This is a genomic window from Escherichia sp. E1130, assembly GCF_005781065.1.
GTDB lineage: Bacteria > Pseudomonadota > Gammaproteobacteria > Enterobacterales > Enterobacteriaceae > Escherichia.
On the sequence record NZ_VATL01000009.1, the window covers coordinates 1 to 56,575 of the forward strand.

Annotated in this window: 60 protein-coding genes, 3 tRNA genes and 3 pseudogenes (1 of these 66 cut by a window edge); 28 read left to right on the forward strand and 38 right to left on the reverse strand. The window is 48.6% G+C overall.

Annotated elements, in window-relative coordinates:
- Window positions 1–78 precede the first annotated feature (78 nt).
- Window positions 79–1,143, reverse strand: a complete 1,065-nt coding sequence (locus FEK66_RS09140; RefSeq protein ID WP_135494157.1) for a glycosyltransferase family 9 protein — start codon at window positions 1,141–1,143, stop codon at window positions 79–81.
- Between the two features lie 291 nt (window positions 1,144–1,434).
- Window positions 1,435–2,286: a glyoxalase III HchA gene (gene hchA / locus FEK66_RS09145; RefSeq protein WP_131161099.1), complete on the reverse strand. Its 852-nt coding sequence runs from the start codon at window positions 2,284–2,286 to the stop codon at window positions 1,435–1,437.
- Window positions 2,287–2,977: 691 nt separating this feature from the next.
- On the opposite strand from hchA, the gene FEK66_RS09150 reads away from it, so the two are divergent.
- Window positions 2,978–3,382, forward strand: coding sequence for a universal stress protein (locus tag FEK66_RS09150; RefSeq protein ID WP_130208625.1), 405 nt, complete (start codon window positions 2,978–2,980; stop codon window positions 3,380–3,382).
- Window positions 3,383–3,471: 89 nt separating this feature from the next.
- On the opposite strand, the gene ompC is transcribed toward FEK66_RS09150, so the two are convergent.
- Window positions 3,472–4,653, reverse strand: coding sequence for a porin OmpC (gene ompC, locus FEK66_RS09155; RefSeq protein ID WP_138211453.1), 1,182 nt, complete (start codon window positions 4,651–4,653; stop codon window positions 3,472–3,474).
- 648 nt (window positions 4,654–5,301) lie between these two features.
- On the opposite strand from ompC, the gene drpB reads away from it, so the two are divergent.
- From drpB to vsr, 4 genes are read left to right on the forward strand one after another with little or no spacing between them, the layout of a single operon-like run.
- Window positions 5,302–5,583, forward strand: coding sequence for a cell division protein DrpB (gene drpB / locus FEK66_RS09160; protein WP_276606719.1), 282 nt, complete (start codon window positions 5,302–5,304; stop codon window positions 5,581–5,583).
- A gap of 39 nt (window positions 5,584–5,622) precedes the next feature.
- The gene (locus tag FEK66_RS09165) at window positions 5,623–6,342 is read left to right on the forward strand and encodes a phosphohydrolase (protein ID WP_130259950.1); all 720 of its coding nucleotides are present in this window, start codon (window positions 5,623–5,625) and stop codon (window positions 6,340–6,342) included.
- Between the two features lie 42 nt (window positions 6,343–6,384).
- Window positions 6,385–7,803 (forward strand): DNA-cytosine methyltransferase, encoded by a 1,419-nt coding sequence (gene dcm / locus FEK66_RS09170; RefSeq protein WP_135407114.1) that lies wholly within the window; start codon window positions 6,385–6,387, stop codon window positions 7,801–7,803.
- Complete coding sequence (gene vsr / locus FEK66_RS09175; RefSeq protein WP_130259948.1) at window positions 7,784–8,254, forward strand: VSPR family DNA mismatch endonuclease; 471 nt, start codon at window positions 7,784–7,786, stop codon at window positions 8,252–8,254. Before dcm ends, vsr begins: the two co-directional genes overlap by 20 nt.
- Here the strand turns inward: vsr and yedA are convergent.
- Entirely contained in the window at window positions 8,243–9,163 is a 921-nt protein-coding gene (yedA, locus tag FEK66_RS09180; RefSeq protein WP_130259947.1) for a drug/metabolite exporter YedA, read from the reverse strand. The two genes, vsr and yedA, sit on opposite strands and share 12 nt — an antisense overlap.
- Window positions 9,164–9,334: 171 nt before the next feature.
- Here yedA and FEK66_RS09185 point away from each other — a divergent pair, with 171 nt between their 5' ends.
- The 3 genes from FEK66_RS09185 (at window position 9,335) to dgcQ (ending at window position 12,390) form a co-directional block, all read left to right on the forward strand.
- Window positions 9,335–10,252: a DUF808 domain-containing protein gene (locus FEK66_RS09185; protein ID WP_130216453.1), complete on the forward strand. Its 918-nt coding sequence runs from the start codon at window positions 9,335–9,337 to the stop codon at window positions 10,250–10,252.
- 78 nt (window positions 10,253–10,330) lie between these two features.
- Window positions 10,331–10,513 carry a DUF2158 domain-containing protein gene (locus FEK66_RS09190; RefSeq protein WP_130208609.1) on the forward strand — a complete coding sequence of 61 codons (183 nt, stop codon included), beginning with the start codon at window positions 10,331–10,333 and terminating at the stop codon, window positions 10,511–10,513.
- 182 nt (window positions 10,514–10,695) lie between these two features.
- Window positions 10,696–12,390, forward strand: a complete 1,695-nt coding sequence (gene dgcQ, locus FEK66_RS09195) for a cellulose biosynthesis regulator diguanylate cyclase DgcQ (protein ID WP_135494103.1) — start codon at window positions 10,696–10,698, stop codon at window positions 12,388–12,390.
- Here the strand turns inward: dgcQ and FEK66_RS09200 are convergent.
- On the reverse strand, window positions 12,387–13,202 hold the full coding sequence (locus tag FEK66_RS09200) for a mannosyl-3-phosphoglycerate phosphatase-related protein (RefSeq protein ID WP_135407110.1): 816 nt from the start codon (window positions 13,200–13,202) through the stop codon (window positions 12,387–12,389). The two genes, dgcQ and FEK66_RS09200, sit on opposite strands and share 4 nt — an antisense overlap.
- 296 nt (window positions 13,203–13,498) lie before the next feature.
- Complete coding sequence (gene yodD / locus FEK66_RS09205) at window positions 13,499–13,726, reverse strand: peroxide/acid resistance protein YodD (RefSeq protein WP_000844800.1); 228 nt, start codon at window positions 13,724–13,726, stop codon at window positions 13,499–13,501.
- 175 nt (window positions 13,727–13,901) lie between these two features.
- Here yodD and dsrB point away from each other — a divergent pair, with 175 nt between their 5' ends.
- Window positions 13,902–14,090 (forward strand): protein DsrB, encoded by a 189-nt coding sequence (gene dsrB, locus FEK66_RS09210; RefSeq protein WP_000867217.1) that lies wholly within the window; start codon window positions 13,902–13,904, stop codon window positions 14,088–14,090.
- A gap of 43 nt (window positions 14,091–14,133) precedes the next feature.
- Here dsrB and rcsA read toward each other — a convergent pair whose 3' ends face one another.
- From rcsA to fliF, 14 genes are all read right to left on the reverse strand, one after another.
- Window positions 14,134–14,757, reverse strand: coding sequence for a transcriptional regulator RcsA (rcsA, locus tag FEK66_RS09215; RefSeq protein ID WP_138211454.1), 624 nt, complete (start codon window positions 14,755–14,757; stop codon window positions 14,134–14,136).
- Between the two features lie 289 nt (window positions 14,758–15,046).
- The gene (gene fliR / locus FEK66_RS09220; RefSeq protein WP_135407108.1) at window positions 15,047–15,832 is read right to left on the reverse strand and encodes a flagellar biosynthetic protein FliR; all 786 of its coding nucleotides are present in this window, start codon (window positions 15,830–15,832) and stop codon (window positions 15,047–15,049) included.
- An 8-nt stretch (window positions 15,833–15,840) separates the two neighbouring features.
- On the reverse strand, window positions 15,841–16,110 hold the full coding sequence (gene fliQ / locus FEK66_RS09225) for a flagellar biosynthesis protein FliQ (protein WP_000187358.1): 270 nt from the start codon (window positions 16,108–16,110) through the stop codon (window positions 15,841–15,843).
- Window positions 16,111–16,119: 9 nt separating this feature from the next.
- Window positions 16,120–16,857: a flagellar type III secretion system pore protein FliP gene (gene fliP / locus FEK66_RS09230; RefSeq protein ID WP_130208599.1), complete on the reverse strand. Its 738-nt coding sequence runs from the start codon at window positions 16,855–16,857 to the stop codon at window positions 16,120–16,122.
- Window positions 16,857–17,222 carry a flagellar biosynthetic protein FliO gene (gene fliO, locus FEK66_RS09235; RefSeq protein WP_135407268.1) on the reverse strand — a complete coding sequence of 122 codons (366 nt, stop codon included), beginning with the start codon at window positions 17,220–17,222 and terminating at the stop codon, window positions 16,857–16,859. Before fliO ends, fliP begins: the two co-directional genes overlap by 1 nt.
- Before the next feature lie 2 nt (window positions 17,223–17,224).
- Window positions 17,225–17,638 carry a flagellar motor switch protein FliN gene (gene fliN / locus FEK66_RS09240; protein ID WP_130208597.1) on the reverse strand — a complete coding sequence of 138 codons (414 nt, stop codon included), beginning with the start codon at window positions 17,636–17,638 and terminating at the stop codon, window positions 17,225–17,227.
- Window positions 17,635–18,639: a flagellar motor switch protein FliM gene (fliM, locus tag FEK66_RS09245; RefSeq protein ID WP_130216469.1), complete on the reverse strand. Its 1,005-nt coding sequence runs from the start codon at window positions 18,637–18,639 to the stop codon at window positions 17,635–17,637. The genes fliN and fliM overlap by 4 nt, the downstream gene beginning before the upstream one ends.
- 4 nt (window positions 18,640–18,643) lie before the next feature.
- Window positions 18,644–19,108 (reverse strand): flagellar basal body-associated protein FliL, encoded by a 465-nt coding sequence (gene fliL / locus FEK66_RS09250; protein WP_135491544.1) that lies wholly within the window; start codon window positions 19,106–19,108, stop codon window positions 18,644–18,646.
- Between the two features lie 104 nt (window positions 19,109–19,212).
- Window positions 19,213–20,340, reverse strand: a complete 1,128-nt coding sequence (locus FEK66_RS09255; RefSeq protein ID WP_135494101.1) for a flagellar hook-length control protein FliK — start codon at window positions 20,338–20,340, stop codon at window positions 19,213–19,215.
- Window positions 20,337–20,780 carry a flagellar export protein FliJ gene (gene fliJ / locus FEK66_RS09260; RefSeq protein ID WP_130208591.1) on the reverse strand — a complete coding sequence of 148 codons (444 nt, stop codon included), beginning with the start codon at window positions 20,778–20,780 and terminating at the stop codon, window positions 20,337–20,339. The genes FEK66_RS09255 and fliJ overlap by 4 nt, the downstream gene beginning before the upstream one ends.
- 21 nt (window positions 20,781–20,801) lie before the next feature.
- Complete coding sequence (gene fliI / locus FEK66_RS09265) at window positions 20,802–22,172, reverse strand: flagellar protein export ATPase FliI (RefSeq protein WP_130208589.1); 1,371 nt, start codon at window positions 22,170–22,172, stop codon at window positions 20,802–20,804.
- Window positions 22,172–22,858, reverse strand: a complete 687-nt coding sequence (fliH, locus tag FEK66_RS09270; RefSeq protein ID WP_130216477.1) for a flagellar assembly protein FliH — start codon at window positions 22,856–22,858, stop codon at window positions 22,172–22,174. Before fliH ends, fliI begins: the two co-directional genes overlap by 1 nt.
- Window positions 22,851–23,846, reverse strand: coding sequence for a flagellar motor switch protein FliG (gene fliG / locus FEK66_RS09275; RefSeq protein WP_135494099.1), 996 nt, complete (start codon window positions 23,844–23,846; stop codon window positions 22,851–22,853). The genes fliH and fliG overlap by 8 nt, the downstream gene beginning before the upstream one ends.
- Window positions 23,839–25,497, reverse strand: coding sequence for a flagellar basal-body MS-ring/collar protein FliF (gene fliF, locus FEK66_RS09280; protein ID WP_138211455.1), 1,659 nt, complete (start codon window positions 25,495–25,497; stop codon window positions 23,839–23,841). The genes fliG and fliF overlap by 8 nt, the downstream gene beginning before the upstream one ends.
- A 214-nt stretch (window positions 25,498–25,711) precedes the next feature.
- On the opposite strand from fliF, the gene fliE reads away from it, so the two are divergent.
- A complete protein-coding gene (fliE, locus tag FEK66_RS09285) occupies window positions 25,712–26,026 on the forward strand; it encodes a flagellar hook-basal body complex protein FliE (protein ID WP_135494097.1) in 315 nt (104 codons plus the stop codon).
- A gap of 17 nt (window positions 26,027–26,043) precedes the next feature.
- On the opposite strand, the pseudogene FEK66_RS25980 reads toward fliE, so the two are convergent.
- The 3 genes and pseudogenes from FEK66_RS25980 to FEK66_RS09300 form a co-directional block, all read right to left on the reverse strand.
- Window positions 26,044–26,250 (reverse strand): annotated as a pseudogene (locus FEK66_RS25980) (integrase); the annotation flags it as partial.
- Between the two features lie 128 nt (window positions 26,251–26,378).
- Window positions 26,379–26,915, reverse strand: coding sequence for a DUF5384 family protein (locus FEK66_RS09295; protein WP_097482087.1), 537 nt, complete (start codon window positions 26,913–26,915; stop codon window positions 26,379–26,381).
- A 15-nt stretch (window positions 26,916–26,930) separates the two neighbouring features.
- Complete coding sequence (locus tag FEK66_RS09300) at window positions 26,931–27,449, reverse strand: glycine zipper 2TM domain-containing protein (RefSeq protein ID WP_135494095.1); 519 nt, start codon at window positions 27,447–27,449, stop codon at window positions 26,931–26,933.
- A gap of 733 nt (window positions 27,450–28,182) precedes the next feature.
- On the opposite strand from FEK66_RS09300, the gene FEK66_RS09305 reads away from it, so the two are divergent.
- On the forward strand, window positions 28,183–28,704 hold the full coding sequence (locus FEK66_RS09305) for a hypothetical protein (RefSeq protein ID WP_135494093.1): 522 nt from the start codon (window positions 28,183–28,185) through the stop codon (window positions 28,702–28,704).
- A gap of 625 nt (window positions 28,705–29,329) precedes the next feature.
- On the opposite strand, the gene FEK66_RS09310 is transcribed toward FEK66_RS09305, so the two are convergent.
- From FEK66_RS09310 to yedE, 4 genes are all read right to left on the reverse strand, one after another.
- Entirely contained in the window at window positions 29,330–29,797 is a 468-nt protein-coding gene (locus tag FEK66_RS09310; RefSeq protein WP_130259935.1) for a DUF2846 domain-containing protein, read from the reverse strand.
- Window positions 29,798–30,348: 551 nt separating this feature from the next.
- Window positions 30,349–30,753, reverse strand: a complete 405-nt coding sequence (locus FEK66_RS09320; protein WP_130259933.1) for a DUF1398 domain-containing protein — start codon at window positions 30,751–30,753, stop codon at window positions 30,349–30,351.
- 189 nt (window positions 30,754–30,942) lie between these two features.
- Window positions 30,943–31,176, reverse strand: coding sequence for a sulfurtransferase-like selenium metabolism protein YedF (gene yedF / locus FEK66_RS09325; RefSeq protein WP_000790504.1), 234 nt, complete (start codon window positions 31,174–31,176; stop codon window positions 30,943–30,945).
- Window positions 31,173–32,378, reverse strand: coding sequence for a selenium metabolism membrane protein YedE/FdhT (gene yedE, locus FEK66_RS09330; protein WP_130208577.1), 1,206 nt, complete (start codon window positions 32,376–32,378; stop codon window positions 31,173–31,175). Before yedE ends, yedF begins: the two co-directional genes overlap by 4 nt.
- Window positions 32,379–32,563: 185 nt before the next feature.
- Here yedE and yedD point away from each other — a divergent pair, with 185 nt between their 5' ends.
- On the forward strand, window positions 32,564–32,977 hold the full coding sequence (gene yedD, locus FEK66_RS09335) for a lipoprotein YedD (RefSeq protein WP_064529329.1): 414 nt from the start codon (window positions 32,564–32,566) through the stop codon (window positions 32,975–32,977).
- A 120-nt stretch (window positions 32,978–33,097) separates the two neighbouring features.
- On the opposite strand, the gene amyA is transcribed toward yedD, so the two are convergent.
- The 4 genes from amyA to fliD all read right to left on the reverse strand — a co-directional run bounded on the left by amyA (window position 33,098) and on the right by fliD (window position 36,895).
- Entirely contained in the window at window positions 33,098–34,585 is a 1,488-nt protein-coding gene (gene amyA, locus FEK66_RS09340) for an alpha-amylase (RefSeq protein ID WP_135494091.1), read from the reverse strand.
- Between the two features lie 70 nt (window positions 34,586–34,655).
- On the reverse strand, window positions 34,656–35,054 hold the full coding sequence (gene fliT / locus FEK66_RS09345) for a flagella biosynthesis regulatory protein FliT (RefSeq protein WP_131161107.1): 399 nt from the start codon (window positions 35,052–35,054) through the stop codon (window positions 34,656–34,658).
- Complete coding sequence (fliS, locus tag FEK66_RS09350) at window positions 35,054–35,464, reverse strand: flagellar export chaperone FliS (RefSeq protein WP_130208571.1); 411 nt, start codon at window positions 35,462–35,464, stop codon at window positions 35,054–35,056. The genes fliT and fliS overlap by 1 nt, the downstream gene beginning before the upstream one ends.
- Before the next feature lie 15 nt (window positions 35,465–35,479).
- Window positions 35,480–36,895 (reverse strand): flagellar filament capping protein FliD, encoded by a 1,416-nt coding sequence (fliD, locus tag FEK66_RS09355; protein ID WP_135494089.1) that lies wholly within the window; start codon window positions 36,893–36,895, stop codon window positions 35,480–35,482.
- A gap of 246 nt (window positions 36,896–37,141) precedes the next feature.
- Between fliD and FEK66_RS09360 the strand changes: the two genes are divergently transcribed.
- The 4 genes from FEK66_RS09360 (at window position 37,142) to tcyJ (ending at window position 40,974) form a co-directional block, all read left to right on the forward strand.
- Entirely contained in the window at window positions 37,142–38,452 is a 1,311-nt protein-coding gene (locus FEK66_RS09360; protein ID WP_135494087.1) for a FliC/FljB family flagellin, read from the forward strand.
- Between the two features lie 317 nt (window positions 38,453–38,769).
- A complete protein-coding gene (gene fliA, locus FEK66_RS09365) occupies window positions 38,770–39,489 on the forward strand; it encodes an RNA polymerase sigma factor FliA (protein ID WP_064529323.1) in 720 nt (239 codons plus the stop codon).
- Window positions 39,490–39,534: 45 nt separating this feature from the next.
- Window positions 39,535–40,086, forward strand: coding sequence for a flagella biosynthesis regulatory protein FliZ (gene fliZ / locus FEK66_RS09370; RefSeq protein WP_130208735.1), 552 nt, complete (start codon window positions 39,535–39,537; stop codon window positions 40,084–40,086).
- A gap of 87 nt (window positions 40,087–40,173) precedes the next feature.
- Window positions 40,174–40,974 carry a cystine ABC transporter substrate-binding protein gene (gene tcyJ / locus FEK66_RS09375; protein WP_130208565.1) on the forward strand — a complete coding sequence of 267 codons (801 nt, stop codon included), beginning with the start codon at window positions 40,174–40,176 and terminating at the stop codon, window positions 40,972–40,974.
- Window positions 40,975–40,995: 21 nt separating this feature from the next.
- On the opposite strand, the pseudogene FEK66_RS09380 reads toward tcyJ, so the two are convergent.
- The 3 genes and pseudogenes from FEK66_RS09380 to FEK66_RS25985 all read right to left on the reverse strand — a co-directional run.
- Window positions 40,996–41,241 (reverse strand): annotated as a pseudogene (locus FEK66_RS09380) (integrase core domain-containing protein); the annotation flags it as partial.
- A 23-nt stretch (window positions 41,242–41,264) separates the two neighbouring features.
- Window positions 41,265–45,227 carry an autotransporter outer membrane beta-barrel domain-containing protein gene (locus FEK66_RS09385; protein WP_240783239.1) on the reverse strand — a complete coding sequence of 1,321 codons (3,963 nt, stop codon included), beginning with the start codon at window positions 45,225–45,227 and terminating at the stop codon, window positions 41,265–41,267.
- 448 nt (window positions 45,228–45,675) lie between these two features.
- Window positions 45,676–45,807 (reverse strand): annotated as a pseudogene (locus FEK66_RS25985) (integrase); the annotation flags it as partial.
- Between the two features lie 239 nt (window positions 45,808–46,046).
- Here FEK66_RS25985 and dcyD point away from each other — a divergent pair.
- From dcyD to sdiA, 4 genes are all read left to right on the forward strand, one after another.
- A complete protein-coding gene (gene dcyD, locus FEK66_RS09395) occupies window positions 46,047–47,033 on the forward strand; it encodes a D-cysteine desulfhydrase (RefSeq protein WP_135494085.1) in 987 nt (328 codons plus the stop codon).
- Window positions 47,034–47,047: 14 nt separating this feature from the next.
- Window positions 47,048–47,716, forward strand: a complete 669-nt coding sequence (gene tcyL / locus FEK66_RS09400) for a cystine ABC transporter permease (protein ID WP_130208559.1) — start codon at window positions 47,048–47,050, stop codon at window positions 47,714–47,716.
- The gene (tcyN, locus tag FEK66_RS09405; RefSeq protein ID WP_131161112.1) at window positions 47,713–48,465 is read left to right on the forward strand and encodes an L-cystine ABC transporter ATP-binding protein TcyN; all 753 of its coding nucleotides are present in this window, start codon (window positions 47,713–47,715) and stop codon (window positions 48,463–48,465) included. Before tcyL ends, tcyN begins: the two co-directional genes overlap by 4 nt.
- A gap of 229 nt (window positions 48,466–48,694) precedes the next feature.
- Entirely contained in the window at window positions 48,695–49,417 is a 723-nt protein-coding gene (gene sdiA, locus FEK66_RS09410) for a transcriptional regulator SdiA (RefSeq protein WP_130208555.1), read from the forward strand.
- 66 nt (window positions 49,418–49,483) lie between these two features.
- Here sdiA and yecF read toward each other — a convergent pair whose 3' ends face one another.
- The gene (yecF, locus tag FEK66_RS09415; RefSeq protein WP_000106474.1) at window positions 49,484–49,708 is read right to left on the reverse strand and encodes a DUF2594 family protein YecF; all 225 of its coding nucleotides are present in this window, start codon (window positions 49,706–49,708) and stop codon (window positions 49,484–49,486) included.
- Complete coding sequence (locus FEK66_RS25990; RefSeq protein WP_240731141.1) at window positions 49,695–49,829, reverse strand: hypothetical protein; 135 nt, start codon at window positions 49,827–49,829, stop codon at window positions 49,695–49,697. The genes yecF and FEK66_RS25990 overlap by 14 nt, the downstream gene beginning before the upstream one ends.
- Before the next feature lie 338 nt (window positions 49,830–50,167).
- Here FEK66_RS25990 and uvrY point away from each other — a divergent pair, with 338 nt between their 5' ends.
- From uvrY to yecA, 7 genes are all read left to right on the forward strand, one after another.
- Window positions 50,168–50,824: a UvrY/SirA/GacA family response regulator transcription factor gene (gene uvrY, locus FEK66_RS09420; protein ID WP_064529316.1), complete on the forward strand. Its 657-nt coding sequence runs from the start codon at window positions 50,168–50,170 to the stop codon at window positions 50,822–50,824.
- Window positions 50,821–52,653, forward strand: coding sequence for an excinuclease ABC subunit UvrC (gene uvrC / locus FEK66_RS09425; RefSeq protein ID WP_130208553.1), 1,833 nt, complete (start codon window positions 50,821–50,823; stop codon window positions 52,651–52,653). Before uvrY ends, uvrC begins: the two co-directional genes overlap by 4 nt.
- Before the next feature lie 56 nt (window positions 52,654–52,709).
- Window positions 52,710–53,258, forward strand: a complete 549-nt coding sequence (gene pgsA, locus FEK66_RS09430) for a CDP-diacylglycerol--glycerol-3-phosphate 3-phosphatidyltransferase (RefSeq protein WP_001160187.1) — start codon at window positions 52,710–52,712, stop codon at window positions 53,256–53,258.
- Window positions 53,259–53,409: 151 nt separating this feature from the next.
- Window positions 53,410–53,485: transfer RNA gene (locus tag FEK66_RS09435), tRNA-Gly, on the forward strand.
- Between the two features lie 54 nt (window positions 53,486–53,539).
- Window positions 53,540–53,613 (forward strand) — tRNA-Cys (locus FEK66_RS09440).
- A gap of 11 nt (window positions 53,614–53,624) precedes the next feature.
- Window positions 53,625–53,711: transfer RNA gene (locus tag FEK66_RS09445), tRNA-Leu, on the forward strand.
- A 193-nt stretch (window positions 53,712–53,904) separates the two neighbouring features.
- Window positions 53,905–54,570 (forward strand): UPF0149 family protein YecA, encoded by a 666-nt coding sequence (yecA, locus tag FEK66_RS09450; protein ID WP_130208551.1) that lies wholly within the window; start codon window positions 53,905–53,907, stop codon window positions 54,568–54,570.
- A 93-nt stretch (window positions 54,571–54,663) separates the two neighbouring features.
- Here yecA and tyrP read toward each other — a convergent pair whose 3' ends face one another.
- Window positions 54,664–55,875: a tyrosine transporter TyrP gene (tyrP, locus tag FEK66_RS09455; protein ID WP_130208549.1), complete on the reverse strand. Its 1,212-nt coding sequence runs from the start codon at window positions 55,873–55,875 to the stop codon at window positions 54,664–54,666.
- 189 nt (window positions 55,876–56,064) lie between these two features.
- On the opposite strand from tyrP, the gene FEK66_RS09460 reads away from it, so the two are divergent.
- Window positions 56,065–56,304 carry a YecH family metal-binding protein gene (locus FEK66_RS09460; protein ID WP_135494083.1) on the forward strand — a complete coding sequence of 80 codons (240 nt, stop codon included), beginning with the start codon at window positions 56,065–56,067 and terminating at the stop codon, window positions 56,302–56,304.
- A 37-nt stretch (window positions 56,305–56,341) separates the two neighbouring features.
- Here FEK66_RS09460 and ftnA read toward each other — a convergent pair whose 3' ends face one another.
- Window positions 56,342–56,575: the 3' end of a non-heme ferritin gene (ftnA, locus tag FEK66_RS09465; RefSeq protein WP_000917207.1), read on the reverse strand. The gene runs 264 nt beyond the window's last position; only the last 234 of its 498 coding nucleotides appear in the window; its start codon lies off the right edge, out of view; the stop codon is at window positions 56,342–56,344.

The following is a 56,575-nucleotide window of genomic DNA, read 5'->3' on the forward strand; positions in this document are numbered from 1 at the left end:
AAAAAAGCCTGCTTTCGAGCGGGCTTTTTGCTTTTCTGCAAACGTGCTTTAGTGTTTGAATTTTTGTTAGAGCTTTCATTACGCTGTGACTGAAATTTTCGCGATAATCCTTTTCAGCGTATTGCTGAATTCATCCAAATTTAGATGATCAATAGCCTTTCCTACCACAATCGTCTCTGAAATGCCGGCCATGGCAGGCCAGCGAGTCTTATAATCAGCATACACGGCGATGACAGGAACATTATAAGCACTTGCCATGTGTAAAATAGATGTGTCTGGCGTTATTGCAAGGAAGGCATCTCTTATGATTGCTGCAGACCGCATTATTGAAGGTGATAACGACAAATGATAAACGTTATCAAAATGCCGGGTTAGTTCCAGGGCTGTTTCCGAACCTTTCGGACCATGAACAATGACAATTGGCATGTCTGATTGCATTTTAATCATCTCAATGATTTTTTGTGCCATTGTTAATGAAAATGTTCTCTCTTGCACGCTACCTTCTAAATTAAGAGCAATATATGAACCTAATGAATGCATCTCACAACGTACTTCTTTTAGCACTATTTCGCTGAGGGGCAATTCAAATATGGGCGGGGGCGCCGGAAATCCTACTTCTCGCATCATGAAGGCCCATGTCAGCGGTACTGGGGCGCGTAGTGACTGATCCATTTTCGACGCTGACTTACATATCGGTGAATAACATTTCATTGTTAAACCCACAACCTGTAAATTTGTATTGGCTCGTAAATGGCTAATAAATAGCATCGTCTTCAGGTTTTTCTTGCGCATTGCTTCAATACAAAGATCAGGAGCTCCATATTGTTCATTGATGTTTTTTGCTAATTTTTTTATTTCTTTAATACTGGCATGATCCTGCATTGTCATACTGATCAATGTTAATTTTGTTTGTTCCAGATGAAGTGCATCAAAAACAGATTTATTAATTGTTGATGTGACAATTAATAAGTGTTTTATTTTATGCATTTCAAGCGATCGGATTATTGGGTAAATAGCCATTGCATCCCCAATTTGATCGGGAATGTGAATAACTACGAATTCACTTTTTGCAATATCAGTATTTTTGCAGCGATAATCATAATACGCAAATGCAATACGTCTGAAAAATGATACAAATGACATTTCCAACCTCGCTTCCATTCTGGTTAAAACGTGGTGAAGTTTAACAGAAATGATTGATTTCTAAAATCGATAAATAATAACGTGGAATATGCTATATATTTATTGTTTATGTGTTAATCATTTTCGAGAATTATCATTTTGTTTAAAAACAGCTTGTGTCGCATTCTTCAGTCTGGGGTGCATAAAGTGAAGGGAAGCGTTAAAACGTCAGTAATTGGAGGTGGTCGTTTTCATGTTTGTTAAGTGGGGGAGAGTTACCCCCACTTTTATTCCACAGTAAGTGTCAGCCGATTAACCTACGTATGCGGCCAGCATCTCCTGTGCTGCCAGTTTGCCTAACGCATTTGCTGCGAAAGGACTGTCACCGGTTAAAAGCTTACGATCTTTGTGTACCCGGCCGGTAATATCATCATTGACGATGTTCATGCCCATTTTCTTCAGTTCTTCACCAAAGTACCAGGTCAGATGACCCGGCATGTAGCCAATCTCTGGTGTTTGTTTGTCTGCAGCGTCAGGGAATGCGCAAATTGAATAACCATTTAATGGGTTATCGCCGTGGCGAAGCGCCAGAAAGGCTGCCGGACCGTGGCAAAGAGAGATAACAAAACGGTCATTTTCGATTGCCCACCGCAGAGCGGCAGCCACGTCTTTGCTTTCTGGTAAACCAATGAGTGCACCGTGACCGCCAGGAACAAAGATTGCTGCGTACTCGCTGTCTGCGTTGAGGCTGGCGACAACATCTGCCAATTTTTTCGGATTGCGGAACAGAGATTTGTGCTGCTCAAAGAATGGCATCACTTTTTCATCTTTACGCGGCATAGCCCAATATTCAAATTTTGTCATCAGGCCAGAAAGCGTCGCAACCTCGAACTCGAAACCAGCAGCATGCAGATGATATAACGGCAGCAACGTTTCAATCGGATGGTTTCCTGTTGAGAAGAGCTTACCATTATCAGTTGGCAAATAGCGTTCATCGGCGGCGATTACCAGAATTTTTTGCTTTCCGCTATACGATTTTGGATAGTCTACCCCATCAAGATCAGAAATCGGGCTGGTATATTGGCCTAACGAATATTCTGACGGGAAGAAAGCATTATCTTCAGCCATATCGATTTGCGGATTCTTACTTTGTTGAACAGTCATAGTGTATTCCTTGTTGTTACTTATGTAGGTTAGTCACTATATTCGCGACTGAGCTGGTTGCTATTTTTAACCAGGTGGTAAATTGGAGTCAATATATCGAAAGCGGTATGCAAGGGGGGAATGTGCGATGATTATGCTGCACTTGTGTCGAATATTAATCATGCCGATTTCTCCTTATTGCGTAAAGTGGTCGTAATTGGTGTTAATTTATTTTAGTCTATTTTTCAGAAATCAGGATATTGATTCACGGTAGCACAAATTTTAATTGTGGTGATTTTTTGTGCTCACGTGAAGTTTAGAGCGGCGCCAGATGTGCCTACAATAGGAGGATTCGCCTGAGGCCTGCTTAAAACAGGTAAATGCTGAAGCGAAGAATCTCGCCGGGCCATGCTATGAGAGTGTAAGTTAAGAAAATGAGATTATTAGCAAAAAAATAATCGTAAAACTGTCTGGCACGAGAGATTATCGCGAAAGAATGATGATCCAGATTAAGGTTTAACTGATGACAGATATGATTAATTACTTGTCATCAGATGTACTCTTTGCACAATTTGTCAGAGGGAATGGCCTGGAGACTAAAGTGGGGCAGCAACGATAACTTTTCCAAAAAAACGACTTAAATATAGTATTAGAAATATGCACTAATAATTCAAGTGCAGTTGATTATATTGAATTTTTTCAGGGAATACCTATGTACCGAAATATTGTTATTCCGGTGAATGTTTTTTCTCGGGATGATAGAGAGCAAGCGTTTTTGCACGCGCAATTTTTCGCCAATGTTTCTTCTGGACATGTTCACTTACTTGGCTTTATACCGGAATATTTAAGAGTTCTCGAGCGTGGGTATATTTCTGATATGCATCGTTTTAAAGAAGGTCTACGTGGGCAGGCTGTGTGCCGTTTAGCTCATATAGCAGAACAACTGGTTTTGCCTGAAGGATTTATTCATACATATGTTCATTTCGGCACTCTTCCGGAAGGGATAAAGGAACTTGCTGAACAACAACTGGCTGATGTTATTGTGCTGGGAGCTACGCAGGAATTAGGGTTTATCGACATGCTACGGCAGTTTAGCGTGCCGCTGTTGGTGATTTGATGTGGGATATAAAAAAGCCTGAATTCGATGAGGGACGAACTCAGGCCGATATTATGTTTTACAGTTACGTGCCGCGGCGCGTTGGCTGATTAGAACTGGTAGACTAAGCCCACAGCAACGATATCGTCGGTCGCGATGCCGTTTTCTTTGTAGAAGTCGTCGCCGTTGTCCAGCAGGTTGATTTTATAATCAACATAGGTGGACATGTTTTTGTTGAAATAGTAGGTCATACCGATATCAACATATTTAACCAGGTCTTTGTTGGTGGAATGATGATTACCCTGGCTGTCAAAGTTATCACTATTTACACCGCCTAAATCCTTACCTTTTGATTGCAGGTAAGCGATGGACGGACGCAGACCGAAGTCGAACTGATACTGAGCAACAACTTCGAAGTTTTGGGTTTTGTTAGCGATAGCATCAGCATCACCGTAACCAGTCATGTTACGGGTTTCAGCATACATGGCTGCTAAGTAAACGTTATTAGCGTCGTATTTTGCACCAACGGTCCATGCTTCTGCTGTTTGACCGCCAGCAGTTGCATCGAAGCGATCCCCGTAACGAGTATCATGCAAACCTTTGTGAACCTGGTTATCGGTACGGTCAGAGTTAGAATATGCAGCACCCAGACTTAAACCGAAGTCGAAGTCATAGGAAGTTGACATACCGAAACCATCACCATTTTCTTTGGTAATGCTACGTCCCTTACCAGAACCTTCCTGACCGAATGGTCCACTGCTTTCATTATTACTCTGATATTGCAGAGCAAAGTTCAGGCCATCAACCTGACCAAAGAAACCATTGTTACGGTAGGTTGCAACACCATTAGCACGACCGTTCATGAAGTTGTCGGCACCAGCGTAGGTATCGCCACCAAATTCTGGCAGCATATCGGTCCATGCTTCAACGTCATATACGACACCGTAGTTACGACCATAGTCGAAAGTACCGTTCTGACCGAAACCTAAGCCTGCAAATGCCAGACGAGTTGCGGTATTGCCCTTGTCGCTCTCAGCGCCATTTGCGCCAATGTTAAACTCCCACTGACCATAGCCAGTGAACTGGTCAACGATCTGGGTTTCACCTTTGAAACCGATACGGGCATATGACATGTCGCCATCACTGCCAGAGTCATCAGAGAAGTAGTGCAGACCTGCTACTTTTCCGTATAAATCCAGTTTATTACCATCTTTATTATAGACTTCAGCCGCATTTGCTGCGCCAGCAACTAATAACGCCGGGACCAGCATTGCCAGAACTTTTCTTTTCATTATGTATTCCCTTGTGATTATAATCTTCATGAATATATCAATAAGTGCCGTTATCCAAAAAAAAGCACATTTGGATACTATTCTATGAAGTTCATTTTATTTTAAAGATTACATGTAACAAATGTATTTAAAAGATTTCAAAATATTTCTATTCTATTTAATATAATTCATAATTATGAATTTCAGACATAAGTATTCATCATATTTATATTTGTATATCAATTGGTTATTGTTCTTTTGGAAGGATGGATTACATCAATGATTGTTGAACTAAAGACTGAGTGTGATCTACTGCACATTAATGAACGCATAAAAAAAGCCGGCATCATGCCGGCCCAAAAAATATAAACAAGACGATAAAAGGCTAATAACGTAGTCATCATGACACAGAAAACAAAAAAGGTATAATTGTATTCAATGCCAATATATTCAAAATATGAATTAATCAATTATGCCCAAACAAAAAACAAATGCCTTCCGACTTGTTTTTTCTGCACATAATGTCAGTGGTTAAGATTCATATATTTGTTCAAAAAATGAGTGAGACTTGACTGGCTCGACCGATGTGGAAAAATGTGACTTTTATCACATAACAGTATAAGTCTGAATTTTCCGGGTTATCTCAAAATGGAGTATGGTTCGACAGCAATGGAAGAAAGACTCTCTCGTAGCCCTGGCGGCAAACTGGCTTTATGGGCTTTCTATACCTGGTGTGGTTATTTTGTCTGGGTAATGGCGCGTTACATCTGGGTAATGAGCCACATCCCCGATGCCCCCGTGTCTGGATTTGAAAGTGATTTAGGTTCAACTGCGGGAAAGTGGTTAGGCGCGTTAGTGGGGTTTTTGTTTATGGCCATGGTCGGGGCGTTGTTAGGCGGCATTGCCTGGTACACGCGACCTCGCCCCGTACGTAGCAGACGCTATGAGTAAAAACTGCTAAGGTTGCGACTCTTTGGCCGCGGAGCGCATATGGACTTACAACACTGGCAGGCACAATTCGAGAACTGGTTGAAGAGCCATCATCAGTATCAGGACGCGGCCCATGACCTGTGTCATTTTCGCCGCGTCTGGGCGACGGCACAAAAACTGGCGGTCGATGAAGACGTGGACATGCTGGTGATTTTAACCGCCTGTTATTTTCACGATATCGTGAGTCTGGCGAAAAATCATCCGCAACGGCAGCAATCTTCAATGCTGGCAGCAGAAGAGACGCGTCGCCTACTATGTGAAGAGTTTGCGCAATTTCCAGCGGAGAAAATAGAGCCCGTTTGTCATGCCATTGCCGCACACAGTTTCAGTGCGCAAATTACGCCCTTAACGGCGGAAGCTAAAATCGTGCAGGATGCGGACCGGCTGGAAGCCTTAGGCGCGATTGGCCTGGCGCGTGTGTTTGCGGTTTCAGGCGCGTTAGGTGTGGCGCTGTTTGATGGCGAAGATCCGTTCGCGCAGCATCGCCCGCTCGATGATAAACGTTACGCGCTGGACCACTTCCAGACCAAGCTGCTAAAACTACCTCAAACGATGCAAACCACAAAAGGTAAACAACTGGCGCAACACAACGCCCGTTTTCTGGTGGAGTTTATGGCCAAACTTAGTGCTGAACTGGCGGGGGAGAATGAAGGTATCGATCACAACGTGATTGATGCGTTTTCGCCAGCTGACTGCGCGCGTGGCCCTAAACCGATGTAATTATGTTAACCTGTCGGCCATCTCATATGGCCGGTTAAATCTATGCAGGAAAATATTTCAGTAACCGATTCATACAGCACCGGGAATGCCGCACAGGCAATGCTGGAGAAACTGCTGCAAATTTATGATGTTAAAACGCTGGTGGCGCAACTTAATGGTGTGGGTGAGAACCACTGGAGCGCGGCGATTTTAAAACGTGCGCTGGCGAATGATTCGGTATGGCACCGTTTAAGTGAAAATGAGTTCGCCCACCTGCAAACGTTGCTACCCAAACCGCCAGCACATCATCCGCATTATGCGTTTCGCTTTATCGATCTCTTTGCCGGGATTGGTGGTATCCGTCGCGGTTTTGAGTCAATTGGCGGTCAGTGCGTATTTACCAGTGAATGGAATAAACATGCGGTGCGCACCTATAAAGCCAACCATTATTGCGACCCGGCGACTCATCATTTTAATGAAGATATCCGCGACATTACCCTGAGCCATAAAGAGGGCGTAAGTGATGACGCGGCGGCGGAACATATCCGTCAGCACATTCCTGAACACGATGTTTTACTGGCCGGTTTTCCTTGCCAGCCGTTTTCACTGGCTGGCGTATCGAAAAAGAACTCGCTTGGGCGGGCGCACGGTTTTGCCTGCGATACCCAGGGGACGTTGTTCTTTGATGTGGTGCGCATCATCGACGCTCGTCGTCCGGCGATTTTTGTGCTCGAAAACGTTAAGAACCTGAAAAGCCACGACCAGGGTAAAACGTTTCGCATCATCATGCAGACGCTGGACGAACTGGGCTATGACGTTGCCGACGCAGAAGATAACGGCCCGGACGATCCGAAAATCATCGATGGCAAACATTTTCTACCGCAGCACCGTGAGCGCATCGTGCTGGTGGGCTTCCGTCGCGATCTTAATCTGAAAGAAGATTTCACCCTGCGTGATATTAGCGATTGTTTCCCGGTGCAGCGAGTGACGCTGGCGCAGTTGCTGGACCCGATGGTCGAAGCGAAATATATCCTGACGCCGGTGCTATGGAAGTATCTCTATCGCTATGCGAAAAAGCATCAGGCGCGCGGTAACGGCTTCGGTTATGGGATGGTTTATCCGAACAATCCGCAAAGTGTCACGCGCACGCTTTCTGCCCGTTATTATAAAGACGGCGCGGAAATCTTAATCGATCGCGGCTGGGATATGGCGACAGGTGAGAAAGACTTTGACGATCCGCAGAATCAGCAACATCGCCCACGCAGATTAACGCCTCGTGAATGCGCGCGCCTGATGGGTTTTGAAGCGCCGGGAGAAGCAAAATTCCGTATACCGGTTTCTGATACGCAAGCCTATCGTCAGTTCGGTAATTCGGTGGTAGTACCGGTTTTTGCCGCGGTGGCAAAACTGCTCGAGCCAAAAATCAGACAAGCGGTGGCGTTGCGTCAGCGAGAAACACAACATGGCCGACGTTCACGATAAGGCCACGCGCAGCAAAAATATGCGCGCGATTGCCACGCGCGATACGGCAATCGAGAAACGTCTCGCCAGCCTGTTAACTGAGCAGGGGCTGGCGTTTCGTGTTCAGGAAGCCAGTCTTCCCGGACGTCCGGATTTTGTCCTTGATGAATTTCGCTGTGTGATATTTGCCCACGGTTGCTTCTGGCACCATCACCATTGCTATCTGTTTAACGTCCCCGCCACGCGAACAGATTTTTGGCTTGAGAAGATAGGTAAAAATGTCGAGCGCGATCGGCGCGATATCAGTCGTTTGCAGGAACTCGGCTGGCGTGTGTTGATTGTCTGGGAATGTGCGTTACGCGGGCGGGAGAAATTAACGGACGCGGCACTTACCGAGCGTCTGGAAGAGTGGATCTGCGGCGAGGGCGCCAGCGCGCAGATCGACACTCTGGGGATTCATTTACTCGCTTGATGCATCCTGAATGACGGGAGCGACAACGGGTTTTGCCGGGAAGAGATATTTCCCCAACGTGACCAGTACCACGGCGAAAACAATCACTCCTAGCGCCAGCCATTCAATCTTCGACAGCGTTTCGCCGCCCAGACCCGTACCCAGCAATACCGCGACCACGGGATTAACATAGGCGTAGCTGGTGGCCAGAGCCGGACTGACATTGCGGATTAAATACATATAAGCGTTGATGGCGATAATCGAGCCAAACAGCGTCAAATAGCCGACTGCAAGGAAACCAGAAAGCGAAGGGACTGCTGTCAGTTTTTCACCCGCAATCATCGACGCAATCATTAACACTACGCCTGCTGCCAGCATCTCAATGGCGCCTGCCATCATCCCTACCGGCAAGGTAATGCGCGAGCCATAAACCGACCCAAACGCCCAGCTAATTGAGCCGATTAAAATCAGCATTGCACCCCACGGGTTACCGCTTAAATTACCGCCACTATTGAGCATGATGATCCCGGCAAGCCCAATGGCGATACCCACCCATTCCAGTTTGCGCGTTTTAATGCCAAACAGGCGGCTGAAGCAAAGAGTAAACAGTGGCACAGTTGCCACCACCACGGCTGCAATGCCGGAAGGGACGTTTTGATGTTCGGCAACCGTCACCATACCGTTACCGACAGCCAGCAGTAACAGGCCAATAAGCGCGGCGTTGAGCAGGGGACGTAGCGGCGGCAATTTGTGCCCACGCAGCAGTAAAAATGCCATCAATAAAAGACCTGCTGCCAAAAATCGCACCCCCGCCATCATTAACGGTGGCCAGCTTTCAACGCCAATCCGAATGACAAAATAGGTCGAGCCCCAAATGATATACAACGCAAACAGCGCGCCAAAAAGCGGTAACAACTGGCGGAAACGCATAATCCCTCACGGTGGAAATAAAAAGGTGGTTCATAGTAAACGTGAAAATCATTCTGCTGGCGAGAGATATAATTGTGCTTGATTGTTAAAAAAATGTTGACCTGTGAAGCACAGTATCAGGCAAGCCGATTTTGCTTCATACTTAGCGCGTCAACGAAAAAATGAGAGGGAATGCTTTTGGCCGGGAGTAGTTTATTGACGTTGCTCGATGATATCGCCACTTTGCTGGACGATATCTCCGTGATGGGCAAGCTGGCGGCGAAGAAAACCGCCGGCGTATTAGGGGATGACTTGTCGCTCAACGCGCAACAAGTTTCAGGCGTGCGTGCCAACCGGGAACTTCCTGTGGTCTGGGGCGTGGCGAAGGGATCGCTAATCAATAAAGTGATTCTGGTGCCGCTGGCGCTGATCATCAGTGCATTTATCCCGTGGGCAATTACGCCACTGTTGATGATTGGTGGTGCGTTTCTCTGCTTTGAAGGGGTAGAGAAAGTGCTACATATGCTGGAGGCGCGTAAACACAAAGAGGATCCGGCGCAGAGTCAGCAGCGTCTGGAAAAACTGGCGGAGCAAGACCCGCTCAAGTTTGAAAAGGACAAAATAAAAGGGGCCATTCGCACCGATTTTATTTTGTCTGCGGAAATTGTCGCCATAACGCTGGGTATTGTGGCGGAAGCGCCGCTGATTAATCAGGTGCTGGTGCTCTCAGGGATTGCTCTGGTGGTAACGATTGGCGTGTATGGCCTGGTGGGGATTATCGTTAAGATTGATGACCTGGGCTACTGGCTGGCAGAAAAGTCCAGTACGTTGATGCAGGCGTTGGGTAAGGGGCTGTTGATTATCGCGCCCTGGCTGATGAAAGCATTATCGGTTGTCGGCACGCTGGCGATGTTCCTGGTTGGCGGCGGCATTGTGGTGCATGGCATCGCGCCGCTGCATCATGCCATTGAACATTTTGCCGGACAGCAGAACGCGCTTGTGGCGATGATATTACCGACTGTTTTAAATCTGATTCTTGGATTTATCATCGGTGGCATCGTGGTGCTGGGAGTGAAAGTGGTAGCGAAAATGCGCGGCCAGGCACATTAAAATTCACATTGGCTGTTATGCAAAATTCGCCATCCTCGACTAAGGTGAACAAGTTTCACTCGAAAAAAGGAGGCGAGTATGAGCTTTATGGTTAGTGAGGAAGTCACGGTAAAAGAGGGCGGCCCGCGGATGATTGTCACTGGGTATTCCAGCGGTATGGTTGAGTGCCGGTGGTATGACGGTTATGGGGTCAAGCGGGAAGCTTTTCATGAAACCGAGCTTGTTCCGGGGGAGGGGAGTTGTTCGTCGGAAGAAGTTTGAAAATGTGCAATTAACACCAGGCCGGATGTGGCGTTCACGCCGCATCCGGCAGTTGTGCCAGCGTCAATATCGAAGGCCTGATGCCTCGTATCATGCCAACATTATAAAATTATCGTTGTTTGGCGGTACGCTATCGCCAGGTTATGCCAGAATCATTAAAAAGCAGGTTGGGAGTCGTCAGGGTGCAGCACGAGACAAAAATGGAAAACCAGAGCTGGCTAAAAAAACTCGCGCGCCGCCTGGGGCCAGGTCATGTCGTTAATCTGTGTTTTATCGTGGTGTTGATCTTCTCCACTTTGCTCACCTGGCGTGAAGTCGTGGTGCTGGAAGACGCCTATATCTCCAGTCAGCGTAATCATCTGGAAAACGTTGCCAACGCGCTCGACAAGCAATTGCAATATAACGTCGATAAACTGATTTTTTTGCGTAATGGAATGCGTGAAGCCCTTGTTGCGCCGCTGGATTTCACCTCTATGCGTAACGCTGTTGTCGAGTTTGAACAACATCGCGACGAGCACGCCTGGCAAATCGAACTCAACAGACGACGCACTCTGTCAGTAAACGGTGTCTCGGATGCGTTAGTGAGCGAGGGAAATCAGCTTTCTCGCGAAAATGAATTACTCGACAATGAAATTACTGCCGCACTGGAAGTCGGCTACTTACTACGACTGGCGCACAACTCTACTTCGATGGTTGAACAGGCAATGTATGTCTCGCGCGCCGGATTCTACGTTTCGACGCAGCCGACGTTGTTTACCCGAAATATCCCTACGCGTTACTACGAATTTGTCACGCAACCCTGGTTTATCGGCCAATCAGAACGAGAAAATCGTCAACGTGGCGTACGATGGTTTACCTCTCAGCATGGCCATAACAATGTTACTGAACCGCAGGTCACCGTAAGCGTACCGGTCGACAGTAATAATTACTGGTATGGCGTGTTGGGAATGAGTATCCCTGTGCGCTCGATGCAGCAATTTCTAAAAAACGCTATTGATAAAAAACTGGATGGTGAATACCAGCTCTACGACAGCAAACTAAAATTATTGACTTCATCTAACCCGGAACACTCGGCGGAGGACCTTTTTGATCCTCGAGAGCTGGCATCTCTGGCGCAGGCTATGGAACACGATACGCGCGGTGGTATTAGGATGAACAGTCGCTATGTTAGCTGGGAGCGACTGGACCATTTTGACGGCGCATTAGTGCGCATTCATACGCTTAGTGAAGGTGTGCGTGGTGATTTCGGCAGCATCAGCATTGCGTTAACCCTTCTGTGGGCGCTCTTTACGACGATGTTACTTATCTCATGGTATGTGATTCGCCAGATGGTCAGCAATATGTATGTCCTGCAAAGCTCGTTGCAGTGGCAGGCGTGGCATGACACCTTAACGCGCTTGTATAACCGTGGCGCATTGTTCGAAAAAGCGCGTCCGCTTGCCGAATTGTGTCAGATACACAAACATCCGTTTTCTGTCATCCAGGTCGACCTTGACCATTTTAAAGCGATTAATGACCGCTTTGGTCATCAGGCAGGCGATCGTGTGCTGTCGCATGCTGCCGGATTAATCAGTCGTTCATTGCGTTCACAGGACGTTGCAGGCCGCGTGGGCGGCGAGGAGTTTTGTGTGATTCTGCCTGGCGCTAACCTGGCGCAGGCAACGGAAGTGGCCGAACGTATTCGCCTGAAGCTGAATGAAAAAGAGATGTTGATCGCCAAGAGCACGACCCTACGCATCAGTGCTTCGCTGGGGGTGAGTAGCAGCGAGGAAACCGGCGATTATGATTTTGAGCAATTACAGTCTCTGGCCGATCGGCGGTTGTATCTCGCAAAACAAGCGGGGCGCAATCAGGTCTGCGCGAGTGATAGCCCTTAACTGGCCGTGAAAAAGTGATCCAGCCCTTCGCGCCAGCCTTCCGGTCCTTCTCGCTGTGTCCGCCAGACACGGGCCGGATCCTCATTTTGCAAATGCACTCCTTCCCGGTTTAGCCCTTTTACGATCACCGCATAATCCATCACTTCCAGTAATGGTGCGTCATTTGGGCCGTCGCCTAAGCCAAGCGTGGTCGGACGTTTTCCACGCGATTGCTGATATGCCGCAATGATCCAGTTGGCTGCCTGATCTTTCCCGGCTGAGACATCCAGCACATGCCAGAAACGCGCACCTTGCACAAACTGCAAGCCCAGTTCATTCAGGCGAGCGGTAAATTGTGCCATCCGCTCGTCACTGTCGCGCCAGATAAGCGTGACCGAAGCCTCATGCAACTGCGTCAGTGCGGCCTGGCTGCGGCTTAAGCCAGTCCATTCAGCGATGGTTGTATCATCGACGTCATCAAAGGTGGTGAATTTGAAGTGTTCTTTCTCACGCAGCGTATTTAATACCTGGCTGATCTCACTATGAGCAATACCCGAGATGATGCGCGGAAAATCGTCCAAATCCTGCCATTGTTGATCCAGTTGGATCACCGCGCCGTTCTCTGCAATGAGTGACAACCCTTGCAGACCTAACATCTTTTGCAGGTACAGCATTTCAGCCGAGGTTTTACTACTACACAGGATCACGGGGATCTCCGCTTCCCGCAGGCGGATTAACCAGGAGGCGGCAGGTTGCCAGTCATAGCTATGACTGTCCAACAGGGTGCCATCAAGATCGGTGAAAATCAGCAGCGGTTGATGAATTGAAAGCATGATCGCGCAGTACTCCCTTTGCCGGATATTTCTTAAAACAGCACGAATTATAAAAAATCGTTTTTTGGGAGCGATCACGTGAACGCCATAGCCTCCAAGGGGTGACGCGGATCACACTCCCATTCATTAGTGACGTTAATCATTCATATCAAGAATATTTTCTTGTCAGCCTAAAAAATTGCGGATAAGGTGATGAACGCATCAGATTTCCTGGTGTAACGAATTTTTTAAGTGCTTCTTGCTTAAGCAAGTTTGATCCCGACCCCAACAAGGGTCGGGATTTTTTTATCACGCATTTAGCGATTCACTTCAGAGACGCTAAAGTCATGAATATCAAGTTCAAAGGCATCGGCTAATTCACGCCATGTATGATATTCACGGCCATCGACGCTAACGTGTTCCGAATCGTTCTGGCTGCGATGAACTTCGCTTTCGCTAATTTCATTGATCGCCGCCAGCAGGGCATCGACATCGACGCTGACCTCACGTTTTGCGGTATCGCTGTACTCTTTTGCGGTTTTCATCATCTTTCCTCGCAACCGTTGCTTATATGTTGCTGCCGATGTTGCTGCCGACACGTCATGTCAGCCAGGCATTTCTTAAGTATAGACCGTTGAGAAAATCAGCACTCGCGCGCGCCCGGCGCTGTCAGAAAAACGAAATTGTTCTAAACTGGCACAAAGCCACAGGAGGAAAACGATGAAGGTGAATGATCGGGTAACAGTCAAAACGGATGGCGGTCCGCGTCGTCCTGGCGTGGTACTGGCAGTTGAGGAGTTTAGTGAAGGCACAATGTACCTGGTTTCGCTGGAAGACTACCCGCTCGGCATCTGGTTCTTTAATGAAGCAGGGCATCAGGATGGTATCTTTGTGGAGAAAGCCGAGTAATTTCTGCCAGCCTGACTGGTGGTATCCCACCAGTCAGTATGCCTTAGCGCATGTTAACAAAAATACCATTTGTCACATTATCGGTCAGTCGGACGACATGGTAGATAACCTGTTTATTATGCGTTTTGATCTTACGTTTAATATTGCCTTTATGCGATGAAACGGTCTTGGCTTTAATATTCATTTGGTCAGATATTTGAATCGTTCCCTGGCCAGCCATCCACATTCGCAACATACTTGATTCGGTCCGGCTTAATGATAACGTTGGCATATTTAAAATGCTGGCCATCGTTGTCTCTTTTTTCAGAATATCGCCAAGGATATCATCAAGAGATTCCGGCTTAATCGATTTTGAGCTGATCAATAAATTTTTTCTGACCAATAGATATTCATCAAAATGAACATTGGCAATTGCCATAAAAACGATAAATAACGTATTGGGATGTTGATTAATGATGTGCTTGATACGTTGACTGTTAGAAGCATCGTGGATAAAACAGTCCTCATTAATAAACACCACTGAAGGGGGCTGTGAATCACAAGCGATGGCAAGGTCATCAACGGTTTCAATGTCGTTGATTTCTCTTTTTTTCACCCCTCTACTCAACAGATACCCGGTCAAACCCAGCCGGGTGTAACTACATAAATCCATAATAATCGTTGACATGGCATACCCTCACTCAATGCGTAACGATAATTCCCCTTACCTGAATATTTCATCATGACTAAACGGAACGACATGGGTCACCTAATGCGCCACTCTCGCGAATTTTCAGGCGGACTTACTATCCCGTAAAGCGTTGTATAATTTGCCTGGAATTGTCTTAAAGTAAAGTAAATGTTGCGATATGTGAGTGAGGTTAAAACAAATATTTCGCCACAGGAGTATCCTGGAAGATGTTCGCTGGTATTATTTTTCGGATAATCCTTAGCATAACAAGATAAACATTAGGGAATCATATTACAGGTAATTCGCTGATAATATCTGCCAGCAAATTAAAAATTTCACTAAATAAATGTTCGCAAAAAGGAGCAATTAACGGCATTAATGCCGCCATTAATGAGATGCCGACAGTCAACGTTAATGGAAAACCAATAACAAAGATTGATAATTGCGGGGCCATACGATTCAGTAAACCTAATGCGAGATTCAGCGTCAGCAACAGGGTAATGAGCGGTAACGCCAGCATCAACCCGTTAAGAAAAATCAAACTCCCTGCCCTGGTGAGTGCCAGGAATGCATTGCTGTTCAGCGGTTCGCCACCAATGGGTAGAGTGTGAAATGTATCGACCAGCAACGAAATCAGCCATAAATGACCGTTAAATGTCAGGAACAACAGTAGCGCCAGCATATCCATAATGCGCGCTAAGACGGGCATATTGAGATGACTGCCAGGATCGACAAACGTCGCAAATGACAGCCCCATTTGCAGACCGATAATTTCGCCAGCGGTGCGCACAGCGGCGAAGGCAAATTGCATGGTAAAGCCGAGAGCAATGCCAATCAGGATTTGCTGCACCGCCAGCCATAGGGCATAGAACGAAAAAACGGCAACATCGTTGGCGGGTATTGCCGGAGCAATGGCGAACGTGATCATCATTGCGAGGCCCAGTTTTACCCGTTTTGGCACGCTGCGTTCGCTCAAAATGGGCGCGGTGGAGATCAGCGCCAGCACGCGCAGTAATGGCCAGAAATACAGGCTTAACCAGGAAAGCCATTGATCGCTTGTTACCTGCAACATTACATCGATTACCCGATGATATACGGTAGGTTAGTGAATAAGGTACGAACGTAATCCAGCAACAAGTTGAGCATCCACGGTCCGGCAATAATAATGGCGATAAATACGGCGATGATTTTCGGAATGAACGACAGCGTCATTTCGTTAATCTGCGTGGCGGCCTGCAAAATGCTGATGATAAGACCGGTGACCAGCGCCACCAGCAACAGCGGGGCAGCCAGTGCCAGCGCGACTTTCATCGCTTCTGTCCCCATCATCATGACCGATTCGGGTGTCATTTGGCCTCTCTAGCTGTAAAAGCTTTGTGCCAGCGAGCCGACCAGCAATTGCCAGCCATCCACCAGTACAAACAACATCAGTTTAAACGGCAGGGCAATGGTCGCGGGGGGAACCATCATCATCCCCAATGCCATCAACACACTTGCAATAACCAGGTCGATAATCAAAAACGGAATGAAAATCGTGAAGCCTATCTGGAAGGCGGTTTTCAACTCGCTGGTCACGTAGGCCGGGAGCAAAATGCGCATCGGTACTGCTTCAGGTCCCTGCAACGGGCCGGTATTCGCCAGCCTGGCAAACAACCCTAAATCCGCCTCGCGGGTCTGGCGCAGCATAAACTCACGCAGTGGCTGCGCCCCTTTTTCCAGTGCCTCCTGCATTGAAATTTTCTCTTCGCTGAATGGCTGGTACGCATCGACATAAATTTTGTCGATTACCGGAGACATAATAAAAAAGGTCAAAAACAGCGCCAGCCCCAGCAAAACCTGGTTGGGCGGCGCGGAGGGCGTTCCCAGTGCGTTACGCAATAAACCAAAAACAATGATGATGCGGGTGAAGCTGGTCATCATCAGTAAAATTGCCGGAATAAAAGTCAGCGAGGTGATGAACACCAGCGTCTGCACCGGGAGTGACCAGCTTTGTCCACCGCCAGGCAGCGGCTGGCTTGTGATGCCAGGCAGTTGCGCAAAGGCGAGGGGAGTAAGCAGCCAGAGAAGGGCCGGTGCGACAGACAAGAGACGACGCATCAGGCTCTCCCGCCACGCTTAAGCAAATTTTTCATGACCGACTGAAAATCGGCTTGAGGTAACTCTTCCGTTGGCGCAGAAGGGGGAAGTTTATGCAGCAGATTGATTTGCCCGGTAGTAACACCGAGCACCAGTCGCGCATCTTCCACATCGACCACCACAACCCGTTCACGCGCCCCCAACGAGGCACTAGCGCTGACTTTCAGCCCGTTCGTGCCATTACGTTTGGGAGCAAATCCCAGCCTTTTTACCAGCCAGGCCGCAGCGAGGATCAGGACAATAATGGCAATTAGCGCGCCGCTCACCTGAAGGAGCGGAGCAGCAGAAACCGGCGCGGAAGGTTGTACAGTAGCGTGGTTATTCATCACTAACGGCTCAGGCGGCGCATCCGCTCGGACGGGGTAATGATATCGGTGATCCGCACGCCATATTTATCAGCGACTACGACAACTTCGCCCTGAGCAATTAAATAACCGTTGATCAGAATATCCAGTGGTTCGCCCGCCAGACCGTCCAGCGCCACGACTGACCCTTGCGTCAGACGCAACAACTCTTTGATGGTCATTCGTGTGCGGCCCAGTTCGACGGTCAGCTTAACCGGAATATCCATAATCAGGTCGATATCCTGCAATGTTCCACTGACGTCGCCGCCGCCAAGCTGCTGGAACACGGCTTCAGCCGCGCTTTTGCCGCTTGTTGATTTTTGTTCGCCTAACGCTTCAGCCCACAGATCGTCCATTGCGCCGTTGTTGTCATCGGCCGGATTATTCAAGTCACTCATTTGGGCTGTTCCTCGTTCAGAGAATTCAAAATCGGGTTAATCAAATGTTCTATCCGTAACGCATACTGACCGTTGATGGTGCCGTACTGGCTGGTCAGTACCGGAACGCCGTCAACATGGGCGATAATGCGATCGGGTTTTTCTATCGGCAGGACATCGCCGGGCTTCAGCTTTAAAATCTGCGACAGGCGCAGCGAAATATCGGCAAAGTTGGCAACCAGCTCCAGCTGTGAATGCTGCACCTGGCGCACCAGGTTATCGCGCCAGTTCTGATCTTCATTACGCGAGTTTTCCAGCGGCGGGTTAACCAACAATTCCCTCAGTGGCTCGATCATGCTGAATGGCAGGCAGATATTAAATTCGCCGGTCAGGTTGCCAATCTCCACATGGAACGGCGTGTTAACCACAATGTCGTTCGGTGAGGTGGTGATATTGGTAAATTTCACCTGCATTTCGGAACGCACGTACTCGACTTCCAGCGGATTAATCGCCTTCCACGCGTCGCTATAGCCTTCAAGTGCCAGCTTCAACATGCGGTTGATGACGCGCTGTTCGGTATGAGTAAACTCACGACCTTCTACTTTGGTAGGGAAGCGACCATCGCCGCCAAACAGGTTATCCACGGCGATAAACACCAGACTCGGCGAAAACACCACCAGCCCTGTTCCGCGCAGCGGTTTCAGATGGATAAGGTTCAGGTTGGTTGGCACCGGCAGGTTGCGGGCAAATTCATGGTACGGCTGAATGCGGATGGCCCCGACGGTAATGTCCGGGCTACGGCGCAGCAGGTTGAACAGCCCCATACGAAAATGGCGGGCAAAACGTTCATTGATGATTTCCAGCGCCTGTAACCGTTCGCGCACAACCCGTCGTTGGGTATTAGGATCGTACGGACGAATGTCACTTTCGCCGCTAACACTGGTTGTCGGTTCGTCTTTGACCTCGCTGTCACCATTCAACAGCGCATCAATTTCAGCTTGAGAAAGAATACTATCGCCCATGTCGTTATCGCAGAATAAAAGCGGTATACAGCACGTCGGTGACATCCTGTTTCGGTTGCCCGGCAACAAGCGGGGGGGAAAGTGTGGCTTTAATTGCGGCAATCAGTTGTTGCTTGCCTTCTTCCGTTGCCAGCACGGCGGCATCCTGGCGCGAAAACAGTAACAGCAAGCGACTGCGGACTTCCGGCAAATACTCGCTCAACCGCGAACGGGTGGCTTCATCTTTCAATCGCAGCGTTATACCGATATAAAGCACGCGATCTGCATCGCCAAGATTGACCGTAAAAGTGTCTAGCGCATAGAAGACAGGTGAGAGCACGACGTGTTGCTGCGCTTTGTCGCCAGCGGTCACTTGTTGCGAATGCCAGTAGCTGTAACCCGCGCTGGCACAAGCTGCGAGAGTGATGAATACCAGGATCGGGAGCCAAAGCGATCGCCTGCTTTTCTTGCTTATCGCGTAATCAGTCATGTGTTGCGGTCTTCCTGTGTCGCTACTGCTTATCGGCTAATTATCCTGCGTCTTAAGTGTGGCAAAGCGGGGAAAAGACGCGGATTAAGGTGCTACCTCTGACGTTAGGCGAAAATATCGACGCCACTATTGCCCGATGAAACTCTCTGAAGAGTTGTTGGAACTGGCAATGCATCGTCATCCTCGGTTGTCAGGCGTTCATGGCCTGATGTGCGTGGACTTTGTTGTTGCTCGGAAGCTGCCTGCTGCTGACCGCTAAAACTCTCACCGCTGATATTGCTCTGCCCCAACTGAATTCCGCTTTCTGCCAGTTGTGTGCGCAGTACCGGCAAAGCCGCTTCCAGAGCGGCGCGCACGTGCTGATGCGGTGAAACCATCTGAATTTGCGCTTGGTTGTCATCCACCTTAAGGGAGATTTGCACTTCGCCTAAATCTTGCGGATGCAAACGCAGTTCGGCACTTTGTTGCCCCTGGCGGGTAAACAGCGAAATATGCTGGCTTAAGGATTGTTGCCATTCGTGGGAACCCAGCGGTGCGCTCAAAACAGGCGCTGCGACGGTGGGCAGTGGCTGCGTCTGGTGCGGAGTAATTAGCGGACTGGTGACAGTAGTAACAGGTGAAGGCGTGCTGATGATCTCCGCTTTACTCTGGGCTTCAGCGACCAGCGGTGTTAATGGCTGATCTGGCGCACCAGGGGCGTCGTCAGGTTGTGCTGTTGCGAGTTGCGCGGTAGTCAGTTTTGTTGAGAGTGCTTGCTTCTGCGTCGGTAACGCTGTGACAGGCGCATCAGTCACTTTGGGGGTATTGTCAAAACCGGGCAGCATAGCAAAAAGGGCGCTCAGGCTGGCGACAGCATCTTCATTAAGGTCATCCGTTTTATCGTCGGCGACCGTCTCCTTTTCTGGCATGGCTGCCAGCGTATTAACCAGAGCCGTCGTCAGCGGCGTTGTATCGGGTCGTGCTGCGGTTATTTCAGCCAGCGTTTCGTCAGTAGCGATGTGTAAATCAGACGGCAGTACCCCGGCCAGAATTTCGCTGGCGCGTTCTTTACCTTGCGCGTGTGGGGTATCCACTGCAACCTGAAGCAATGGCGAAGCTTTGCCTGGTGCTGCATCTCCTGCTAATGCCCCGCTCAACAACGCAAGAAAATCCTGTGCCGTGTCAGTGGCGCTAGCACCGGGCAATGTGGATGTGTCAACGTCAGCGGTAATCAAGGGCGCTAAACGAATCATTCAGTTTTCCTCATGGCGGCGCGCTGGGCGAACTCGTCCATCTTTTTCTGATCGAGGCGGTTTTCTGCTAACAGGGCCGCCGTGGATTGCCGTTCCTGGAGGGTCTGCCAGGCCTGCAAACGTTGTTTCTTTTCTCGCCAGCTGTTCAGAGCAATGTCAACTTTCTGCGTCCACTGATTAAGCTGCTGGCGGTGCTGGGTAATGGCCTTTTCCAGCGTCTGAATGAACTGCTGGTAGTTGATCCAGCGATTACTGGTCATTCCTGCACTCATGTCGTTGTTCAGGTTGCTGCGATATTCGTTTTGATAATCGATCAGCATTTTGAGTTGTTCTTCCGCCTGCTGACATCCGCGACGCATTTCACCCAGCAGGCGGGCCGCATTATCCACCTCTTTTTCTGCCAGATCTTTCAGGGTCGCCAGGGCGCCATGTTCTGCCATCTGCTGTTATCTCCTGCGTAATCACACCGTCGGAAAAATACGTTCCAGCCCCTGGAGAGAGTCTTCCCAGTCCGCGCGTTCAAAAATGCCTTGTTGCAAATAGCCCTCCAGCTGCGGCCACAAGGCGATAGCTTTATCGAGCATTGGATCGCTGCCTTTGGCATACGCGCCGACGCTGACCAGATCGCGGTTACGTTGAAAACTCGACAACAGCTGCTTGAATGTGCGTACCCGCGCGTAATGCTGCTCGCTGATCAACGCCGTCATTGCACGGCTGATTGAGGCTTCAATATCAATTGCCGGATAGTGCCCGGCTTCCGCCAGACGACGAGAAAGCACAATGTGACCGTCGAGGATCGCCCGCGCGGAGTCAGCAATCGGATCCTGCTGGTCATCGCCTTCGGTGAGCACGGTATAAAACGCGGTAATCGAGCCGCCGCCGCTGATTCCGTTTCCGGCACGTTCGACCAGCGCCGGTAATTTGGCGAATACCGACGGTGGATAACCTTTGGTGGCGGGTGGTTCGCCAATCGCCAGCGCAATCTCACGCTGGGCCATCGCGTAGCGGGTGAGGGAGTCCATAATCAGCAATACATGCTGACCACGATCGCGAAAATCTTCGGCAATGCGCGTGGCATAGGCGGCACCCTGCATTCGCAGGAGCGGAGAAACATCCGCCGGAGCGGCAATCACCACGGAGCGCGCACGCCCTTCGGCACCGAGAATATTCTCAATAAAATCTTTTACTTCTCGCCCACGTTCACCAATCAAACCAACGACGATCACATCGGCACGCGTGTAGCGTGCCATCATTCCCAGCAGCACACTTTTACCAACGCCAGATCCGGCAAACAGCCCCATACGCTGCCCGCGCCCAACGGTAAGCAGGGCATTAATTGGGCGCACGCCCGTATCCAGCACATGCTCAATCGGTGTACGTTGCAACGGGTTAAACGGCGGGGTAATCAGGGCGCCAGTTTCAGTCGTGTCGGGGGAGGGCAGACCATCGAGCGGTTTACCACCGCCGTCCAGAACGCGACCTAATAACGCCGGACCGAGCGGTAACTGCTTGCCGCTTTGCAGCCCATCGCCGGAGATATTTCTGGCGTAAACGCGTGCGCCGGGCAGCACGCCTTCCACTTCCTCCAGCGGCATTAAAAACAGCCGTTGACCGTTAAAGCCAACCACTTCGCTTTCTACTTCGTGCGTTTCAGTGCCGTTCTGACGTTCAATGACACAGGTTGCGCCGAGCGGCAGTTGCAATCCGGTGGCTTCCAGCACCAGCCCGGTGGCGCGGGTTAATCGCCCGTAGCGACGCACCGCAGGCAACTGCGCCATTTTGGCTTCGAAGTTATCCAGCGAGGTTAGCCAGCGAGTCAGCCGCGTGGTCATTACACCACTCCTGGTGCTGCCAGACGGCAGAGTTCTTGCCAGCGGGTGGCGACACTGGCGTCGAGATCGCCTTCATCAGCGGAGACTTTACAACCGCCAGGATGGAGGGTCGGGTCGCCGCGCAAGCGCCAGCCATGCAAACTTAAGGTTGCGCCGAGCATCTCATCAACACGTTGCAGATCATCCGGGTGCACGCGTAGCTGCGGTTTGCCGCTGAATAACGGTTCTTGCTGCAACAACTGTTGGATCTGTTTGATCAGTGCCGAGTTGTCCACCGTTGGCGTCTGGCCGATCACCTGACGCGCTGCCTCCAGCGCCATCTGCATCAGGCGTGAAGCAATCACGCTATCCAGCGCGTCAAGGGTGGTCTGAAACTCGCTGACCAGTTGCTGCATCCGGGCATGAATCGGCGCTTGCTGGGATTTTGCTTGTGCCAGTCCTTGTTCCAGCCCCTGAGCCAGACCTTCCTGATAGCCTTGTTCATGGCCTTGCTGGCGACCTTCGGCAATCCCCGCCTGATAACCTTGCTCGTGGGCCTGCATTTGCAGTTGTGCCAGTTGCTGCTCAAGGCTGGGTTCGGCCTCTTCAGTGACGGTTTCTTCTGGCTCCATCAGCGGCACAAACTCCGCCTGTGGTGGCGCGAGATCGTCCGGTGTCCAGGTTTTCCACGGCAGATTATCAGACATAGGTATCCTCGCCGCCGCCAATCACCATCTCGCCGGTTTCGGCAAGGCGGCGCACAATCAGCAGAATCGCTTTCTGTTCGTTTTCCACCTGCGACAGACGCACCGGACCACGGTTGGCGAGATCGTCGCGCAGTATATCGGCGGCACGCTGCGACATATTGCGCAGGAATTTCTCGCGCAGTGGCTGTTCTGCACCTTTCAGCGCGATCAGTAACGATTCGGAATCCACTTCCTGCAACAGACGCTGGATGCTGCGATCGTCGACATCCACCAGATTTTCGAACAGGAACATCTCGTCGATGATTTTCTGCGCCAGCTCGCCGTCAAATTCACGTACGGCGGTAATAACCGCTTCTTCCTGCTGAGTTTTCATCAGGTTGATAATTTCCGCTGCTGTTCTCACGCCGCCCATTTTGCTGCGTTTGAGATTCTGGCCATCGAGCAGGCCATTCAGCACTTCTGTCAGTTCAGCCAGCGCGGCAGGTTGTACGCCGCCAAAGGTGGCGATACGTAGCATCACGTCGTGGCGCAGACGTTCATCGAACAACGCCAGAATATCGGCGGCTTGAGCGCGTTTCAGATGCACCAGAATGGTGGCGATAATCTGCGGATGTTCATCGCGAATCAGATCGGCGGCGCTCTGTGGCTCCATAAAGTTGAGCGTTTCAATACCGCTGGCAGTGTCGCGGGTTTCGAGAATATCTTCCAGCAGGCTGGCGGCACGCTCTTCGCCCAGCGCTTTGACCAGCACTGAACGCAGATAATCATTGGCGTTAATATTCAGTGCGGCAAACTGTTCGGCTTCTTGTTCAAACTCTGCCAGTACTTCAGTTAATTGTTTGTTGGAGATCTGCGAGACGTTCGCCATTGCCGCGCTCAGGGTTTGCACTTCTCGTTGGGACAGGTGCTTGAATACCTCTGCCGCCCGGTCTTCGCCAATGGTCATCAGCAGAATGACGCTTTTATCGGTGCCTGTCAGGTTACTCATGATCGTTATTTATCCACTGGCGAATGACCAGCGCCACTACGCGCGGATCGTTATCAGACATGTCGCGGATGCGCTGGCTCATTACCTCAGCCCCCAGACGTTGGTTAGCGCGGCGTTGTTGCAGTTGTTCGTCTTTGCTCAGGCGTACTTCCACTGCATCTTCCGTCTCCTGGCGAGTTTGTGTCTGTTGCTGAACGGCTTTCACCACCTCAGCGCGGCGGATTAATTGCGGACGTACCGCTTTACGCCACAGCAGCCACGCCACCAGTATCACCAGCAACCAGCGTCCGGCAGCCAGTAACTGATCGATAAACGCTTGTTGTTGCCAGAACGGCAACTCACCGCCACTTTCATCACTACTGGTAAACGGCGAGTTGACGACATTGAGCGAATCACCGCGTTTTTCCGTGAAGCCCATAGCCTCGCGGGTCAGATCTTCAATCTGCTTCATCTGTTCGGCGCTCAGTGGCAACGGTTTGCCATCCGACAGCGTTTTGTAATTCACCACTACCGCGACAGACAGACGTTGCACGTCGCCGACGTTCATTTTGGTATGACGAATGGTGCGATCGACTTCGTAGTTGCTGGTTTCATTACGCTGTGTGCTGCGCGGTCCACTATTGCTGGTGGTGCTCGTCTGTTGCTGGCGATTGTTTTGATTTGCCGGAGGCGTACTGATCGGCGCATTATTTGCGGGCGCGGGCTGATTAGATAATGCCCCCGGCACGCCGCCCGGATAACCGGAACCGCTTTGCTCGCTTTCATTCAGTTGACGGGAACGAAGTGCTGCCTGTGACTCATTGCCATTAGGGCGATACTGCTCTTCTGTTTGCTCTTTACTGGCGAAATCCAGCTGCGCTGTGACTTGCGCATGAATATTGCCGTTGCCGACAATAGGCGACAGAATTGCTTCAATACGACGCTGAATGCGGCCTTCGACATCGCTGGTATATTTCAACTGAACATCATTGAGATCGCGCCCGCTGGTGTTGGACTGGGTTAACAGATGTCCACCTTGATCCACCAGTGTAACGTTACCCGGTGGCAGCCCAGCTACTGCACTGGAAACCAGATGCACAACGGCACTAATTTGCCCTTCATCCAGCGCACGTCCTGGCAATAAATTCACCGTTACCGATGCGGAAGGGGATTTTTGCTCACGGACAAATAAAGACGGTTTCGGCATCGCCAGATGCACGCGCGCCCCTTTTACCGGGCCGATAGTTTCGATGGTACGAGAAAGTTCGCCTTCCAGCGCTCGCTGATAATTCACCTGTTCGCTGAACTGGCTGATACCAAACTTTTCCTGATCGAGCAGCTCAAAGCCGACCGCTCCGCCTTTAGGTAAGCCTTGCTGCGCCAGACGCAGACGCAATTCGTGAACCTTATCCGCCGGAACTTCAATTGCACCACTGGCTTCACTAAAGCGGTAAGGGATGTTCATCTGCGTCAGTTGGCTGACAATCGCGCCACCATCCTGATCGGAAAGGTTGCTGAATAACGTGCGGTAATCAGGGGCTTTTGCCCATAGAACTAACGCGACTATCACTGCCACTGCAGCGGAACCAGCAACAATCAAAGGGATTCTCGGATTCGCGCGTAGGCGATTAAGCCACTCAAGAGATTTTGTCTGGGCTGCAGTCGTATTCATCGCGCACCTCGCGGCAGATGAAAGACGGCGTTATTGGCAAAGTGGAACAAGACGCACTCCCGGGTCAGCAAACTCGAAAAATTGACGGCCTCATTATTTGTGGTTTTATTTTTTTCTATGCGCCAATTAACCCGGTTTTTTATCGTTATTTAACGCCTTTATCTTATTGACTTACTGTTAATCTCTGCTACCAGAAATGGTCCAGGAGATGAATATGTCAGCCATACAGGGGATTGAAGGGGTTATCAGCCAGTTACAGGCTACGGCGATGAGTGCCCGTGCGCAGGAATCACTACCACAACCTGGCATCAGTTTTGCCGGACAGCTTCATGCCGCGCTCGATCGTATAAGTGATACGCAAACCGCCGCCCGCACCCAGGCAGAAAAATTCACCCTCGGCGAACCCGGCGTAGCGCTAAACGATGTGATGACCGATATGCAAAAAGCCTCAGTTTCAATGCAAATGGGGATTCAGGTGCGTAATAAGCTGGTGGCGGCGTACCAGGAAATGATGTCCATGCAGGTGTAGGTTTTGTAACCTGTTGACTATGCTTGTTTAATTACATCCGATTCCACAGCGTGGGGCATGGATGGGGCAAACTCACTCAATTTCTGGTTTAAAATGGATACCTGATCCTGATTGTTTTCTGCCATCCACGATCCGTAAACGCGATAAACCATCTGAGCATCAGAGTGTCCCATTTGCTTCGCGATGAAGTTAGGGTTAGCTCCAGCGGTCAAAGACCAACATGCAACTATGATACCGGAAGTTCACGCAATTTTATGATTGCTGTAAGGCTGCCAATGGTTTGACAGCCTTTTATATATTCCATTAACAGAAGAATATATTTTATGTGCACTGATTATAACCATGAATGAAATTAGTTAAAGAATCCGCTAGCTTCTTTTTCTTTGGCTTTTCCAGTACTTTTCATTAACTCCTTTCCACCTTCAGAAATATTTCTATTTGCATCTGCGTTGGATTGAAGGATGTCTGTCTGTGCAGCTTTGTTCTTCAGTTCTTGATCTATAAAGTCATTCTCTCTTTTGACTCGAGCTTCTTCTCGAGCTAAAGCCAATTTTAGTTTTTGAATCTCTAAGCTTCGTAATTCATTTTCATATGCGATGTCTCGTTTCTTATCTTCCTTAATTTCAGATTCTAACTTTTCGCGTGCGGCTTTTCTGTCTGCAGCAATAGCTGCAGCTTTTCTATTTTGTGCTTCAATTGCACTAGCACGTCGTTGCTGCTCCAGACGGGCTTCTCGCTCTAGATTTTCCTTATGTGCGTCATTTGCTCTTTTTTCTTCAGCGATTCCTTGTTGTTCTGCTTCAGCTACTGCCGCAAGTTGACTTTGTAAGGAACTGGCAAAACTGAGAGAGAAAGGTATAGCAACAAGAGCTATGAGTATTTTTTTCATGATGGATACTGTGTGTTATGCTTTTTCAGGGCAAGAGGCATTAGGCTGAATTCTGGTTTCATTATTTTTTGTCGAAATGACTACAGCTAAACCTGGGGTAAATTGACAAGATTTGCCCACTTGGGTTGATGTAAACATTTTTGTTCCATCTTTGTAGGTTAAAGAAACACCCTCTACAATAGATTTATCTTTTACAAGTGTACCCGCAGCTGCTCCAACTGCTCCCCCACCCACAGCTCCTGCTGCGGTTCCCAGATTACTTCCGGTTCCAACGTTATGTCCAGCCACCCCCCCAGCAACGGCGCCTAAAATAGCTCCGAAAGTTTGAGCTGCTTGTTTATTTGCAGTGTTGTCAACAGCAACTTTAGCGGGAAGAACAGAAATGATATTAACTGTTTTAGTTTCTTGCTTTGAATTTAATTGATTGGCTTCGTAAACGTCAGCAGCATACTCATCAGCATTTGATTGACATCCAGAGATGCCGGCAGATAGGCATAACATGATGATAGCTATTGATTTTTTGTGTGTAAACATTACGTTTCTCCTTTTTAGGTAAAATTGTTAAAGCGCGTATTTTTAGGATTAATCTCAAAAAAGTAAAGAAATAAATTATATTCGGATAATAAAAACAAATAAAATGTTGCCTAATTCGATATGGCTCACATTTTTCTGATGTAAAAAATGAATAATTATATGTGTCAAGTCATTATATTAATAACCTGAGTAGTAACAGATAATAAGTGGTTAATTTGCGTTAAGGCAGGAAAAATAGTTATCTATTAAGGTAGAAAAGATGTTTGTAACATTTGTTATAATTTACTGCAGGGATTTGTTTGCTATTTAATGTAAGTTTGCAATTAGTTGAAATATAGCATATGCATTTCTGTAATTTACATGGTCGATATTTGTTCACTTATAATGCAATATGCTAATTTCATGTATCTGCAGATATCTACTGTTTGACTGAGAAATGTAGTTTTTTACGAGAGGATTTATCTACAAGACCCCATGGCAGCGCGGCACTATCACATGGGGACTGCTTTGTGCCAGAGGCGGAAGTTCCTAACATCATGCTGCATTAGTTTAAGGGGAGTAGGTCGGCACGCGTAACGAAGTTTCTCATACTGAATGTGAGCGCATCGATGTTTGTCGATGTAGTATGCTTGGAACTTGTTTGATTTTATTTCCTGTGATGCTTTTCAGCATAATAACTTCCTAGTTTACCTAGGAATATATGATGAACTATTTTTATATTTAAGGATTTACTTTGAAATTAAAGTCTGCTGCAGAGAGAATAAGAAGAGATAGTTTAAATGCATATTTTAAACGCATAAATTGGAGGTTTATGGACGATCGAGTTCAAAGGGAGTTTGAAATTTTAAATGCTGACACTCATAGTGCCGATATCTTTGGAAGCCTTTACATTAGCAGATCAAAAGATGATGAACCAATCAAATTATCTAATCTTATTAGTTCACAACATATTAATTCGACTCATATTTTTACTGGGGTCAGATTCTTGGGTTTTAACATATCATCCTCTGACAACAAAAGATTAGAAGTTGCATTCGAAAGGAATGCTCAATTATGGTATTCGCAGGGACCATCCGGTGATGTTCTTGTGTTTGTTGCGCCTTATCAATCTAATGCTGGGAAAATCAATGAAACTGAAATAATAATAGGTAAGTATCAAAACCCATCCCAAATAACACCCAAACACATAAAAAACATTTTTCCATATATTGTAGGTATTGTACATCCACTGCACAGCATTCTGCTTCCAATATGAGCAATTATATTTATAGGCAATACCTTATTTTTAATGACTTTAGATTCAAGTCAACATATAGATATAAAGTTATCAAAACGGTTGAGAGATTTTTAGTTCTTATCTTGGCAGGGGCTGCTATATGGGCCTCCCTTTATGCTGGTGGAAAACTATAGTGAATCAATACTCACCAAAATCTCGGACTGAGACAAGTATTAAACTTTTAAAAGCACTCCTTTGTCTGCTTCTCGCTCACAGCGGACCTTCAGACCAGCAGATTGTCCGTTCCATACCTGGAGCGGAAGTGGCCGAGGGTCATAAAGAGCTAAACCCCCGGCATTGCTTGTCAGCTGTTTATCGCCGTTCCTGGGTACAAGTGAGCACTAAGGCGAGCATTGTTAAAATCACCAACCAACCACCAGTTGTGTACAGATTCTGACCGCAAAGCGAACTCTCCGGCATGCAGGTTGGAAAAAGCACAGTTGACCTAAAATGCTCCTCCAGCCAGAAACCAAAGGCAGCTGATAATTCGAAAGCCAAAAAAGATAAAGTGGGGAATGTGCCCGCAAATTCTTAACAATATAGCCAAACCGAGAAGCGAATGATATCCGGCCCTGATGCGGGCTGGATATTAAATTTCCGCCGCTCAGTTATCGCAATGACCTGGCACTGCTAACTTAACTTCAGGTTTAGAAACGACGCGGATACCTTCGTTTTCGGAAACCTGTTCAAGTCCAGCTCCACCAACAAAAACGCCCATTTTGATGTACTGGCGAACAAAGTAGTTTTTCCCGGACGTGACATTGATTGTCAGATTATTAGGTGAAAACTCAGATTCAGTTCCCAGCGTATGTGGTTGGCTGGTCGATATTTGCTGATAGAAAAAGACTCTGTCAGCCGTTTCACCAAGACAACGGCCGTCAAGATAAACATCCTTTTTTAACGCTTTACCAACAAAGCTGTCTCTGTAAACGTATAGACCGGCTTTACCATTTTCCGGGATCGGGAAAGACTTAGCTGTCTCGTTTTCAGTATTACTGGCCAGAGGAACCGATGCACACCCCCCCAGAAGCACAGAGGAAAGAATGACTGCAGCAATTGTAATTTTATTCATTGAATTCTCATGGAGTTAAGAAAATCGCCTAATGAGAATAATCTTATTTTACACTCATGTCATTAAAGGAGGCATTGAATCACGACAACATCAATGTTCATCCCGGAACCGTCAACTTCCGCGATTCGCTCATAACAGACATTCACTTCAGTTGTGGCAGGCAGGCTGGGTGGGGGAAAGCGTGAAAGAAAAGAAGACAGCTGCGTCGTTTGACATCACTGCTATCTTCTAACTGGTTATGCAGGTCGTAGTGGGGGGCACACAAAGCTTTGCACTGGATTGCAAGGCTTTGTGCTCTTCGATGCTGAGTGGTGGGGCATATATGGGGTAAATCACATCGTTATATCTACGGCGAACTACGATGCTTGATGTTTCAGTCAACTCTGACTGCCTGTTATCTGGTGCGCCCCAGGGCTTTCTTTGTCATCAACGAAAAATACATGGTCACAGGCATGAACATGAAGGTGTTAGTTAATCGCTATTTCGGAACCGTTCATTTAAAAAATTTTATTAATAACCAGTCACTGTCAGAGCTGAGCTGGCGAGAACAGCTAAATAAGTGGTTTGTTGTTCTCGATATCTTCAATATATAAAAGTGTATTATCGATAGAATAGTAACGACGCTTATTATCACCAACGTCAGTAACCCACCGGAAAACGCCAGCCTTTGCAAGCGTTATACAATATTCCCGAAATGTTGACTGTCTTGAAATGTGAGTCCGGGCTGCTTTTTTGACTTGCTCAGGATCCTTGATGGCACTGACTTTTAATAGACTTCTGCTCCCTCTGATTAACAAAACATTGTCATCGTGCGTGACGATCCTGATGTTATCTGTGGCAAGATAGTAAATATAATGTGCAATACGATGACGTTTTAACTCAGCATAAAACCAGGAAAAGTTTAGCTCCGTTCTCACTTGCTCAAACATCTTTTGAAAATTAGCAACCTGATCCATCAGGGAAATAATCTCTCGTCAGTTGTGAGGGAGAGTAGTTTGCATGATCGGTGTTATTCCTTCAATCTGGTCCGATCACTTAATGCTGTGTCTGTGTGAATCAATAATAATCTAACTGCGGTACGGAAAATAGACAACGGAGTATTCGTAGCAAGTGACTCCCGCTGCCTGAAACAGCGGGAGAAAAGATTACTTCTGAATTAGATAACGAATGGTCGGCCCGTCTTGCTGAATATCCAGTACCGTATAGCCGTGATTACGCGCATCCAGCGGAATATTGTTAATCGACTGTGGACAATCGCTGACTACTTCTAGGATCTCGCCTTTTTTTAACTGCGGCATCGCCTCAAGGGTTGCAACCGCCGGGTAAGGGCAGGGCTCGCCCACCATATCAAGACGGTAATCAGGAACGATATTTTTCATGCGATCTCCTTAGCTGTCTGCGGCGCCGCACGGCGGAAGAAGCGTTTTTCCCAACCGATAATCAACATCAGCGCAGCGAACAATAGTAAATATGTCACCAGCAGGCCGCCCATTGGACCAAAGGTTTTTAGCAGGTTGATTTTGTCCCAGTCGGTTGCCAGCGCCGGGGCGAAATCATCCCAGTAATACGCCAGAATCGTGGAGCCAATAACGTTGCCCAGACCGACCCACCAGTAATGTACCTGGCCTTCCACCGCGCGGTACATCCATCCCGTTTCGCAGCCGCCCGCCAGCACAATACCAAAACCAAACAGTAATCCACCAATTACCGCGTTCGGACCCGCCCACATGATTTTAGGTTCTACGCCTAACTGTACATAACTGAAAATCCCGATGGCACTTACCGCCATACCGAAAATGATCGCTTTCGCCATGTGGGTTCGTCCGGTGATCCACATGTCGCGGAACGCCGAAGTAAAGCAGATTTGTGCACGTTCTATCAGCAAGCCAAAGCCGACACCAAACAGCATCGCCAGCCCCAGCTTTGGTTGGTTCATCGCCGTCAGCAGCGCCCAGCCCAGCATGCCGAAAAAGACCAGCATCCCGAGACGAAAACGGCGCCGCGCCTGATCTGGTTTCTGCGTCAACGGTGAGGCGGCAGAGACTTTCTGCATTTTCACGGGGATACGAAAGACAGGCAGCAGGGTAAAGCGCGCGCCAAACCATGAGCCGATGGCGGTAGCGATGGCAAAGAACCAGGCGTGCAGCGAGAACTGAGGAATGCCGGTAAAGAACGCCGCCAGGTTACAGCCCATCGCCAGACGCGCACCAAAACCGGCAATAATCCCGCCAATAATGGCCTGCATAATGCGGATACGGCTACGCGGCATGCGTAGTTTGACGTTGTTGGCCCATAATGCCGCGGCAAAACAGCCGCCGAACATACCGAGAATCATCATCCCGTCAATGCGGGTTAATGGCGATCCTTCCAGATGGATGATTTTAAAATAGCCCCACTCTTCAGCATGGACGCCAAACAGTTGCAGGAGCTGACCGCCCCAGCGGGTAAATTCACCCGTAACTGCCCAAAAGGTGCCGGTAATGCCAAAATAGTAAGTGGAGAGAATGCCCGCCGCGATGACCGCAGGGATTGGCGCCCAGAATTTAATCAACCAGGCTTGTTTGAATTGCTGCCATGACATGTATGTAGCCTCTGAACTCAGAAGGTTTAAACAAGAGTCGCGAATCATACATCAGGAGAATTTATTTGCGCGGCAATAATTCACAAAAATAATAGTTAGATCAAATTTCTCTTTGGGCCTGGAAAGGGTGGCAGCGTCAGGGCTTTAATGCCACAATCCACTTTTCTTCTCATGCAGGACGAATGATGAAAAAACTCGCAATTGCAGGCGCACTCATGTTGTTGGCGGGCTGTGCCGAAGTCGAAAACTATAATAATGTTGTAAAAACCCCTGCGCCAGACTGGTTGGCAGGGTACTGGCAGACCAAAGGGCCGCAACGTGCGCTGGTCAGCCCGGAAGCGATTGGTAGCCTGATTGTCACTAAAGAGGGTGATACCCTGGATTGCCGTCAATGGCAGCGAGTGATTGCGTTACCGGGTAAGCTGACGCTGATGTCTGATTCTCTCACTAACGTTACTGTGAAACGTGAGCTGTACGAGATTGAGCGTGACGGTAACACTATTGAGTATGATGGCATGACGATGGAACGCGTGGCTCGTCCGACGGCAGAGTGTGCCGCCGCGCTGGAAAAAGCGCCGTTACCGACGCCGCTGCCGTAATGAAACTCCCCTGGCTCTGGGGGATTTTCATGTCAAAAAAAGTGCCCGATACGCAAGCTTATCGGGCCTGAAACTGTAACGGCGCCGCAATAACGATGCGTGTATTGTCAGCGATCGGTTTTAAATCACCTCTTCGATAACCCAAACGCTGACGCTGCCGCCGTTACAAAAGAATGTCGCTTCGCCATTTTCATCGGTAACTATGCTCTCTTGTCGATTACCGAGAAAATCGCGCCAGGTTTTATTGCCGTAGTTCTCACCCAGTTTAATCGTCTTTTCGCCATCGTCACCGTTCGACATAACCACAACGCAGCCAGGATATTCATCGGTGCCACTGCGACTAAAGGCAATACAGTTCGGATGATCGAAAAATAGCGTCTGTACACCGTGGGCAAAACGCTGGCGGGCGAGGATTAGCTCATCAAGTTGTTCGATTATTGGCATATCGATTGGATAGGTCTGTCCGTCACCGCCGACATCTTCGTAATGAGCCCCGTACAGATCAGAGTAAAACACCGAAGGCACGCCATTTTCCCGTAGCAAAATAAGGGCATAAGCCAGCGGCTTAAACCACGGCTCCACCGGAGCTTCAAGGGCTTGTAACGGCTGGGTGTCGTGGTTGGCGACCAGCGTCACAGCGTGGAAAGGATCGACTTCAACCAATGTGCCGCTAAAAATCTCAGTCATATCATAATCACGCCCCATACGAGACGCTTCGTGGAATTTCATCTGCAGCGGTGCATCAAACAGCATGGTTTTACCTTCCACCTGATCAATATACGTTTGCAGTTTCTCGACCTCGCGCGACCAGTATTCCGCCACAATAAAGAGTGGTTTCGGCGCAACTTCTTGCACATGCTCGATCCACTCTTTATAGAACCACGCCGGAATATGTTTTACCGCGTCGAGACGAAAACCATCGCACTGAGTTTGTTCCATTACCCAGCGCGCCCAGTATTTGAGCTCTTCGGTGACGGCATGGTTACGAAAATCGATATTTTCGCCCATCAGATAATCGAAATTGCCTAATTCATCATCAACCTGATCATTCCAGCCTTCGCCAGTGTAATCGTTGACGATTTTAAAGATGCCATCTTCATGCGGGTTTTCGATATGGTCGATACCGCTAAAACATTTGAAGTCCCATATAAATTGTGAATATTTTCCGGCTCGTGCAGGGAAGGTGTAACGGGTCCAGCCTTCGCATTCGATAATTTCATCATCAATTTGCGTGCGACACTCTTCGTTAACTCGCTGAACGCGAATCGCTTCTTTTTCGTCGGCACCCATTTTGTGGTTCACCACCACATCCAGCAGTACGGCGATGTCGTTGCGTTTAAGCGCGTCGATGGCCGCCAGCAATTGCGCTTTATCACCATATTTCGTCGCGACAGTGCCTTTTTGATCAAACTCGCCTAAATCAAATAAATCATAGGAGTCGTAGCCGACAGAATATCCGCCCGATGCGCCTTTATAGGCAGGTGGCAGCCAGACCATATTGATACCAATATCATTTAAACCGTCGGCGCGCTCGGCAAGCTCGGGCCAGAGCTTGCCGCCTTCAGGGTAATACCAGTGAAAGCATTGCAACAGCGTGGGATTACGCATTCTTCGACTCCACATGAGGGGAACATTAGAAGCGTAGCCGTAATCAGGTTATTCGCGAGTAATCCAACTTTTATGCTTTGCCAAAATGCAGATGGGGAGAAAAATTGACGATATTCTCCTGCGGCGCCAGTACGTAGCCGCCCTGGTCGCCGTAAGCACTTAATACGGATTTTTGCATCGATGACTGACCAACCAGCTTCGCCAGCTCATCCATTCGCCCCTGCAATAACTGCTTAACGTTGCTTTCGTTGTCCAGGACGAGGCGTAGCATCGGTTTGAGTTGTTCCTGCATCATGGCAGAGGGTTCCATCTCTTCCGTCAGGTGCGCGATTTGTTGCACCGCATTCACATAATCCATTTCGCTGGCGATGAGTTCATCCCATCGTCCTTCTGTCGCCAGGCGTAACATGAGCTGGCTTTTTTCGACAAGTTGCTGCCAGGCAAAATACAAGTGCGGTGCATGGTTCATCAGACAGGGTCCTGAATCAAAGAAGGGGAGAGTAAAGTCTCTTTCCAGGCATCGGCAATATTGCGCATCAACGTTTCCACTTCTTCTACTGCGGAGACATCGTTACGCAAATTCGCTTGCAGCAAACGCCTGACCATATAGCTATAGAGCGCAATTAAATTCTGGGTTAATTCATCCTGGCTTTCTTCTTCGAGGCTCACCTTCAGCCCATTCTCAATGATGTTGATAGCTTTCGATAAAGAAACGCCTTTACCTTCCAGGTTGTTGTCCTGCATAAACAGGCGTGCTCTTACCAGCGCACTCAACACGCCGTCAAATAGCATGGTAACCAGTTGCTGTGGACTTGCGCTCATCACGGCGCTCTCAACGCCAATTTGTGCATAGGCCTGCGTGCCTTTTGCGCTGTACATAGTCTCTCCTGAAGATTATTTCGAGCTGCTATTTGAGGTGTCGAATTGCTGTGTCAGATAGCTACTGGTGGAGTTAAGCGAGTTCATTAACACATCCAGTTGGGTGAACTGGGCTTTGTAGCGCGCCATTAATGTATCGATACGTTCACTGGCAGCGTTGTACTGATCCGTCAAATTGTTCAGCGTTTTGCTTACGCCATCTTTTGCAGCCTGGATTATCCCGGTGGAGGAGAGCCAACTGGTCAGGTTGCTGCTAATGCTGGTGGTTACGCCAGTGCTTTTACCGTCACCAATAAACATTTCACCTACGCCAGCGGCATCTTTCTTCAGGGCCGTTTGCAGCTTGTCAGTCGCTATTTCCAGCTTACCGGTACTGGTGTCGGTGGTGATACCGATCTGTGCCAATGTTTTATAGGCCGAACTGCTATGCGTATTGGCAAGCAGCGTTTTTAACTGGGTCTGGATGGTGCGCAGCGTGGAGTCACCGAGTAACGCGCCGTTGCTGGAGTCCTGACTTTCTGCCCCGGCATCGACTGCGGTGTATTTTGTTAAGCTGCTGAACGTATCCTGTAACGTGTTATAGGCATCCACCCACGCTTTAACCGCATTTTCAGCTTTGGAGGTGTCTTTGCTGATGGTGAGGGTCTGATTACCGGTGGTGACGTCATTCAGGTTGAGAGTGATATCTTCCAGCGCGTCACTGATAGTGTTGCTGCTGTTTTCAATCTCAACGTTATTAACCGTCAGTTTGGCGTTCTGCGCGGTGACGCTTTCAATCATGCCATTGCTGCTATCACCCGACGTTCCGTTGTAACCCATAAAACTTTGCAGGGCGCTGTCGCCGCTGACGCTCAGTTTCATGGCGTTATCGCTACCGGTATCATTGGCGGTGATAGATAAACGATACTCGCCGTTACCCACATTGATGATACTGGCGCTGACGCCGGCTTTGGCGTTGTTAATTGCATCGCGGATGCCAGAGAGTGACGAGTTAGCCGCGCTGATATCAATCGTGACGGGATTTTTTCCACCGCCTTGCTGGATGGTCAGTACGCTATCGCTGGTGGCGATGGCGGCTTTGTTGTCTTTTTGGCTGTTTTGGGTCGTGAGCGTCTGTGCCTGTGCCAGTTGGCTGACACTAATGGTGTATTTTCCGGCAATTGCGCTGCCCGTGGTGGTGGCGCTAAAAGCTGAAGAACTGCTGGTGGTTGAGGTAGCGGTAAATAAGTCGGCTTTATTCAGTGCCGTGTTGGCGGTCTGAAAACTCTCCAACGCGCTTTTCAGCGTCCCGTAGGCGCTCAGTTTCGCGGTGTACGAGCTTTGCTGTTTTGATATCGGCGTCAGGGTAGATTTTTCTGCCGCCTCAAGACTGTCGAGGATGCTGCTTAAGTCCAGCCCCGACCCAACCCCGAGCGTTGAAATACTAGCCATATATATTCCTTAATCATGCGACATGTAGAACGAATACCGGGGTTATCGGCGCAAGCGGGGCAAAGTTTACGATTTATTTTTGGGCTTAATGACACGAACAGCAACGAGGAAGGGGAGTATTTCGACGGCTAGAAAAAAATTCTAAAGGTTGTGAGTGACCAGACGATAACAGGGTTGACGGCGACGAAGCCGAAGGGTGGAAGCCCAATACTTAAACCGTAGAGCTAAAAAACAGGAATAAAAATTATGGCACAAGTCATTAACACCAACAGCCTCTCGCTGATCACTCAGAACAACATCAACAAAAACCAGTCTGCGCTGTCGACTTCTATCGAGCGCCTCTCTTCTGGTCTGCGTATTAACAGTGCGAAAGACGACGCCGCTGGTCAGGCGATTGCTAACCGTTTCACCTCTAACATTAAAGGGCTGACTCAGGCCGCGCGTAACGCCAATGACGGTATTTCTCTGGCGCAGACCGCAGAAGGCGCACTGTCTGAAATCAACAACAACTTGCAGCGTGTGCGTGAGTTGACCGTTCAGGCGACGACCGGGACTAACTCTGATTCTGACCTGTCTTCTATTCAGGACGAAATCAAATCCCGTCTGGATGAAATTGACCGTGTTTCCGGTCAGACCCAGTTCAACGGCGTGAATGTACTGGCAAAAGACGGTTCGATGAAGATTCAGGTTGGCGCGAATGACGGGCAGACCATCTCTATCGATTTGCAGAAGATTGATTCTTCAACGCTGGGATTGAATGGTTTCTCCGTTTCAGGTCAGTCGCTGAATGTTAGCAGTTCCATTACTCAAATTACGGGTGATAAAGGAACGAAACCCGTTGGTGTTGATTTCACTGCTGTTGCGAAAGATCTGACTACTGCGACAGGTAAAACAGTCGATGTTTCTAGCCTGACATTACACAATACACTGGATGAGAAAGGGGCTGCCACTGCACAGTTCGTCGTTCAATCCGGCAGTGATTTCTACTCCGCGTCGATTGATCATTCAAACGGTAAAGTCACGTTGAATAAAGCCGATGTCGAATACAAAGACACCGATAATGGACTAACGACAGCGGCTACTCAGAAAGATCAACTGATTAAAGTTGCCGCTGACTCTAAAGGTGCGGCTGCGGGTTATGTAACATTCCAGGGCAAAAACTACGCTACAACGGTTTCAACGGCGCTTGATGATGACACTGCAGCAACAGCCACAGGGAACAAGGTTGAAGTTGAATTATCTACAGCAACTCCGACTGCACAGTTCTCAGGGGCTTCTTCTGCTGATCCACTGGCACTTTTAGACAAAGCGATTGCATCAGTCGACAAATTCCGCTCCTCCCTCGGTGCCGTACAAAACCGTCTGGATTCTGCGGTCACTAACCTGAACAACACCACCACCAACCTGTCTGAAGCGCAGTCCCGTATTCAGGACGCCGACTATGCGACCGAAGTGTCCAACATGTCGAAAGCGCAGATCATCCAGCAGGCGGGTAACTCCGTGCTGTCTAAAGCTAACCAGGTGCCGCAGCAAGTTCTGTCTCTGCTGCAGGGTTAATCACCAAAACCTGACTAACCGATAATGACAGCAAACGCCAAATTGCCTGATGCGCTACGCTTATCAGGCCTACGAGGTGAATCGCAATTAATTAAATTTGCATATTCGTCCGGGCCGGATAAGGCATTTACACCGCATCCGGCAAGATGAAGCGTACGTTGTCAGATCTCTTAACCCCGCGTCCGGCGGGGTTATTTTGCTCATTATTTACCGATCACTCTAAATAACCGCTTATTTCACCCATTAATCGTCCGATTAAAAAACCTGCAGAAACGGATAATTATGCCGATTACTTATATAACGCAGGGTTGTTTATCGTGAAATCACTCTATACCGCTGAAGGTGTAATGGATAAATACTCGCTGTGGCAGCGTTATATCCCGCTGGTGCGTCACGAAGCATTGCGCCTGCAGGTCCGACTGCCCGCGAGTGTAGAACTTGATGATCTCCTACAGGCGGGCGGCATTGGATTACTTAATGCCGTTGAACGTTATGACGCCCTGCAAGGAACGGCATTTACAACTTACGCAGTGCAGCGAATCCGTGGTGCTATGCTGGATGAACTTCGCAGCCGTGACTGGGTGCCACGAAGCGTGCGACGCAATGCGCGTGAAGTGGCGCAGGCAATGGGGCAACTGGAGCAGGAACTTGGCCGTAACGCCACAGAAACTGAAGTGGCAGAACGTTTAGGGATCGAAATCGCCGATTATCGACAAATGTTGCTTGATACTAATAACAGCCAACTCTTTTCCTACGATGAGTGGCGTGAAGAGCATGGCGATAGTATTGAACTGGTAAGTGACGATCATCAGCGCGAAAACCCGTTACAAAAATTACTGGAAAGTAATTTGCGTCAACGGGTAATGGAAGCCATCGAAATGTTGCCGGAGCGTGAACAGTTAGTATTAACGCTCTATTACCAGGAAGAGCTTAATCTCAAAGAGATTGGCGCGGTGCTGGAAGTTGGTGAATCGCGGGTCAGTCAGTTACACAGTCAGGCCATTAAACGGTTACGCACCAAACTGGGTAAGTTATAACTTAAGTAAATGCCGCACATTAATTTTGAATACCAGGAGTTCTTAATAATGATGCAGCACCAGAAAAGGCGGCCATTGAGTCGCTATCTTAAAGACTTTAAACACAGTCAAACCCATTGCGCATTTTGCCGTAAACTACTTGATCGCATTACGCTGGTTCGCGACGGCAAAATAGTGAATAAAATCGAGATTTCCCGTCTCGATACACTGCTTGATGAAAATGGTTGGCAGGAAGAACAAAAATCATGGTCCGCGTTGTGTCGTTTTTGCGGCGATTTACACTGCAAAACGCAGAGTGATTTTTTTGATATTATCGGCTTCAAGCAGTTTCTCTTTGACCATACTGAAATGAGCCCCGGTACTGTGCGCGAGTATGTGGTACGTCTGCGTCGTTTGGGTAATTATTTAAGCGAGCAAGATATTTCCACCGACCTGCTGCAGGATGGTTTTCTTGATGAAAACCTGGCGCCTTGGCTACCCACCACAAGCACCAATAATTACCGCATCGCATTACGTAAGTATCAGTGTTACCAGACGCAAACCCGCGGTGATCTTGCGCAGAATTCCCCCTGCATGTCAGCTTCTGATATATATTAAATAAGAATAAGATGTAGCAGAGTTGTTTTTGTGTTTACAAACAATGGCTCTACACTGCAAACCAACAAAACAACATTCGGGGTGAATATGAAACTAGCACATCTGGGACATCAGGCGTTGATGGGCGTTATGGCCGTGGCGCTGGTTGCGGGTATGAGCGTGAAAAGTTTTGCCAACGAAGGCCTGCTCAATAAAGTAAAAGAGCGTGGCACATTGCTGGTGGGACTGGAAGGGACTTACCCGCCGTTCAGCTTTCAGGGCGATGACGGCAAGTTGACTGGTTTTGAAGTGGAATTTGCCCAACAACTAGCAAAACATCTGGGCGTTGATGCCGCATTAAAACCGACCAAATGGGACGGGATGCTGGCGTCACTGGATTCTAAACGCATCGATGTGGTGATTAACCAGGTCACCATTTCTGATGAACGCAAGAAAAAATACGATTTTTCTACCCCTTACACCATTTCCGGTATTCAGGCGCTGGTGAAAAAAGGTAATGAAGGCACAATAAAAACCGCAGACGACCTGAAAGGTAAAAAAGTTGGTGTTGGTTTAGGCACCAACTATGAAGAGTGGCTGCGTCAGAATGTTCAGGGTGTTGATGTGCGCACCTATGATGACGACCCGACCAAGTACCAGGATCTGCGTGTAGGCCGTATTGATGCCATCCTGGTTGACCGTCTGGCGGCGCTGGATTTGGTGAAGAAAACCAATGATACGCTGGCAGTAACTGGCGAAGCCTTCTCCCGCCAGGAGTCAGGTGTCGCGCTGCGTAAAGGTAACGAAGACTTGCTGAAAGCAGTTAACGATGCCATTGCAGAAATGCAAAAAGATGGAACCTTGCAAGCCCTTTCCGAAAAATGGTTTGGTGCTGATGTGAGCAAATAATCAACGTATTGACTGGTCCTGCTATAAGTTGACAGATTTCTGTCTGTAAAACGCCTGATGAACTTCATCGGGCGTTTTGTCTTTCAGTGCCAGGTGTGGCCGCTCATGGTTATAAATTGCCACGGATTTTTTACTATTATCCGGTCCTGCAGGACGCGAGTTTTTCAGGAGCCCGTTTATTCGTTCAGCCAGCGCATTCTGGTCGCAGTCATAACCAACGGTCATTGAGCAGGTTATCCCGTTTCTCTCATGCACTGACTGATAAAGCGCTGGCTACTCCACTACCCGGTTCAGAATGTATACTTCGCCCCCAGCATGGCAGAGGCGTCACTGTATCCCTCGTCACCGATCTGTACACCCACATTGCCCCACAGGTTCAGATGGTCATTAATCTGTCCCTCAACACCGGTTTTTACTTCTCCGATATTGCTGGCACCGTCCTGATGTACCGTCACACCGTTCATGCGGGTGCCAAAATCACGGGTGTTGTGCAGCCAGTTCACCTCAACGAACGGACGGAACTCATGGGATTTGCCGTCATTCATTCTGTTGTGTTCCTTAATCCAGGTTTTCACGCCCAGAAGGGTATGGACGTTACCGTCACCAGTGCTTTCAACACGGGTACCATTGCGTTCATGGTGCTCATCAGCTTTTACGCCCATCCAGATAACCTGAGCCTGAGGCTGGACATACCATTCGTTCAGACTGCCATGGCTACCGGTAAACTCACCGGTTTTCCAGACATAACCGGTTTCCAGTGAGGCTGTCAGACCTTTTGATTTCCAGGATTCCCCCGGTAGTCCGTCACCTTTCACATCGTTATCGAACCAACTGTACTGTGCCCAGCTATCCAGATAAGCCCCGCTATGTGTCTCATCATTAGCATACCAGGTGGTATACAGACCTGTGTTGTATCCTTTCACACTGCCTTTTGAACTGTATCCGGTACGTACAGAATCTGTATTGTTATGGTCATTACCGTAACCAGCCATAACCCCCAGATGCCAGCGGTCAGATCTGTTCCGGCTCCACAAAGCCAGGTCACCGCCCATCTGCAGGACGTAACGGTTACCCTGTGTTTTCAGTTGACCTGTACCGTCACGCCAGCGGTTGTGTCCCCCTTCATGGTGCATCCACATGCTGGTTTCTTTCTGCTCACCGTTAATCACATCGGTGTAATGCATTGGCCCCAGGCGTTCATGAAGACGGGTCACGAACAGAGTGTTTGCGGCAGCCATGTTCGCCGTGTAGGAGCCAGCTTCCGGGCGCAGGTCGTTGTCATGACCACCCGGAGCAGGTTCAGGGGCAGGGGGTTGCATTGCTTTCAGAGCGCGCAGCAGGAACGGAGTGTTTTTACCACTGGTCAGATACCAGTTATCACGGTTGCTTCCATGACCACGTCCCAGCGTGTAGTCATAAGCCCCGGCGGCAATACGCCCGGCCTGAATAAATGCAGCACTGTCAGCATTTCCGTCGACATGAATCAACTCAATACCGTTCAGTGTCTGTGCTCCGGTACCACCTGCATTTATAACAACCACTCGGGTCTGACTGGAAGCATCGCCTTTAATAACCAGTTTGTCTGTTGCGGAGCTGTCATTCCCCAGAGCGGTGTTCATGAGCAGTAAGCCATTATTACCGGTATAGTTACCTCCGATCGTCAGTACATTACCTGGTGCATCAGCTCTCAGGTCAAGGGTACCGCTGTTAGTTACGTTCCCGGCGACACCACCAGAGCCGGAGAGTGTCCCCTGCTGAGCGATGGTGACCTGGCTGTTGGCAAGCATGACAGGTGCATCAGCCTTGCCCAGAATCAGTGTGCCGGCAGTGTTAACCAAGCCTGTTCCCAGTCCGTCAGTATTAAGCACTTTCACCATTGCCTTTTCTGCGATAGTGGTGGTGGCATTCAGGGCGCGGCTGGCACCAGTAATATCGAACACGCCACCGCTGATGTTCAGGGAGCCAGAGCCGATGAGGGTACCTGCAGACAGGCCTCCACCTGTGAGGGTCAGATTACCGCCATTAATGTTCAGTATGGAACCTGCTGCGCTGTTCAGTTTACCTGCGGTCTGGCTGTGACCGTTCATGTCCAGCATGGTGTCGTCTGCCAGACGAATCTCGCTGGTCTGCCCCAGAGCACTGTTGCTGTTCATGCGGACATTGCCGCCGCGGATGTCTGTTACACCTGTGTAAGTGTTTTGGGAGGACAGAATCAGTGTTCCTTCGCCGGCTTTGGTCAGCGTTTTTCCATCCCAGCCATGAGATAACTGAACAGCATTGTTATCTGCAAGCCGTACCTTCAGCTCTAACACCGCGCCATATCTCAGGTCAAACGTGCCATATCCATTTCCTGAAGGGTCATTCCACTTCAGGGAAGAACTAACCTCTTTTACTGTCTGCCCGTTACCACTAAGTGATGTTAAAACATAGTCTTCAGCACCATCACTCAGTAGATTATTATGCTGATAAATATTATTTTCAGAGAGCCCTGTTATGCCGTCGGAGGTCGTCAACAAGCCGTACTCATTTTGCTTCCATATTGTCATGGCAGTATCAACATTAAGCACTGCACCGTTATTGAACTGGATATTGTTGGCAGTTAAATGACTGGAACCTGTACTCATATTCAGCGATGAATCTCTGTCAAATACCGAACTTCCGCTAAAGGTGACATCAGCTCCCGAAACGGAAATATGTGTACCTGTACCCGCACTCAGATTGCCTTTGATCTCAGAGCTGGCGGCGTCTTTATTTGTAATGGACAGAGAATTACCATCAGCATTATTTTCAACATTATTCAAAACAATATCACCTTGAATGACAGAACCAGCGAAGAGATTCAACAAGTTAGTTCCACCATTCAGAGATATTGCGGTATCACAATCTTGCCCTCTGTTACCAGATATCTCCCCGGACTCGAAGAGGTTAACGTTACCTCCCCGTCCGCCACTACCAGGCAATATCACGCCATGATTATTTATCGTAATATCACTCCCGGATATAGCAGTACCACCATTACCTCCGTCGCCACCATTACCACCGTTACCAGTATTTTCAGAATGCATATTTTCACCGGGGTCGCCACCATAACCACCATCACCACCAGTGCCACCAATAATATTTCCATAATTATTTATTTCCATATTATTTCCAGATATGGCAATCCCCCCGGTGCCACCAATACCACCAGTACCACCAGTGCCAAGAGGCACTGAATCAGTGGGATCATATTCTGTATAACCACTACCACCTTCACCACCAGTGCCCCCCTGTCCGCCAGTTATATCTCCCGTATTATTTATCTTAATATTATTACCATATATAGCAGACCCTCCAATACCACCACTACCACCGGTACTCCCATTAATATTCGGAACGGTAGAAAATTCGACACTACCTTCACCACCGCGAGCACCATCCCCCCCCTGGCCACCTGTAATGTGATTATTATTTGTTATCTCCATATTATTTCCGGATATTGCCGTGCCTCCATTCCCTCCTGTGCCGGCAGAAGGTCCCCATACCGCCCACCAGGCACCACTACTACCTTGCCCGGCAGTGATGTTTCCGTTATTGCTTATTTGAAGATTGTTGCCAGATATGGCTGTCCCACCAACAGCAGGAGTCCCAGTTAAACCACCGCTCTCATCGCCATAACCACTGGCTCCAGTCATTCCGCCATTGCCACCCGTAATGCTACCGTTGTTCGTAATGGTAAGATGATCTCCGGAAATAGCGGTACCTGCTTCACCTCCATCGCCTCCGCCATTACCATAACCTCCCCAACCCCCCTTACCACCGGAAATATCACCAGAATTAACAAGAGTAAAATTATTTCCAGTAATGGCTGTACCGCCTTGGCCTCCTGCCGATCCCATCTTAGTAACATCATCATCACCAGCCCATCCGCCTTCACCGCCACTAATGCTGGTACCGCTGTTAATTGTCAGGATATTTTCATCCTGTAACGAACCAGGTACAACATTAACAATGAGAGCATCTTCACCAGCTTCCCCATCATCATTACCCGGGGGGTGACGCACGCCATCAGCACCAAGGATATTTTCAGATATTTCTGTAGGGTTTCCTTCAGAAAGAGTAACTTCCTTTTTGGCTCCCAAAGCAGGCTGAATGGTCAGAGTGGCAGATATAAGGCTGAATAGTAATGTTGTCTTCATTCCCTCTTGCGTTATGCCGAATGTTTTTCTGTTTTTTATATGGATATCAAATTTTTCTTTTTTATTAATTTTCATTTTCACAAAATCTCCAATAATACTTTGTTTGAAAATGGTGAGTTAAATTTTTTGACTGTGTAATGTCATTGGGAAGTAATATGCATCATCCAATCATCATACAAATGATCGATGCGAGCATTATTGCAAATAAACAGAGAAAATCCATCTCAAGCAATCAGGTTGATTTTTTTTGGCGAGTAATTTGAAATTGTAATGTTTTCTGGATGTTAGTTTGTTTATTGGTCGGTGTAATTTTAGATAGTGAGTGTTTCTCTGCTTTTTTATAAGAAAAGTGCCTGAAAATACCGTCATGGAATATAATATTTTTATCCTAAAAACAGACATGGATATAAATAATAATTAATATAAAGATAATGGTTTCCTTATTAATGAATGGGTATGGATAACCAGGCTTGATCAACCTAAGATGCCAGGAGAAGTTATCCCCGCAACCAGGGGACATCAGATTTTCTGCTTTATGGACATAAGCAGCCTTTACACCGTTACGTTCCTGATGACCCATCGGATATTCAACAGCATCACGGGACCACAAATCTGATTCTATTAACACACTACCTGCTATCGCCCGGAATCCATGAGTACTACAGTTGCCATATGCTCAACGAAAGACCGAGAAAACTCCAGAGTACGAATCACCCGCAGATCGGTTCAACCACTGTGTTGCATCCCTCGGTTGAACTCACAGTAGGGAACGTGTCAACGCTATTCTGGACGGGCATAATGACAAAAAAGGGCGCTTTAATCGGTGCATTTTTTATTTATACGTTTCCAGCGTGCATAATAACAAGATCACAACAACACACATCGGAGGCTTTTATGCCACTGCATAATTTAACTCGTTTTCCACGACTGGAGTTTATCGGCGCACCGACACCGCTCGAATATCTGCCACGTTTTTCTGATTATCTCGGGCGGGACATTTTCATCAAACGGGATGACGTCACCCCGTTGGCAATGGGCGGAAATAAGTTACGCAAACTGGAATTTCTCGCAGCAGACGCCTTGCGCGAAGGTGCCGATACACTGATTACAGCCGGAGCGATTCAGTCTAACCATGTGCGCCAGACTGCCGCAGTGGCCGCAAAACTTGGTCTGCACTGCGTGGCGCTGCTGGAAAATCCCATTGGTACTGCCGCAGAAAACTATTTAACCAACGGCAACCGCTTGTTGCTGGATCTGTTCAATACTCAGATTGAAATGTGCGATGCGCTGACCGATCCTGATGCCCAACTGGAAGAGTTAGCGACTCGCGTCGAAGCGCAAGGCTTTCGCCCATACGTCATTCCGGTTGGCGGCTCTAATGCTTTAGGGGCGTTGGGCTATGTGGAGAGTGCGCTGGAAATCGCCCAGCAGTGTGAAGGGGCGGTTAACATATCGTCGGTGGTGGTGGCATCAGGCAGTGCCGGAACTCACGCCGGGCTTGCAGTAGGGCTGGAACAACTGATGCCTGAAACAGAACTGATTGGCGTGACTGTTTCACGTTCTGTTGCTGACCAGTTGCCGAAAGTGGTTAGCCTACAACAGGCGATCGCGAAAGAACTGGAGTTGACTGCCTCAGCGGAAATTTTACTCTGGGATGACTATTTTGCGCCTGGCTACGGTGTGCCGAATGACGATGGCATGGAGGCGGTGAAACTGCTGGCGCGTCTGGAAGGCATTCTGCTTGATCCCGTGTATACCGGAAAAGCGATGGCGGGGCTGATTGATGGTATAAGTCAGAAACGCTTCAAAGATGAAGGGCCGATTCTGTTTATTCATACCGGCGGCGCACCTGCACTGTTCGCCTATCACCCCCACGTTTAGCTCCGGAAACGCTCATGCAAGAAAGCATACAACTGGTTATTGATTCGCTGCCATTCCTGTTGAAAGGGGCAGGGTATACGCTGCAACTCAGCATTGGCGGCATGTTTTTTGGCTTACTGCTGGGATTTATTCTCGCGCTGATGCGCCTGTCGCCCGTCTGGCCAGTGCGCTGGCTGGCGCGTTTTTATATCTCCATTTTCCGTGGTACGCCACTCATCGCACAGCTGTTTATGATCTACTACGGCTTGCCGCAGTTTGGCATTGAATTAGACCCGATTCCGTCAGCGATGATTGGCCTGTCACTGAACACCGCCGCCTATGCAGCCGAAACGCTGCGGGCAGCGATTTCGTCTATAGATAAAGGTCAGTGGGAAGCAGCTGCCAGTATCGGCATGACGCCGTGGCAAACTATGCGTCGTGCTATTTTGCCACAGGCCGCGCGGGTAGCACTGCCGCCGCTGTCGAACAGTTTTATCAGCCTGGTAAAAGATACTTCTCTGGCTGCGACGATTCAGGTGCCAGAGCTGTTCCGTCAGGCGCAGTTGATTACTTCGCGCACACTGGAAGTTTTCACCATGTATCTGGCGGCTTCGCTCATCTACTGGATTATGGCGACGGTGTTATCGACGTTGCAGAACCATTTTGAGAGTCAACTTAATCGCCAGGAGAGGGATCCAAAATGAGTGCCATTGACGTTAAAAACCTGGTGAAAAAATTCCACGGTCAGACGGTGCTGCATGGCATAGATCTGGAGGTTAAAACCGGCGAAGTGGTGGCGATTATAGGTCCAAGCGGCTCCGGGAAAACTACGTTGCTACGCAGCATAAATTTGCTGGAACAACCAGAAGCGGGGACGATTACCGTCGGGGATATCACCATTGATACCGCGCGTTCGTTAAGTCAGCAAAAATCCCTGATTCGTCAGTTGCGCCAGCATGTTGGTTTTGTTTTCCAGAACTTTAATTTGTTTCCGCATCGTACGGTGCTGGAAAACATTATTGAAGGGCCGGTGATTGTCAAAGGTGAACCTAAAGAGGAAGCCACGGCGCGCGCACGTGAGTTGTTGGCGAAAGTTGGCCTTGCAGGCAAAGAAGCCAGCTATCCACGTCGTTTATCTGGCGGTCAACAGCAGCGCGTGGCGATTGCCCGGGCGCTGGCGATGCGTCCCGAGGTGATTTTGTTTGATGAGCCAACGTCGGCCCTGGACCCAGAGCTGGTGGGCGAAGTCCTGAATACTATCCGCCAGCTGGCACAGGAAAAGCGCACAATGGTCATTGTTACGCACGAAATGAGCTTTGCCCGTGACGTTGCTGACCGCGCGATCTTTATGGACCAGGGGCGGATAGTAGAGCAGGGCTCGGCGAAAGCGTTATTTGCTAATCCACAGCAGCCCCGTACCCGCCAGTTTCTCGAGAAGTTTCTACTGCAATAATAAGAAAAAATCAGCCCCGGTGAGTTAGTGACCGGGGCGAACCACTCTTCTGAAGACTCAATAAACGGTCAATAAATCAGCATAACTCATTAATAACATAAGAGAATGCGATGTCTTGCAAAAGTAATTCATTATCTGAATAATATAAATTATATATAAATCTTATTTATGTGATAGCTTGAGTTTTCAGTATAAATGATACTCACTCTCAGGGGCATTGCGGTTTACTATGCAGGATACGGATTTTTTTAGCTGGCGTCGCACAATGCTGTCGCGCTTTCAGAGGATGGAGGCCGCAGAAGAGGTCTACCATGAAATAGAGCTTCAGGCTCAGCAGCTCGAGTACGATTACTATTCGTTATGTGTTCGCCACCCGGTGCCATTCACGCGACCCAAAGTGGCTTTCTACACCAATTACCCTGAGTCGTGGGTTAGTTATTATCAGGCAAAAAACTTTCTCGCTATTGATCCCGTGCTCAACCCTGAAAACTTCAGTCAGGGCCATTTATTGTGGAATGATGACTTATTCAGTGAAGCCCAGCCATTATGGGAGGCTGCGCGTGCACATGGTTTACGCAGGGGAGTTACTCAGTATTTAATGCTACCGAACCGGGCGTTGGGATTTTTGTCATTTTCTCGTAGCAGTACGCGCGAAATACCCGTTCTTAGTGATGAGCTGCAATTAAAAATGCAGTTACTGGTGCGCGAAAGTCTGATGGCGCTGATGCGTTTAAATGATCAAATAGTGATGACGCCGGAGATGAATTTCAGTAAGCGGGAAAAGGAAATTTTGAAATGGACCGCGGAAGGTAAGACATCGGCAGAGATTGCGATGATCTTGTCAATCTCCGAGAACACGGTTAATTTTCATCAGAAAAACATGCAGAAAAAAATCAACGCGCCGAATAAGACCCAAGTTGCCTGCTACGCTGCCGCAACTGGCTTAATATGACCTCTATTACATTCTGCGTGCCAGGTGTAAAACCGGCTGAAAGGTGTGCTTTCAGCCTGTTTTATATTACTGGCGGTAGGCCTGTTTAATTTGCTTAACCGTTTTGGAAAATACCGCAGCCTGGGTTTCGTCTTCGATCAGCGCAAGCTGTTTTTCCATCTTTAACATCACGCGGCCCGCGTCAGCTTGTCCCATCGCCTGCAGCATCAGCGTCAGCATCGCTTTCAGGCAGGAGACTTCATTTGCCAGTTCTTGATTATTCTCGGCAGTAGAAAAATCAGGCGTACTCATTTATTTTCCTCGTCATGTTGCAATGAAAATTTGCAGTAAAAAATGTTAAGGCGGCGGAGTATACCATAAGCTTTGCTAAAAATAGCAGTGGTTGTTTTTTGGTCGCTGAATCATCATTGATATTAAATTAGTTAATATAGTGGTTAATAAATATTTATATCATGAATGTTTTTTGTGTGTATTTATTGAGTTAATTAATGTTACATATTCATGCTGATGATTTTTCATTTGTGCTGAATGAAGTCAATTTTTGTCACATTTCAGTCTAACAGATAGGTTACAACGCCCCGGAAGCTTTTTGGTGACGGACGTGATCATAACTGTGGACAATCGAATTATCAAAAATGAGAGAAAAATCGAATACCCACCATTTTTAACGTTTCAAAGTTGCAATAAAACCCGCTAATATACGGATGACTAACTATCAGTAGCGTTATCCCTATTTCTGGAGATATTCCTTTGATCAACGTTCTACTTGTTGATGACCACGAACTGGTGCGCGCAGGGATACGACGCATTCTGGAAGATATAAAGGGTATTAAAGTCGTTGGTGAGGCTTCCTGTGGTGAAGATGCCGTTAAGTGGTGCCGGGCAAATTCCGTCGACGTGGTGCTAATGGACATGAGCATGCCTGGCATTGGCGGCCTTGAGGCGACGCGTAAAATCGCCCGTTCAACCGCAGATGTCAAAATCATCATGCTTACGGTTCACACCGAAAACCCTTTACCAGCAAAAGTCATGCAGGCTGGCGCTGCGGGCTATTTAAGCAAAGGTGCGGCCCCGCAGGAGGTGGTGAGCGCGATTCGTTCTGTCTATTCTGGGCAGCGTTATATTGCTTCTGACATTGCGCAACAAATGGCGTTAAGCCAGATCGAACCAGAAAAAACAGAAAGCCCATTTGCCAGTTTGTCTGAACGCGAATTGCAGATTATGCTGATGATTACCAAAGGCCAGAAGGTCAATGAGATTTCAGAACAGCTTAATCTCAGCCCGAAAACGGTGAACAGCTATCGCTACCGTATGTTCAGTAAATTAAACATTCATGGCGATGTTGAGCTGACTCACCTGGCTATTCGCCATGGTTTGTGTAATGCGGAGACGTTAACAAGTCAGTGAGTGTTCAGTTTGACGCAAAAGCGTTTTTAAAAACCGTCACCAGCCAGCCGGGCGTATATCGCATGTATGATGCTGGTGGTACGGTTATTTATGTCGGTAAAGCGAAAGACCTGAAAAAACGGCTTTCAAGCTATTTCCGTAGCAATCTCGCTTCGCGCAAAACGGAAGCGTTGGTCGCCCAGATCCAGCAAATCGATGTCACGGTGACTCATACTGAAACCGAAGCATTATTGCTGGAACACAACTACATCAAACTCTATCAGCCGCGTTACAACGTTTTGTTACGCGATGATAAATCTTACCCCTTTATCTTCCTCAGTGGCGATACACATCCACGTCTGGCGATGCATCGCGGTGCAAAGCACGCCAAGGGAGAGTATTTCGGCCCGTTCCCGAATGGTTATGCGGTGCGTGAAACTCTGGCGTTGTTACAAAAGATTTTCCCCATTCGCCAGTGCGAAAATAGCGTTTATCGCAATCGCTCGCGTCCATGCCTGCAATACCAGATAGGGCGCTGTCTTGGGCCGTGCGTGGCCGGGTTGGTTAGCGAAGAAGAGTATGCCCAGCAGGTTGAATATGTGCGCCTGTTTTTATCGGGTAAAGACGATCAGGTGCTTAAGCAACTGATTAGCCGCATGGAAACAGCCAGCCAGAATCTGGAGTTTGAAGAAGCGGCACGTATTCGCGACCAAATTCAGGCGGTGCGACGCGTCACCGAAAAACAATTTGTCTCTAATACGGGCGACGACCTTGATGTTATTGGCGTGGCGTTCGATGCTGGTATGGCATGTGTCCATGTTTTGTTTATTCGTCAGGGCAAAGTGCTCGGTAGCCGTAGCTATTTTCCGAAGGTGCCGGGCGGTACGGAACTGGGCGAAGTCGTGGAAACCTTTGTTGGTCAGTTCTATTTACAGGGCAGCCAGATGCGCACTCTCCCGGGTGAGATCCTGCTCGATTTTAATCTTAGCGATAAAACGCTGCTCGCCGATTCATTATCAGAACTGGCGGGGCGCAAGATAAACATTCAGACCAAACCGCGAGGCGACAGGGCGCGTTACCTGAAACTTGCACGGACGAATGCAGCAACAGCGTTAACCACCAAACTTTCGCAGCAATCAACCGTTCATCAGCGACTGACAGCGCTTGCCAGCGTGTTGAAATTGCCGGAAGTGAAACGGATGGAATGTTTCGATATCAGCCATACGATGGGCGAACAAACCGTTGCCTCGTGCGTGGTGTTTGATGCTAATGGCCCACTGCGTGCGGAGTATCGGCGCTATAACATCAATGGCATTACGCCGGGCGATGATTATGCGGCGATGAATCAGGTGTTGCGTCGGCGTTATGGTAAAGCCATCGATGACAGTAAGATTCCGGACGTGATCCTGATTGATGGTGGCAAAGGACAACTTGCGCAGGCGAAAAATGTCTTCGCCGAGCTGGACGTCCCCTGGGATAAAAACCATCCGTTGTTACTTGGCGTTGCCAAAGGGGCCGACCGTAAGGCTGGGCTGGAAACATTGTTCTTCGAGCCTGAAGGAGAGGGCTTTAGCTTACCGCCAGATTCGCCTGCGTTGCACGTCATCCAGCATATTCGCGATGAATCACACGATCATGCGATTGGCGGACATCGCAAAAAACGGGCGAAGGTCAAAAATACCAGCACCCTGGAAACCATTGAAGGCGTCGGGCCAAAACGTCGACAAATGTTGTTGAAATATATGGGCGGTTTGCAAGGTTTACGTAACGCCAGCGTCGAAGAAATTGCAAAAGTGCCGGGTATTTCGCAAGGTCTGGCAGAAAAGATCTTCTGGTCGTTGAAACATTGATGTCTCTGTAGCAACATAGGGGTAATCTTACTGACAACAGATAGTTACCCGTCATTATGCAATTTAATATCCCTACGTTGCTCACACTGTTCCGTGTCATCCTTATCCCATTCTTTGTATTGGTTTTTTATCTACCTGTTACCTGGTCGCCGTTTGCTGCCGCGCTCATTTTCTGCGTCGCGGCGGTGACTGACTGGTTCGATGGTTTTCTGGCGCGTCGCTGGAACCAGAGTACCCGTTTTGGTGCCTTCCTTGATCCAGTAGCAGACAAAGTGCTTGTCGCCATCGCCATGGTGCTGGTAACCGAGCATTATCATAGCTGGTGGGTGACCTTACCGGCGGCAACGATGATTGCCCGTGAAATTATCATTTCTGCTCTGCGTGAATGGATGGCTGAACTCGGTAAACGTAGCAGTGTGGCCGTATCCTGGATTGGTAAAGTCAAAACGACTGCCCAGATGGTCGCGCTGGCCTGGTTGCTGTGGCGCCCGAATATTTGGGTTGAGTACGCCGGTATTGCCCTTTTCTTTGTGGCTGCGGTGCTGACACTCTGGTCAATGTTGCAATATTTGAGCGCTGCTCGCGCAGATTTGCTTGATCAGTGATCGTTTCGACGCAAATTTCAGCAAACGATCAAAAGTGATGAAAAATATCGTTGACTCAACGCGTCAGGTAAGTAGAATGCAACGCATCGAACGGCGGCACTGATTGCCAGACGATAATAAAATCAAGTAATTAGCTGATTGCTTGATGATTGCGGGAATAGCTCAGTTGGTAGAGCACGACCTTGCCAAGGTCGGGGTCGCGAGTTCGAGTCTCGTTTCCCGCTCCAGTTTAAACGACATCGGCATTAAGCGGGTGTCTGGCTGAAAAGCCTGAAGAATTCGGCGCGTTAACAAAGCGGTTATGTAGCGGATTGCAAATCCGTCTAGTCCGGTTCGACTCCGGAACGCGCCTCCAACTTTTCCCGAGCCCGGATGGTGGAATCGGTAGACACAAGGGATTTAAAATCCCTCGGCGTTCGCGCTGTGCGGGTTCAAGTCCCGCTCCGGGTACCATGGGAAAGATAAGAATAATCAAAGCAATAAGCAGTGTCGTGAAACCACCTTCGGGTGGTTTTTTTGTATGTGCAACTTGTCGTTACACCCTCTCTGATTTTTAATCTCCGGGTAATCCACTCGAAAAGTATCTCTATGCCAGACCGACATGTAAGATAGGCGCTGGCGAGTCGAGATCCACAAGGAAAAGCGTATGAAAACTGGACCGTTAAACGAAAGTGAGTTGGAATGGCTGGATGATATCTTGACCAAATACAACACAGACCACGCCATCCTTGATGTGGCAGAGCTGGACGGTTTGTTGACGGCGGTGTTGAGTTCTCCGCAAGAAATTGAACCAGAACAGTGGCTGGTTGCTGTGTGGGGTGGGGCGGATTATGTGCCGCGCTGGGCGTCAGAGAAAGAGATGACGCGCTTTATGAACCTGGCGTTTCAACATATGGCCGATACTGCAGAGCGCCTCAACGAGTTTCCTGAACAGTTTGAACCGTTATTTGGTCTACGAGAAGTTGACGGTAGCGAGCTGACGATTGTCGAAGAGTGGTGCTTTGGCTATATGCGTGGCGTTGCGCTTTCTGACTGGTCTGCATTGCCTGACTCATTAAAACCGGCGCTTGAAGCGATTGCGCTGCACGGTACTGAGGAAAACTTCGAGCGCGTAGAGAAGATGTCGCCAGAAGCGTTTGAAGAAAGCGTGGATGCCATTCGACTGGCGGCGCTTGATTTGCATGCTTACTGGATGACGCATCCTCAGGAAAAAGCTGTTCAGCAACCGATTAAAGCTGAAGAAAAACCTGGTCGTAACGACCCTTGCCCATGTGGTAGTGGCAAGAAATATAAGCAGTGCTGCCTGCATTAAGAGGCTATATTGGGTGTCAGAATTAACTCTGGCACCCATGTTTTAAGGATGCGGACAAAAATCTGGACTATGTCCATATACACGGCAAAGCATTTATCCCACTTCTGGCAACAATCCTGCCGCAATCAAAAATTGCACGCCAATCACGCCAATGCCACAGATAAACACCAACACCAGTGCGGGACGTCCACCTTTCACCCGATAGCTTGCTTGTGGATTATGCTTCCTGCTCTGCCAGGTCAGCAGTGAAGGAATTATCAACGCTAATACTGCCAGCGCTACGCCAGCATACCCGAGCGCCATTACAAAACCACGTGGATAAAACAGCGCAAACGCCAATGGCGGCAGAAAGGTAATTACACCGGTTTGCAGTCTTCCACCAACGGTATTGGAACGCTGAAACAAATCCGCCAGATAATCAAATAAGCCTAACGCTACGCCCAGGAAAGATGTGGCGAGGGCTAAATCAGCGAATAAATGCACCGCCAACTCGACATGCGGCGAGGCCACCACTTCGCGTAATGCCTGTAACAGCCCATTTAATCCAGCATGATTCGCCAGCAGTCCCATAAAGGTTGTTGAATCAATGCTGCCCAGTGTCGCCAGTTGCCAGAAAATATATGCCACCAGAGGGATCGCGCTACCGGTAATAAACACCCAGCGCAATTTACGAATGTTGCCATCCATATAGCTGACGATGCTCGGTACGCTACCGTGAAAACCAAACGAGGTAAAAATCACCGGAATTGCAGACAATGCCAGACCCTGTTGCAGTGGCAGCGTTAGCAGATTGATTTTATGAATATGTGGTAGCAGCAATACCAGCATTAGCACCAGGAAAATAATCTTGGCGCTGAACAGAAAACGGTTAAATAAATCGACCAGCGATGTCCCAACACAAACCACACCACCGGCAACAAAAGTAAACAACAGCACACCCGCAGTTGTGGTCATTGAAATACCAGTCCAGTCGCTGATGCTGGAGGCAAGCAATTCACCGGCACCGCTGATATATGCTGCGGTCAGGGCATACATTAAAAACATCATACTGAAGCCGGTCAGCCACTGACCGTAGCGGCCCAGATAGCGTTTTGCCAGTGTGCCTAAGCCGGTATCTGCAGGGACATGCTGATACACTTCCAGCAGTAACAGCGCGGTGTAACACATCAAGGCCCACAAGCCGATTAACAATGTCAGAGTGACGGTGAAACCGACGCCAGCCGCTGCCAGCGGCATTGCCAGCATACCTGCGCCAATTGTGGTTCCCGCCACGATAAAAACACTTCCCAGAGTTCTGTTTTTCACGCTTTCTTCTGTCCTGACGATCTTTATGAGTGATATCTGCGGCGCAGGTTAAGGCATTATCCATATTTCGTCAAATCGACGTTACATTTGGTGTAAATAAAAATGTACGATAAATGCATTCAGAACTGAGCTGGCGCAAAGCCATAAGGCGTGGGGATCGTTACGCTATGCTTTTTTTGAGGAGGAACGATGGAATCGATTCACGGTCATGAAGTGTTAAATATGATGATTGAATCAGGTGAGCAATATATGCACGCCAGCCTGGAAGCGGCGATCAAAGCGCGTTTTGGTGATCAGACACGTTTTCATACTTGCTCGGCTGAAGGGATGACAGCGGGAGAGTTGGTGGCTTTTCTGGCGGAAAAAGGCAAATTTATTCCCTGCGAAGAGGGGTTCTCAACCGATAAAAGTAAGATTTGTCGTCACTGATCTGAAACGGCGGCAGAAAATCTGCCGCCAGAGAAGATTAGTTTTGTGCGTCGAGGGTAGAGAGTTCTTTATCGATGAAATAAAGTCCTTCGCCGCTTTTCCCCGCCAGGCTCAATTTATCAATAATAGATTTGAACAACTTCTCTTCTTCGTGTTGCTCAGACACATACCATTGCAGGAAATTGAACGTTGGGTAGTCCTGATTAGTCATGGCAGCGTGAGCGAGTTCGTTAATTTTTTGCGTAATTAATTGTTCGTGTTTATAAGTTTC

Coding starts and splice junctions, on each gene's coding strand:
- FEK66_RS09140 (WP_135494157.1), bottom strand. CDS start 1,143: ATGTCATTTGTATCATTTTTCAGACGTATTGCATTTGCGTATTATGAT.
- hchA (WP_131161099.1), bottom strand. CDS start 2,286: ATGACTGTTCAACAAAGTAAGAATCCGCAAATCGATATGGCTGAAGAT.
- FEK66_RS09150 (WP_130208625.1), top strand. CDS start 2,978: ATGTACCGAAATATTGTTATTCCGGTGAATGTTTTTTCTCGGGATGAT.
- ompC (WP_138211453.1), bottom strand. CDS start 4,653: ATGAAAAGAAAAGTTCTGGCAATGCTGGTCCCGGCGTTATTAGTTGCT.
- drpB (WP_276606719.1), top strand. CDS start 5,302: ATGGAAGAAAGACTCTCTCGTAGCCCTGGCGGCAAACTGGCTTTATGG.
- FEK66_RS09165 (WP_130259950.1), top strand. CDS start 5,623: ATGGACTTACAACACTGGCAGGCACAATTCGAGAACTGGTTGAAGAGC.
- dcm (WP_135407114.1), top strand. CDS start 6,385: ATGCAGGAAAATATTTCAGTAACCGATTCATACAGCACCGGGAATGCC.
- vsr (WP_130259948.1), top strand. CDS start 7,784: ATGGCCGACGTTCACGATAAGGCCACGCGCAGCAAAAATATGCGCGCG.
- yedA (WP_130259947.1), bottom strand. CDS start 9,163: ATGCGTTTCCGCCAGTTGTTACCGCTTTTTGGCGCGCTGTTTGCGTTG.
- FEK66_RS09185 (WP_130216453.1), top strand. CDS start 9,335: ATGCTTTTGGCCGGGAGTAGTTTATTGACGTTGCTCGATGATATCGCC.
- FEK66_RS09190 (WP_130208609.1), top strand. CDS start 10,331: ATGAGCTTTATGGTTAGTGAGGAAGTCACGGTAAAAGAGGGCGGCCCG.
- FEK66_RS09200 (WP_135407110.1), bottom strand. CDS start 13,202: ATGCTTTCAATTCATCAACCGCTGCTGATTTTCACCGATCTTGATGGC.
- yodD (WP_000844800.1), bottom strand. CDS start 13,726: ATGAAAACCGCAAAAGAGTACAGCGATACCGCAAAACGTGAGGTCAGC.
- dsrB (WP_000867217.1), top strand. CDS start 13,902: ATGAAGGTGAATGATCGGGTAACAGTCAAAACGGATGGCGGTCCGCGT.
- rcsA (WP_138211454.1), bottom strand. CDS start 14,757: ATGTCAACGATTATTATGGATTTATGTAGTTACACCCGGCTGGGTTTG.
- fliR (WP_135407108.1), bottom strand. CDS start 15,832: ATGTTGCAGGTAACAAGCGATCAATGGCTTTCCTGGTTAAGCCTGTAT.
- fliQ (WP_000187358.1), bottom strand. CDS start 16,110: ATGACACCCGAATCGGTCATGATGATGGGGACAGAAGCGATGAAAGTC.
- fliP (WP_130208599.1), bottom strand. CDS start 16,857: ATGCGTCGTCTCTTGTCTGTCGCACCGGCCCTTCTCTGGCTGCTTACT.
- fliO (WP_135407268.1), bottom strand. CDS start 17,222: ATGAATAACCACGCTACTGTACAACCTTCCGCGCCGGTTTCTGCTGCT.
- fliN (WP_130208597.1), bottom strand. CDS start 17,638: ATGAGTGACTTGAATAATCCGGCCGATGACAACAACGGCGCAATGGAC.
- fliM (WP_130216469.1), bottom strand. CDS start 18,639: ATGGGCGATAGTATTCTTTCTCAAGCTGAAATTGATGCGCTGTTGAAT.
- fliL (WP_135491544.1), bottom strand. CDS start 19,108: ATGACTGATTACGCGATAAGCAAGAAAAGCAGGCGATCGCTTTGGCTC.
- FEK66_RS09255 (WP_135494101.1), bottom strand. CDS start 20,340: ATGATTCGTTTAGCGCCCTTGATTACCGCTGACGTTGACACATCCACA.
- fliJ (WP_130208591.1), bottom strand. CDS start 20,780: ATGGCAGAACATGGCGCCCTGGCGACCCTGAAAGATCTGGCAGAAAAA.
- fliI (WP_130208589.1), bottom strand. CDS start 22,172: ATGACCACGCGGCTGACTCGCTGGCTAACCTCGCTGGATAACTTCGAA.
- fliH (WP_130216477.1), bottom strand. CDS start 22,858: ATGTCTGATAATCTGCCGTGGAAAACCTGGACACCGGACGATCTCGCG.
- fliG (WP_135494099.1), bottom strand. CDS start 23,846: ATGAGTAACCTGACAGGCACCGATAAAAGCGTCATTCTGCTGATGACC.
- fliF (WP_138211455.1), bottom strand. CDS start 25,497: ATGAATACGACTGCAGCCCAGACAAAATCTCTTGAGTGGCTTAATCGC.
- fliE (WP_135494097.1), top strand. CDS start 25,712: ATGTCAGCCATACAGGGGATTGAAGGGGTTATCAGCCAGTTACAGGCT.
- FEK66_RS09295 (WP_097482087.1), bottom strand. CDS start 26,915: ATGAAAAAAATACTCATAGCTCTTGTTGCTATACCTTTCTCTCTCAGT.
- FEK66_RS09300 (WP_135494095.1), bottom strand. CDS start 27,449: ATGTTTACACACAAAAAATCAATAGCTATCATCATGTTATGCCTATCT.
- FEK66_RS09310 (WP_130259935.1), bottom strand. CDS start 29,797: ATGAATAAAATTACAATTGCTGCAGTCATTCTTTCCTCTGTGCTTCTG.
- FEK66_RS09320 (WP_130259933.1), bottom strand. CDS start 30,753: ATGGATCAGGTTGCTAATTTTCAAAAGATGTTTGAGCAAGTGAGAACG.
- yedF (WP_000790504.1), bottom strand. CDS start 31,176: ATGAAAAATATCGTTCCTGATTACCGTCTTGATATGGTGGGCGAGCCC.
- yedE (WP_130208577.1), bottom strand. CDS start 32,378: ATGTCATGGCAGCAATTCAAACAAGCCTGGTTGATTAAATTCTGGGCG.
- yedD (WP_064529329.1), top strand. CDS start 32,564: ATGAAAAAACTCGCAATTGCAGGCGCACTCATGTTGTTGGCGGGCTGT.
- amyA (WP_135494091.1), bottom strand. CDS start 34,585: ATGCGTAATCCCACGCTGTTGCAATGCTTTCACTGGTATTACCCTGAA.
- fliT (WP_131161107.1), bottom strand. CDS start 35,054: ATGAACCATGCACCGCACTTGTATTTTGCCTGGCAGCAACTTGTCGAA.
- fliS (WP_130208571.1), bottom strand. CDS start 35,464: ATGTACAGCGCAAAAGGCACGCAGGCCTATGCACAAATTGGCGTTGAG.
- fliD (WP_135494089.1), bottom strand. CDS start 36,895: ATGGCTAGTATTTCAACGCTCGGGGTTGGGTCGGGGCTGGACTTAAGC.
- FEK66_RS09360 (WP_135494087.1), top strand. CDS start 37,142: ATGGCACAAGTCATTAACACCAACAGCCTCTCGCTGATCACTCAGAAC.
- tcyJ (WP_130208565.1), top strand. CDS start 40,174: ATGAAACTAGCACATCTGGGACATCAGGCGTTGATGGGCGTTATGGCC.
- FEK66_RS09385 (WP_240783239.1), bottom strand. CDS start 45,227: ATGAAAATTAATAAAAAAGAAAAATTTGATATCCATATAAAAAACAGA.
- dcyD (WP_135494085.1), top strand. CDS start 46,047: ATGCCACTGCATAATTTAACTCGTTTTCCACGACTGGAGTTTATCGGC.
- tcyL (WP_130208559.1), top strand. CDS start 47,048: ATGCAAGAAAGCATACAACTGGTTATTGATTCGCTGCCATTCCTGTTG.
- tcyN (WP_131161112.1), top strand. CDS start 47,713: ATGAGTGCCATTGACGTTAAAAACCTGGTGAAAAAATTCCACGGTCAG.
- sdiA (WP_130208555.1), top strand. CDS start 48,695: ATGCAGGATACGGATTTTTTTAGCTGGCGTCGCACAATGCTGTCGCGC.
- yecF (WP_000106474.1), bottom strand. CDS start 49,708: ATGAGTACGCCTGATTTTTCTACTGCCGAGAATAATCAAGAACTGGCA.
- pgsA (WP_001160187.1), top strand. CDS start 52,710: ATGCAATTTAATATCCCTACGTTGCTCACACTGTTCCGTGTCATCCTT.
- yecA (WP_130208551.1), top strand. CDS start 53,905: ATGAAAACTGGACCGTTAAACGAAAGTGAGTTGGAATGGCTGGATGAT.
- FEK66_RS09460 (WP_135494083.1), top strand. CDS start 56,065: ATGGAATCGATTCACGGTCATGAAGTGTTAAATATGATGATTGAATCA.